We start from the raw sequence: 57,671 nt of genomic DNA on the forward strand, positions 1-57,671 counted from the left end.
TTCAGCCCGACGAACTCCGGGCCCATCTGGACCTTGGCCTTGATCCACTCCGGCTTGCGCTCCACCGGAACCGCAGCATTGCGCTGCTCGATCCGCAGCATCTTCCGGCCTTCAGGTGCCAATGTCACAGTAGAGCTCCTTCAGGGCTCGAAACCAATGCTTCTTCATGTTTGCGGAATTCCGCTACGAACCGGTCCGCAATATCGGCGGGAGTGATTTCCCGGCCCGTTTCCAGGGACATGGTGGTCACCCCGGCGTCGGTGATGCCGCAGGCAATGATCTGCCCGTATGGTGCCAGGTCATTGCTGCAGTTGATCGCCACGCCGTGCATGGTGACTCCGTTGAGCACGCGGATGCCGATGGCCGCGATCTTGCGGTCCGGGCCCTTGGCGTCGGCCTTGATCCACACACCGGCCCGCCCCTTGATGCGCTCGGCCTTGATGCCGTAGTCCGCCATGACGGTGATCATGATCTCTTCAAGGCGCTCCACGTAATCCCGGATGCCGGAGCGGTTTTTCAGCTTCAGGATGGGGTAGGCGACCAGTTGTCCCGGCCCATGCCAGGTGAGCTTGCCGCCGCGGTCCACCGGAACCACCGGTGTGCCGTCAAACGGGCGCTCATGGTCCTCTGTCAGCTTGCCGGCCGTGTAGACGGCGGCGTGCTCCAAAAGCAGGACTGTGCTGGGGGCAACTCCGGCGACTACGTTGTCATGGAGTTCGCGCTGGGCATCCCAGCCTTCCATGTAATCAACGAAGTCGGGGGCAAGACCCAGCTGTGAAAACTCAAGAGTCATGGCATCCAGCTTAGACCCCGTAGCCGCGCGGGCCGGCTTTAGTGTCCAAGCTCACCGTCGTCCCCATTGTGACTGCGCTACCAGGGCTGTGGATAACTTCTGCAGCCGGCCGGGAACTCGGCTAGACATGGACCATGGATGATGCACAGGCGCCTGAGGTCCCCGGTTACGACGTCGGCCGGCTGCTGGGGCGGGGGAGCAGCGCGGACGTGTGGCTGGCCAGGCAACAGCGGACCGGGAGGGACGTCGCGCTCAAGTGCTTCCGCACTGCCGGCAGCAGGATGCGGGGCAGCGTGGCCAACACGGAGGAGGAGATGCGGCGGGAGATTCGCATCCTTTCGGTCCTGGACCACCAGCACCTGATCAGGGCCCGCGATGCCGTCCGCCTCGGGGAGCCCGGTGGAGGCACGGCGTTAACCATGGACTACGCTGCCGGCGGTTCCCTGGCACAGCTGGTCGCCGCCCGCGGCAGGCTCACTGTGGGGGAGACCGTCACCGTACTGACTCCCATCGCGCAGGCTTTGGGCTACCTTCACGGCAAAGGGTTTACCCACTCGGACGTATCTCCGGGGAACGTGCTGTTCACCGGGCAGGGAAAGCCCATGCTGTCAGACGTCGGCGTTGCCCGAATGCTGGGCGATCCTGGCTGTCCAGGAACGGCAGGAACGGCCGGTTTCCTTGACCCGTCCCCGGTCGATGCCGTGCGTGCCGGGCTGCAGCCTGAACGCGACGTTTACTCCGCTGCCGCACTTGGGTGGTACTGCCTGACAGGTGCTGCACCGGGACGCACCGCCGACCGCCCGCCGCTGTCACTCCTTGTTCCCGGCGTCCCAAGGGAACTGGCAGCAGCCCTGGAAGCAGGGCTGAACGAGGACCGGCGGCTGCGCCCCAACGCACTGGCATTGGCCACGGCTGTGTACCGCAGTGCAGACCCGCAGCCGGTGGACCTCTCCGACGCTGTCCACCCCACCGTCCTGCCCGAGCTGCTCACACGGCGCCGCGCCGCCCCTGAAACAAAGGGCGCCGGTCTCCGGACGAAACTCCGGGCTCTTCGCCGCCGCCTGGCGACGACCCGCTGGAGCGCCTTGTCCTTCACCCAGTCATCCGCCAAGCCGCCTGCTGGCCGGTCCAAACGGGGATCCATGTGGCAACAGCTGCCGTTGGCCCAAAAGAAAGCCGCCCTTGTCGCGCACTCGAAACCTACTGCCGGGTCCGTCACCCCGCCCGGGAAGCGTGCTGTCGCACCCGCCGTCCGGCAAGGCAAACATGCCGGCGGACCCGTAGCCGGCCGGAGGGCGGGGATACTGGCGCGTGCCCTCCTGCCCGCCATTGCCGCAGCGGCCGCCGCAATGTGGTGGCTGTCAGCCGCCGGACATCCGCCGTGGCCAGGAGCCGCCACAGCCGGTTCGCTGCCGGCAGCTGCACGTCCAGCCGAAGCTGCTGGGGACGGCGGAACACGAGCCCTTGCACCGGTTGATGGCGCCAGACAGGATGCCCTTGCGGCTGATCCCGCCGTTGCTGTGCAGGGCCTCGCCGCGCTGCGGGACCACGCATTCAGCAGCGGCCGGCTTGAGCTGCTTGCGGAGGTGAACGCGCCAGGTTCCGCAGCAGCTGCCGCCGATGAGCGCATCGCAGCGCAGCTCCGGCCAACGGGGGACCGCCTGGCCGGCTTCACCAGCACCCTCGCCGAGGTGGCGGCGGAAGTGGGTGCGACCCAGGACCATGCTGTCGTCAAGGTGGTAGCCGCCACCTCCGGCTACAGCACCGTCAATGAAGAGAACACGGTGCTTGCCACGGGGGCGCCCAGCCCGCCGCAGCCGCTTCGGTTGGTCCTTGTCTCCGTGGACGGCCAGTGGCGGGTCAGCGACATCCTTGCCGCAGAGTGAAGCAGGAGCGGCGGACCTGCACCAGCAGCGGAACGCAGCCCGGATAAGACAATGTGTGGCGGAAGGAGTCCCGGCGATTTCCGGCCGCCGGTAGATGCAGCTAGGCGGAGCCGTCCTTGGCGACTACCCAGCGCGCAGCATCCTCGAGGCTCCCGTGCTGCCACCGGAAGCCTGCGGATGCCAGCACTGCCGGTTCCATCCGCTGGCTGTGCAGCAGGAGCTCCTCGCCCAGCCCCGGCATCACCGTGCGCAGCACAGGGGCGGGAACCCGCAGCATGGCCGGCCGGTGCAGGGCACGGGCCAGCGCCGCGACGATCGTGTTGACGTCGGCCTGCTCAGGGGCGGTCACATTGACCGGACCGGAGACCGGAGAGTCCAGGAGGAAGAGGAAGGCGGCGCAAACATCAGGAAGGGTGACCCAGGGCCAGAACTGGTGTCCGTTGCCGAAGGGACCGCCAAGGCCCAGCCGCAGCAACGGGAGCAGCTTTCCCAGCGCTCCGCCGGAACGGCTGAAGACCACTCCCGTGCGGGGCAGCACCACGCGCACGCCTGCAGGTGCCGCCAGTGCCGCCTGCTCCCACTCGACGCAGATTTGGGCCAAGGTGCTGGAACCTGCAGGCGCGTCCTCGCGCAGGACCGTGTTGCCGGCGTCGCCATAGTAGCCGGACGCCGACTGGCTGATGAAGGTTGCCGGTGGCGTATCCATTTGCGCCATGGCCTGCACCAAAGTCCTCGTGGGGCCCAAACGAGAGCTGAACAGCTCCTCCACCCGCTTCCGCGTCCAGGGCCTGTCGCCGATGCCGGCACCGGACAGGTTGACCACGGCGTCAGCACCGGCAAGCGCCGAGGGGTCCAGGACACCGGCCGCCGGATCCCAGCGGACTTCGCCTGCACCGGCAGGTGGCCGCCGGACCAGGGCCACTACGGAGTGGCCGGCATCGCGGAAGGCTGCGGACATGGAGGTGCCGATGAGCCCGGAGGCGCCGGCGATGACAATGTGCATGGTCCATCACACCACGCCAGCGCGGGTTGTGTACCTCCCGCTCGGCAGGGGAGGGGTTGACTATGATCAAACGATGACCTCTTCGAGCTACTTCCGTTTCCCGCATTTGCACGGCGATCTGGTCACTTTCGTGGCCGAGGACGACGTGTGGATTGCGCCCCTGGACGGCGGCCGTGCCTGGCGCGTCTCATCGCTCCAGCTGCCTGCCCGCAACCCGCGCTTCACCCCCGACGGCAAGCGGCTGGTGTGGACCGTAGTGCAGGGAACGGCCCCGGAGGTGGTGTCGGCAGAGGTCGACGGCGGCGGGTACCGGCAGCTCACGTACTTTGGCCACAGCACCACAAAGGTCAAGGGATTCACCACCGGCGGCGCCGTGGTGGTCACCAGCGCATTCCGCCAGGCTGAAAGCCGGCACACCCACGCCTACAGCGTTCCCCTCGAGGGCGGCTGGGCGCAGGAACTTCCCTACGGCCCCGTGGAGTCAGTGGCGTACGGACCTGAAGTAGGCGATGAACGCCCGGTGGTGCTGGCAAGTGTGCTGTCCCGGGAACCGGCATGGTGGAAGCGCTACCGCGGCGGCACGGCCGGGAAGCTGTGGATCGACCGCGACGGCAACGGTGAGTTCGAGCGCCTCCTGCCCGACCTCGACGGCAACCTCACCGACCCGCTTTGGATCGACGGCCGGATCGCCTTCCTGTCCGACCACGAGGGCTACGGCAATCTGTATTCGGTGCTTCCCGACGGAAAAGACCTGCGCCGGCACACCGACCACCAGGACTTCTACGTCCGGCACGCCGCCACCGACGGCAAGCGGGTCATCTTCGAGTCCGCCGGTGAACTCTGGGTGCTCCGGGACCTGGATTCGGAAGCGGAAAAGCTGGACATCACGCTCGGCTCCGCCTCCCAGACCAGGCGTCCTGCCCTCCTCGACGCAGTCAAGCACCTGGGCGCGGTAGCGCCGGATACCACGGGCGCCGCCAGCGCGGTGGAATCGCATGGGACGATTTCCTGGCTGCGGCACAAGGACGGGCCGTCCCGGATCATTGAGGCCACGCCGGGAGTCCGGGGCCGGCTGCCCAGGCCCCTCGGTGACGGCCGGATCGCCTACATCGCCGATCATGGCGGTGTTGAGGCCATCCACATCAAGGACATTGCCGCGCCCGTCCCGCACACCGCTGCGCAGGTGACGGCAGGGAGCGGCAACGGCGGAAGCGCTGCCGCCTCCGAAACCTCCGATTCCCCGGACACGGAACAGGCGGGCGCTGAGGGAGCGGAAGCTGTCAGCCTGCCCCAGCCCGTTCCGGCATCAGGGGCCGCGGTGCTGGCGGGGAGCTCTGCGCATGTTCCCGCGGACGATGAGCAGCAGGCCGATGTTGCGCCCCAGGACACGGCCCCTGCCGCGGAGGCCGAGTCACCCGCGACGGAGGCGGGCATCACTGTTCCCACACCGTCGCGCGCCAGCTCCCTTGAGCCCAGCCCGGACGGCCGGTGGATCGCCCTCGGTACATCCTTCGGCGACGTGTACGTGGTGGACACCCGCAGCGGCGACCTCAGCCAGGTGGCGAGCATCGGGGAAGGCAGTATTTCCGAGCTGGCATGGTCGGCGGACTCCCGCTGGCTGGCGTGGTCCGAACCCGTCACGTCCTTTGGCTCGCGCAGCCGGCTGCGCCTGGCCACGGTGGAGCAGCTCGACGCCGACCCGGTGGACGTCACCGACGGGCGTTTCCGCGACGCCTCACCGGCCTTCACTCCGGACGGCAAATTCCTTGCCTTCCTGTCCAACCGCAGCTTCGATCCGGTGTACGACGGGCATTCCTTTGACCTTTCCTTCCCCAGCCCCATCAAGCCGTACCTGGTGGCACTCGCCGCTGAGACGCCGTCGCCCTTTGGCCCTTCGGTTGATCCTGCGGGCGGGGAGCAGGAGGCGGACGCGCAGGGCACGGACAAGAACGAAGCGGGCGACAGCACGGTACCTGCCGTCCAGGTGGATGCGGAGGGCCTGGCGCACCGCGTGATTGGCGTTCCGGTTCCGCAGGGCAACTACAGCTCGCTGGACGCTGTTGACGGCGCGCTCCTCTGGCTCGACTCCGTCCTGTCCGGTGTCACCGGTGATGGAAAGGCCAGCCAGGAGGACAAGGACGCCCGTCCCAGCCTGGTCCGCTACGACATTGCCAGGCGCAAGCAGACCACGCTGGTGGATGCCGTGGACAGCTACCGGCTGACCGGGGACCGCAGCAAGGTGGTGCTGGTTTCCGACAAGCAGGTGACAGTGGTCCCTTCGGACGCCAAGGCCGACGAAGAGTCGGGCAAGCTGGTCAAGGTCGACCTGGGCCGGATCCGCGTCCTGCTGAATCCGCTCAGCGTTTGGGGACAGGCATTTGATGAAGCCTGGCGGCTGCAGCGCGACTTCTTCTGGACCGAGGACATGGCCGGGCAGGACTGGGAATCCATCCACGCCCGCTACCGCCCCATCGTGGAACGGCTGGGTTCGCATGACGACCTGGTTGACCTGCTGTGGGAACTGCACGGCGAGCTGGGGACATCCCACGCCTACGTGCGCCCCGCTGCCGTGACCGAGCGCGGCAGCCGCGGACAGGGCCGGCTCGGCGCCGACCTCGCGCACACCGCCAACGGCTGGGAAATTACCCGGATCCTGGCGGGCGAGTCCTCCGATCCGCTGGCCACCTCACCGCTCACCAGGCCCGGCGTCGGCGCCAAAGCAGGGGACATCCTGCTGGCCATCGATGGTGTCCCGCTGTCCGAAAGCACCACCCCCGCCATGCAGCTGGTGGGAGCGGCGGGCCGCGCGGTGGAGTTGACCCTCCTCAACGGTCCGGGGCACGGTGGTGCTGAGGGCACCCAGCGCCGCGTCGCCGTCGTGCCCGTCAAGGATGAAGAGCGCCTGCGCTACCAGGAATGGGTTGCCGGCAACCGGCGGACCGTCCGCGAGGCCTCCAACGGAACCTTCGGCTACCTGCACATCCCGGACATGATGGCCAACGGCTGGGCGCAGCTGCACCGCGACCTCGACACCGAAACAGCGCTGGACGGCCTGATCGTCGACGTGCGCCGCAACCGTGGCGGCCACACGTCGCAGCTTGTCGCGGAACTGATCGGCCGCAAGGTAACCGGGTGGAGCATGCCGCGCGGGGAGAAGCCGCGCACGTACCCGCACCATGCGCCGAGGGGGCCGGTGATCATCCTTGCGGACGAGTTTGCCGGATCCGACGGCGACATCATCACCCAGGTGTCAAAGCTGAGGGGCATCGGGCCGGTCATTGGCACGCGCACCTGGGGCGGTGTGGTGGGCATCGACAACAGGTTTGCGCTGGCGGACGGCACCGGAGTCACCCAGCCGCGCTATGCCAACTGGTTCAGCGGCGGCGTTGGCTGGAGCGTGGAGAACTACGGCGTTGACCCGGACATCGAGGTGACCTACCCGCCTCACGCCTACGCAGCCGGCCGCGATCCGCAGCTGGAATACGGCATTGGGGCGCTCAAGGAGATGATCCAGGAACTGCCCACGGACCGGCCGCCGGCCCGCTCGGGCTACCGCAAGCTGTTGCCTTCGCCGCTGCCGGCCCGCCCGCAGGGACGCTAGGAACAACAAAGGCCCTGTCCTTCCGGTTTCCGGAAGGACAGGGCCTTTTGCGTTGCTCTGGGCCGGGTGGGCCCGGGACTGCTAGGACTGCAGCGTGGCGTCGAGGGTGATCTCGATGCCGGCCAGGGCCTGTGACACCGGGCAGCCCTTCTTGGCGGCCTCGGCAATGCGCTGGAAGTCTTTCTCGGAGATGCCGGGGATGCGCGCGACGAGGGTCAGGTGGCTGCCCGTGATGCCGGTGCCGGGCTGGAAGCCAACCTCCGACTTGGTGTTGACCTCATCCGGCGTGAAGCCCGCCTGGCTCAGTTCGTGGCTGAAGGCCATGGAGAAACATGCCGAGTGGGCGGCTGCGATCAGCTCTTCCGGGCTGGTCTTTCCGCCGGCGGCCTCGGTGCGCGCCTTCCAGGTGACATCGAAGGTGCCCAGGCCCGAGCTGTCCAGGGTGGTGTTGCCCGAGCCCTCGGTCAGGCTTCCGGTCCATACGGTGTGGGCGTTGCGTGTTGTAGCCATGTCTCTCCTCAACGTCGGTTCGATCCGGGTCCGGCAGCGTGGCCGGCCCACCGTTTCCCATCCTAGGGATCAGGTTCCCCCGGTGCACGGATTGTCCGCTCTCAGAGGATTATGACCGGCACCCCGGCGTCGGTGTTACTGCCAGATGGTGGCGATGGCGATGTTGAGCAGGGCCAGGCCGCCGACGCCGTGGGCGAGTCCGGTGGAAACGGGCTGCCCGTTCTTGACCTTGCGCGAGCCGATGATGGCCAGGACGGCAACCACGATGGCGATGACGAACTTGATGCCCAGCTTGGCGTAGTTGGGGTCCTTGTCCGGCAGGAACGGAAGGATGCCCATCATGGCGATGCCGGTGAGCAGTTGCAGGAAGGCGCCGTCACGCTGGCGCGGGTGCACGGTGGGGGTCCGCATCGTGGCGATCCAGTAGCCCACGATCATGGCCGCGCCCACCACATGCAGGAAAACCAGGATGTTGAAGAGAATAGTCATGGCTCCAGCTTAGCCAGTCATTTCTACCGTCTGTAGCAAAGCCGCGCAGGCCGGCGCATAGCCGGCTGCCTGTTAAACTGCGACGGCGGCGCGCACCGCAGGTGGTCGTCCCACCGTTGGCGCCCGCCGCCGTCGTTCGTGGCTGGCTGCTAGAGTCCCAGGTCCGCTTCGAACGCGCCTTCTTCGAGGCGTGCCTTCAGGGTCTGGAGGAACCGGCCTGCGTCCGCGCCGTCCACCAGGCGGTGGTCGTACGTCAGGGACAGGTACATCATGGAGCGGATGGCGATCGAGTCGTCACCGTTTTCGTCAGCAACCACCACGGGGCGCTTGACGATGGCGCCGGTGCCCAGGATGCCAACCTGCGGCTGGTTGATGATCGGGGTGTCGAACAGCGCGCCCACCGAACCGATGTTGGTGATGCTGAACGTGCCGCCGGACAGTTCGTCCGGACCGATCTTGCCGTCGCGGGTGCGGGAAGCAACGTCGGCGATCTTGCCGGCCAGGCCGGCAAGGTTCAGGTTGCCGGCGTCCGCGATGACCGGAACAAGGAGGCCCTTGTCCGTGTCGACAGCGATCGCCAGGTGCTCGGCGTTGTGGTAGGTGATCTCCTGCTTTTCCTCGTCGTAGGCAGCGTTGAGCTTGGGGTGCTGCTTGAGGGCCTCGGCAACGGCCTTGGCGATGAAGGGCAGGAAGGTCAGCTTGGTGCCATTCTGGGCCTGGAACGAGTTCTTGGCACGGGCACGCAGCTTGGCGACCTTGGTCATGTCCACTTCGTGGACCTGGGTCAGCTGGGTGGAGATTTCCAGCGACTCGCGCATGCGCCGGGCGATGACCTGGCGGATGCGGGGAGCCTTTTGGGTGGTGCCGCGCAGCGACGAGGCTGCTGCGCCGGATGGAGCCGGGGCGGAGGCGGCAGGGGCTGCTGCCGGAGCCGCAGCGGGTGCGGCCTTGGCCTCGGCGGCGGCGATGACATCCTGCTTGCGGATGCGGCCACCAACACCGGTGCCGGAGAGGCTGGAGATGTCCACGCCGTGCTGGTTGGCCAGCTTGCGGACCAGGGGAGTGACGTAGCCGGACTCGGATCCGCCGGCCGGTGCTGCTTCCTGGGCTGCCGGAGCAGCAGGAGCCTGGGCGGCGGGAGCCGGGGCAGCCTGGGGTGCAGCCTGCTCGGGGGCCTGCTGGGCAGGAACGGCCTGGGCGGGAGCGGTCTGCGCAGGAGCGGACTCTGCCGGAGCGGGCTTGGGGGCTTCCTGCTGGGGAGCGGCGGGTGCAGCCTGCGGAGCTGCGGCAGCGGGAGCGCCCGAGCCAATGACGGCGAGTACGGAGCCAACCTCGGCGGTCTCGTCCTCGTTGACGCGGATTTCCTGCAGGGTGCCGGCGACGGGAGACGGGATCTCGGTGTCTACCTTGTCGGTGGAAACTTCCAGCAACGGCTCGTCCACCTCGACGGAGTCGCCGACGGCCTTGAGCCAGCGGGTGACGGTGCCTTCGGTGACGCTTTCACCAAGTGCGGGGAGGGTGACCTCGTGGCTTTCGCCGCCGCCGGCAGCGGGTGCTTCTGCGGCAGGTGCCTCCTGCGCGGGAGCTGCTTCAGCCGGTGCTTCCTGTGCGGGAGCGGCTGCAGGTGCCTCTTCGGCGGGAGCAGCAGCGGGGGCTTCTTCTGCGGGGGCAGAACCGCCGCCGGAGCCGTCACCGATGCGCACCAGCGGTGCACCTACCTCGGCGGTCTCATCTTCAGCGACCAGGATTTCTTCAATCACGCCAGCTACAGGAGAGGGGATTTCAGTGTCTACTTTGTCGGTGGAGACTTCGAGCAGCGGCTCGTCCACCTCTACCCGGTCACCTACCTGCTTGAGCCAGCGGGTGACGGTTCCTTCGGTGACACTCTCACCGAGGGCGGGCAAGTTAACGGATTCAGACATGTCGTCCCCGTTCTCCTTATTGATCTTTAGTGCGAATGGTTGCTGCCTTGTTGGAAGCCTAGTGCACCCGGTCTGCGCGACCGGGTGCACCGGGCCTGGTAATGCCGGCGAAAATCAGCCGTGGAGCGGCTTGCCGGCCAGTGCCAGGTGGGCTTCGCCGAGGGCTTCGTTCTGGGTGGGGTGCGCGTGCACCAGCTGTGCCACATCCTCCGGGTAGGCTTCCCAGTTCACGATCAGCTGGGCCTCGCCCACCTGCTCGCCCATGCGGGCGCCGATCATGTGGACGCCCACCACGGGGCCGTCCTTCTGGCGGACCAGCTTGATCAGGCCCGAGGTGCCAAGGATGGAGCTCTTGCCGTTGCCGGCCAGGTTGTACTCCTGGGTCTGCACCTGGTCCTCGCCGAACTTTTCCTTGGCAGCCTTCTCGGTGTAGCCGACGGTGGCGATTTCGGGCTCGGAATAGGTGACCTTGGGGATGTTGATGTCCTCGACCACTACAGGCTTCAGGCCGGCAATTTCCTCGGCCACGAAGATGCCCTGCTGGTAGCCGCGGTGGGCCAGCTGCACACCGGGGACGATGTCACCCACGGCGTAGATGTTGCCTACGCCGGTGTGCAGGCGCTCGTTGGTGATGACGAAGCCGCGGTCGATGGTGACGCCAGCTTCCTCGTAGCCCAGGTTGGCCGTGACGGGGCCACGGCCGACGGCGACCAGCAGCAGGTCCGCTTCGAACGTCTTGCCGTCCACCAGGGTGACCTTGACGCCGTCGTCATTCTGCTCGACGCCCTGGAAGAAAACGCCGGTGGAGAACTTGATGCCGCGCTTCTTGAAGGCACGCTCGAAGTTCTTGATGATCGTGGCGTCCTCGTTGGGAACGAGGGAGGGCAGTCCTTCGACGATGGTCACGTCCACGCCGAACGACTTCCAGACCGAGGCGAACTCGACGCCGATGACGCCGCCGCCCAGGATGATGGCGCTCTTGGGGATGGTGTCCATGGTGAGGGCCTGGTCGGAGGTGATGACCTTGCCGCCGATTTCCAGGCCGGGAAGGGTGCGCGAGTAGGAGCCGGTGGCCAGGACGATGTTCTTGCCCTTGTAGGCGGTGCCGTTCACCACGATTGTGTCGGTGCCCTGCAGCTTGCCTTCACCCTCGATGACGGTGATGCCCTTCTTGGACTTGATCAGACCCTGCAGGCCCTTGTACTTGCCGGCGATGATGCCGTCCTTGTACGCGTTGACGGCGTTGATGTCGATGCCGTCGAGGGTGACGTTCACGCCGTACTTGGCGGAGTCACGGGCGTGGTCGGCCAGCTCTGCGGAGTGCAGCAGGGCCTTGGTGGGGATGCAGCCGTTGTGGAGGCAGGTGCCGCCCAGCTTGGCCTTCTCCACGAGGCCGACGGTGAGGCCGAGCTGTACCGCACGCAGCGCTGCAGCGTACCCGCCGCTGCCGCCACCGAGTACCAGGATGTCGAATTCTTGCGCAGTTGCCTGATCGGCCACTAAAACGCTCCCTCGCGTGAACGATGACGCGATCAGCGCGCATCATCTGGTCTTGGAACTTGCACTGCCGTGATTATGTCAGCAGGGCAACTCTCTTGCATTTGTGACTACCGTGGTTCACCTTAGCGAACCACCTATCCATGCTCCACCTTGGCGCTGCGTTTGTGGAGCGCTTGTGTCCAGTGTCACGCGGCCCTGTGGCACAGGAATCACCTGCGCCGCAGGGCCGCGTGACACCTGGCCGGCAGCCTTGCCTAAGCCGCGGCCAGGATGTCCTCCACGTACGCAATGAGGGTACGGACGGTGCATCCGGTGCCCTGCTTGTGCGTGTAGCCGTACGGGCTGCCGTTATTAAAGGACGGTCCTGCAATATCGATGTGCGCCCAGGGGATCTGTTCGCCCGCTTTGTCCTTACCCACGAACTCGCGCAGGAACACGGCAGCGGTCATCATTCCGCCGTGCCGTTCGCCGATGTTGGCCAGGTCGGCAACCTGGGAGTCCAGGGTGGGGCGCAGTTCCTCCGGCAGGGGCATGGGCCACACCAGCTCGCCGGCGCGGTCCGCCGCGGCCTTGAGCGCGCCCGTGACGCTGTCCGAGCCCATGACGCCGGCGGTACGGTTGCCCAGTGCGATCAGCTGCGCGCCGGTGAGGGTTGCGACGTCGATGATGGCATCCGGGTATTCGCGGCTGGCGGCGACGATGCCGTCCGCCATGACCAGGCGGCCCTCGGCGTCGGTATTGAGGACCTCCACCGTCTTGCCGCCGAACATGGTCAGGACGTCGGCAGGACGTGACGCTCCGCCACCGGGCATGTTCTCTGCGATGCAGAGCCAGGCGGTCGCCTTGACCGGCAGGCCCAGGCCGGCGAGGGCCAGGACAGTGTTAAGGACGACGGCGGCACCGGCCATGTCGCTCTTCATGTCGCCCATGTTGAGGGCCGGCTTGAGGGAGATTCCGCCGGTGTCGAAGGTGATCCCCTTGCCCACCAGGGCAACCTTGGCGGTGGCCTTCGCGGGGGAGTACTCAACCTTGACCAGCCGCGGCTGCCGCGTGGAGCCCTTGCCCACGCCCATGATGCCGCCGAAGCCTTCCTTTTCAAGGCGCTTCTCGTCCCAGACCGTGACCTTGACGGGCAGGCCCTTGGCCAGGTCCTTGGCGGCCTCGGCGAACGATTCGGGGTAAAGGTGGCTCGGCGGGGTGTTGACCAGGGACCGGGTGGCATTAACGGCCTTGGCCACCAGGCCGGCCCGCTTCAGTGCCGCCTCCAGCTCCGGCGTGCCGGCCAGCTCGTTGAAGATGACGGCATTGCGCACCGGGTCCTTAAGTCCGTCGGAGGAGGACCGGAACTCGGTGAAGGAGTAGGCGCCCAGGGCGGCACCCTCGGCGACGGCCGTGACGTCCTGTACCGTCGCCGTCGGGAATGCCAGGGTGACCGTGGCCAGGCCGGCCAGCTGCCGGACGGCCGATCCAGCTGCCCGGCGGAGCGACTCGCCCGTGAGCGGCCCGTTGGCGGGAACCTTGCCGACGCCGGCCAGGACCAGGATGCCGGCCCCGGTCTCGGGCAGGCCGGGCAGGCGGACCAGCTGGTCCGCGGCGCCGGTGACACCCAGTGCCTTGAGGGAGTCCGCGAGGGCCTCGGCGGACTTTGCGGTCAGGGGGTTATCCAACAGGACCGGCCCGTCAGTTCCCTGGCCCACCCCGATGACCACTGCATCACTGGGGTTCTTCTTCAGGTCCCGCGCGACGGTACTAAGGTTGACTTCAGTATTCTTGACCACAGGGATGAGTCCTCAATTCTCGAAACGTTCGGGCAGGGATGCATGTTGGGCGCTCTGCCATGGTGGCCCGGATCCGGCCGTTCTGGACGGTCCCCGGGGTGCGTGCAAGCCCGCCTGGCAGGCCAGTTCCGATCGTAGCCCTTCCCCGGCGCCGCAGGAGAATTTCCTGAGAGGTGCGCCACACCGGCTGATGGAATGCCGGGTGGCCCCGCCGCGTTATGAATGATGTCCACCCGCACCCCTGAAAGGAACATGCCGTGCTTGAACGGATTTCCGGCTCCCTGCTGGACCCCGACGCGCTTTATGCCAGCAACATCGAGCTGTTCCACAGCCCCGAACTCCAGGGGCTGAACCTGGTGATGGGTTTCACCGGATTCGCCGACGCAGGCCACGTGGTGAAGCAGATCAACGCAGAACTGCTGGACTCCCTCGATGCCCAGCCCGTTGCCGTCTTCGACGCCGACCAACTGATCGACTACAGGTCACGGCGCCCACACCTGAGCTTCGTCGAAGACCATATCCAGGACTACCAGGAGCCTCGGCTGGCCCTTTACCGGCTGGTGGATGGACTGGGAAAGCCGTTCCTCCTCCTGGCCGGCTTCGAACCCGACCTGCAGTGGGAACGGTTCGCCCGCGCCGTGGTGAACATCGTGGAGAAGCTGGACGTCAACCTCGTCACCTGGATCCACTCCATTCCCATGCCCGTGCCGCACACCCGCCCCGTGGGGGTGACGGTGCACGGGAACCGGCCGGAACTCATCGAGGGCATCTCGGTGTGGAAACCCACGGTCGAAGTTCCCGCCGCCGTCGGGCACATCCTGGAGCTGCGCCTCGTGGAAGCCGGACGGAATGTCGCCGGCTACGTCATCCACGCGCCGCACTACCTTGCCGAAGCCGAGTACCCCACCGCCGCCGTCGCCGGGCTGGAATACCTGGGCGCCGCCACGTCCCTGATGCTGCCCACCGACCGGCTTCGCGAGTCAGGCCGCGAGGTCAGCCGCCAGATCGCCGAGCAGATCGAAGCGTCGGAGGAAGTCCAGCAGGTGGTGTCCCGCCTCGAAACCCGGTACGACGAAAAATCCGACGGCATCGTGCGCAGGTCGCTGCTGGCCAACGAGAATGATGAGCTTCCGGACGCCGATGACCTGGGCGCAGCCGTGGAGGCCTACCTGGCCAGGGAGAACCCGGGGCAGTAGCGCTGGTCACAACGCCCCGGAAAGCGGCGTCCCGCCGGGCATAATGAAGTGGTGACTGCACCCCGCGCCTGGCTTATCTGGACCATCGGAATTTTTGGGTACCTGGTGGCCGTGGCGCAGCGGACCTCGTTCGGCGTGGTGGGCCTTGAAGCTACCGAACGCTTCCACGCCACGGCGTCGGCCATCTCCTTCTTCACTGTCCTGCAACTGCTGGTCTACGCGGGACTCCAGATTCCCGTGGGCCTGCTGGTGGACAGGCTTGGTTCGCGCGTCATGATCGCCGGCGGTGCGGTCCTGATGGGGCTGGGACAGCTGCAGTTGGCGTTTGCCGACAGCATCCCCGGGGGAGTCCTGGGCCGCGTCCTGGTGGGTGCCGGCGACGCGATGACCTTCATCTCGGTCATCCGGCTCATACCGCTCTGGTTCGCTCCCGCCCGCGTCCCGCTGGTAACCCAACTGACCGGCATGTCCGGCCAGTTGGGGCAATTGTTCAGCGTCCTGCCCTTCGCAACGGTCCTGCACCTGTCCGGCTGGACCCCCGCTTTCCTGATGCTGGCGGGAATGTCCGGAGTCGCCGTCGTACTGGTCGTCCTGCTGCTGCAGGACGCTCCCCCCGGCACCGAGCGGCCGCACGCCCGGCAGGGGCTTCGGGCAACCGGGGCCTCGCTGGCCCGCGCCTGGAGCCAGCCCGGCACGCGGCTGGGGATGTGGAGCCACTTCACCATCCAGTTCAGCGGAACCGTCTTTGCCATGACCTGGGGCTACCCGTTCCTGATTTCCGGGCAGGGCCTGGACGCAGGCACTGTTGCCGCACTGATGGCGCTCTATGTCGCCGCGGCCATGGCGGCGGGCCCCTTCATTGGGCGTTTCGTTTCGCGCCACCCACTGCGCCGCTCCACCATGGTGCTGCTGATTGCCGGCGCCACGGCAGCAGCATGGGCGGCCGTACTGCTGCTGCCCGGGCGGGCTCCGCTGTGGTTGCTGGCCGGACTTGTGGTGGTGCTGGCCATCGGGGGTCCTGGTTCGATGATCGGCTTCGACTTCGCCCGGACCTTCAACCCGGCGCATCGAATCGGCACTGCCACCGGGATCGTGAACGTCGGCGGCTTCATCGCTGCCCTGGTGTCCATCTTCCTGATCGGCCTGGTGCTCGATGTCCTCTACGCCACCGGGTTCTCGCAGGGGGTGCTGTACGGTTTGGAGCCCTTCCGCCTGGCCCTGAGCGTCCAGTTCCTGCTGCTGGCTCTCGGCGCCGCCGCCATTGTGGCCTCGCGGCGGAAAGTGCGCCGGCAGATGGCGGCCCAGGGGATTGTAGTGCCGCCGTTGCGCAGCGCCCTGGCCCGGCAGCGCCGGGAAAGCCTGGCGCGCCGCCGCCAGCCGGCGCGCACCGACGACTGAGGCGTTTTCGTTCCTTCCTTTGCCGCAGATCCTCCTTCTGTCACTGTTCCTCCACCGGGCCGTTTGCCCACATAGCTGAACTTGCCCCTGCCCGCGGCAGCGCCGGCGGCGAAAGCTGGAGCCATGACAGCTCCAGAACGATTAACAATCCGCGGGCCGGAAGACATTCTTGGCTTCATTCCACACAGCCTGGGGTACTGGCCCGCTTCCAGCCTGGTGGCCATGACGCTGCACGGCACCAGGCTTGGCGCCACGCTGCGGCTTGATCTTCCGTCACCCGACGGGCCAGGCGATCCTTTCGGGTTTGCCGGCGCCGTCCGGCGCTACCTTGAGTCAGACCAGGATGCCGACGGCGCGCTGCTGGCCGTCTTCACCACTGACGCCGGAATGGTCCCGCCGAGCGCCTACGACCTCCTTATCTCCACAGTGCAGTGTTCCCTTGACGAAGGCGGGATGCCGGTCCGTGCTGCCTGGTTTGTGGGCGATGACTATTGGCGGGACGCCCTGTGCAGCGATGGTTCATGTTGCCCGCTTCCGGGGCGTCCGGTGCAGGAGATCCGGGACAGCATGCTGAATACGGAAATGGTCTACCGGGGGAGCAGCGTCGGCCCGGCACCAAGGGCCGGCAGCGCACCTGAAGCGGCGGTGCCTGCCATGCACCTGGCCGCGGTCCTTGAAGCCCAGGCCGGCTGGCAAGAGGAGTTGGGATGGCGGTCCCGAAGCCGTGCGCAGTTCAAGGCCGTGCTCGGCTTTTGGCAGATGCTGCTGGACCGGGCCCCGGCGGATGCCGGGGTGCCTGATATCGAGCGGGATGCCTTTCTTCGTGCCACGCTCCTGGTCCCCACGTGGCGGGATGCCGTGATGGTGATGGCCGCCGCGGGCAGGAGCGCTGCCGAAGCCGGCGCCGAACAGTTCAACGTCTTTGCGGAAGGAGATGACGGGGGCGGCGCCGACGAGTCCGTGGTGTTGCTGCCGCTGCTGATGCCGGCCGATTTCCCCCTCCGGGCCTTGCCAGTGGGCAAACCGCGGACGGAAACGGCAGGAGGACGGGCAGCTGCCTTTCGCCCGCCGCGCCGGACTACGGAAGGCGTGGCCCGCTCCGGTTCCGTTCCAGCCGGCTACGGCGAGGTGCTCATGGGTGTTGCGCCCGACGTTCCCGACTGGGCAGGCCTGGAAGCACTGGACCGGGTCCTCGGGCAATTGGCTGTGCTGGGAGGGCAGGCTGCTGCCGCGGCGCTGACCATGCGCGGCTGGGTGGCGTGGTGCCGGGGCCGCGGTTCCTACGCTGCCGCCCACCTGGAGCAGGCCCTCGAGCTGGACCGGAATACCGGCTCGCCGAACTTCTGCTGGATCTCGTGGGCAGGGGAACGCTTTGTGGCTGGGCGGCGCGCAAGGAGGCGGCCTGGCAGAAGTTCGGGGAAGACACTGCCGGGTGAAAGCCGGGCGCTGTGAGGGGCGGGCGGCCGGAGTCAGGAGCGGGATATACCGGCCGGCATGGGCAAGACCTTCAGCAAGTGGCGGGACCGGATGGAAGCAGGGGAAGCCGGATCCGGGCAAATCATGAGACAATGGATGCCGAGACCCGGTTGGGTCCGTGTATCGAGTGCTTGTAGCGGTCCCCGCCAGGGAACAATACAGCTGCTCCGGGAGTTGTCTTAAGTGACTCTGCCGGACGTGGTGGCGCTTGGTTTTCATCACGGACTTGACAGGGTCATAGTGGTGTTGCCCGTATGGTGATTCCACAGACCACCGCTAGAAAGGTTTTCTGTGACCCCGTCTTCCACGAAGAAGGATTCCGCCGCCCAGGATGTCTTGTCCCCTGAGGAGAAGCAGGCCGCGACCAATGCCAAGCGGGCAGCTACGCGGGCAGCCAACAAGGCTTCGGCCGGCGCGGCTCCAGCGGACGGCAAGCGCGAGCCCAAGAAGCGTGGGCCCAAGCCTGGCGCCAAGGCTGCAGCAGAGGCTGCAGGAAAGTCCGCCGTTGACGCGGACGAGGTCGAGGACGCTGAGGAAGACCTCGACGTCCTCGAAGGCCCGGACGCAGTAGAGGATGCCGATACCGACGCCGATCCCGTCAAGGGTGCAGTGGGCAGCGGCAAGGGCTTTGTCTACTCCGACGCAGATGATGACGATGCCCCCGTACAGCAGGTCATGTCTGCCGGCGCAACGGCCGACCCCGTCAAGGACTATTTGAAGCAGATCGGTAAGGTGGCACTGCTCAACGCCGAGCAGGAAGTTGACCTTGCGCTGCGGATCGAAGCCGGGCTGTTCGCCGAGGAAAAGATCGCCGCTGACGACGGCTCCATGGATCCGAAGTACAAGCGTGAACTCGAATTCATCATCCACGACGGCAAGCGCGCCAAGAACCACCTGCTGGAAGCCAACCTCCGCCTGGTGGTCTCACTGGCCAAGCGCTACACCGGCCGCGGCATGCTGTTCCTGGACCTGATCCAGGAAGGCAACCTGGGCCTGATCCGCGCCGTGGAGAAGTTCGACTACACCAAGGGCTTCAAGTTCTCCACGTACGCCACCTGGTGGATCCGCCAGGCCATCACCCGCGCCATGGCTGACCAGGCCCGCACCATCCGTATCCCGGTGCACATGGTTGAAGTCATCAACAAGCTGGCACGTGTCCAGCGCCAGATGCTGCAGGACCTGGGCCGCGAACCCACGCCTGAAGAACTGGCACTGGAACTGGACATGACCCCCGAAAAGGTGGTCGAGGTCCAGAAGTACGGCCGCGAACCCATTTCGCTGCACACGCCCCTGGGCGAGGACGGCGATTCAGAGTTCGGTGACCTGATCGAGGACTCCGAGGCCGTTGTTCCGGCTGACGCCGTGAGCTTCACCCTCCTGCAGGAGCAGCTGCACTCCGTGCTGGACACCCTCTCCGAACGCGAGGCTGGCGTGGTTGCCATGCGGTTCGGCCTGACTGACGGACAGCCGAAGACTTTAGACGAAATCGGCAAGGTCTATGGCGTCACCCGCGAGCGGATCCGCCAGATCGAATCAAAGACCATGTCCAAGCTGCGCCACCCCTCCAGGTCGCAGGTCCTGCGGGACTACCTGGACTAGGTCCACCGGACGACTCAAACCGTACGAACCGGCAGGGGCCGGGCCGGACCCACCTTCTGGTGGCTCCCGCCCGGCCCCTGCTTTTCTGCTTGTATTTTCACAGGGAAATTCCGGTGGCGTGCCGTTAAACGCCTGCGGGGCCCTTCCGTTCTGGAAGGGCCCCGAAGGGTTCGTTGTTACCGATGCCTCATCTAGTCGATTTCCACGGCAGCTTTCTCATGAAGCTTTCCCGTCTCATCGTGCCAGTCGGAGCTCAAGGGCTTGAGCGTTGCCTCGACTGCACGGGCGTGGTGGCCGCAGAACAGCAGCTCACCGCCGGAGGACTCGAGTACAACCCGCACATATGCCTGGGCTCCGCAACGGTCGCACCGGTCGAGTGCGTTGAGTGTGCGGTCTGCCACTGCTGTTGTCATATCGGCCTCCTTAGTAGATCAGTACATCTATATAACCAGCATTCGTATCCAAACCATCGCAAGGATGGGGCAAGTTCGCTGTGCGCGTATCCGCAAGGTTCGGTCAAGAAAGGCCAAGTTCCGCCCGTCACGGACACTGGTGGCACGGCGCACAGCCGCCGGCGGGTGTGGCAAACGGCTCCAGCCGCCGCTGCCGATTACCCTAGAAGGTGCGGTCCCAGTGCCGCGTCCACGTTCCTGAAGGAGTTCTTTACCAGTGGCACCTAGCTCTGAGTACACCGCCCGGCACCTCTCCGTCCTGGAGGGCCTCGAGGCCGTCCGCAAGCGCCCGGGCATGTACATCGGCTCAACCGACTCGCGCGGCCTTATGCACTGCCTCTGGGAAATCATCGACAACTCCGTGGACGAGGCCCTGGCCGGATTTGGCCACGACATCCGCATCATCCTGCATGCGGACAACTCCGTGGAAATCCACGACGACGGCCGCGGCATCCCGATCGACAAGGAGCCCAAGACGGGACTTACCGGCGTCGAGGTGGTCTTCACCAAGCTGCACGCGGGCGGAAAGTTCGGCGGCGGGTCCTACACCGCCTCGGGCGGCCTGCACGGCGTGGGCGCCTCGGTGGTTAACGCCCTGTCCTCGCGCCTGGACGTCGAGGTGGACCGCGGCGGCAAGACCTATCGGATGTCCTTCCGCCGTGGTGAACCCGGCCGCTTCAAGGACACCGGTTCCCGGCTGGACCCGGCCGCGCCGTTCACGCCGTTCGTCAACGACTCCGTCCTGGACGTGGTGGGCAAGGCCAAGCGCGGCGTCACCGGCACCAGGATCCGCTACTGGGCGGACCGGCAGATCTTCACGCCCGATGCCAAGTTCTCCTACGAGGATCTCGTGGCCCGGGCCCGCCAGACCTCCTTCCTGGTGCCCGGCCTCAAGCTCACGGTGCGGGACGAGCGCAGGCTGGCCGGGACTCCCGGTGAAGCGGGCCCCCACGAGGAGGTCTTCCACCACGACGGCGGCATCTCCGAGTTCGTCGAGTTCCTCGCCGCCGATCCCGCCGTCACCGATGTGTGGCGGCTGCATGGCTCAGGGAAGTTCAAGGAGACCGTCCCGGTCCTCGACGAACGTGGCCACAGCCAGTTGGCCGAAGTTGAGCGTGACTGCGAGGTGGACGTGGCGCTCCGCTGGGGAATCGGCTACGACAGCACTGTGCGGAGCTTCGTGAACATCATCGCCACCCCCAAGGGCGGCACGCACCAATCGGGGTTTGAACAGGCGCTGATCAAGACCTTCCGCAAGGCGGTGGAAGCCAACGCCCGCAAACTGAAGGCCGGCAACGACAAGATCGAAAAGGACGACATCTTCGCCGGCCTGACGGCAGTGCTGACCGTCCGGCTCGCTGAGCCGCAGTTCGAGGGCCAGACCAAGGAAATCCTAGGTACCAGCGCCGTCCGCGCCATCGTGGCCCGCGTGGTGGAAAAGGAGATCTCCGCCAAGCTCTCCGCCAGCAACCGGAATGACAAGGCCCAGTCCGCGCTGTTGCTGGAAAAGATCGTCAACGAGATGAAGTCCCGCATCTCGGCGCGTGTGCACAAGGAGACCCAACGGCGCAAGAATGCGCTGGAAACCTCCTCCATGCCCACCAAGCTCGCCGACTGCCGGACGGACGACGTCGAACGTTCCGAACTGTTCATCGTGGAAGGTGATTCCGCGCTGGGCACCGCCAAGCTGGCCCGCTCCTCCGACTTCCAGGCCCTGCTGCCCATCCGCGGCAAAATCCTCAACGTCCAGAAGGCATCGGTGGGGGACATGCTCTCCAACGCCGAATGCGCAGCCCTCATCCAGGTGGTGGGCGCAGGCTCCGGCCGCAGCTTCGACATCAGCGCCGCCCGCTACGGCAAGGTGATCCTGATGACGGACGCCGACGTTGACGGCGCCCACATCCGGACCCTGCTGCTGACCTTGTTCTTCCGCTACATGCGGCCCATGATCCTTGAAGGCAGGGTGTTCGCCGCGGTGCCCCCGCTGCACCGCGTGGAGGTGATCAACGCCGGCCAAAAGGCCAACGAGATGATCTACACCTACTCCGAAGCCGAACTGCACGTGCTGCTGGCCCGCCTGGCCAAGGAAGGCAAGCGGTACAAGGAACCGATCCAGCGCTACAAGGGCCTGGGGGAGATGGACGCCGAGCAGCTGGCCGAAACCACCATGGATCCCCGGCACCGCACCCTGCGCAAGGTGGGGATCGAAAACGCGCAACAGGCTGAGGAGATTTTCGACCTGCTGATGGGCTCGGACGTGTCGCCGCGCAAGGACTTTATCATCGCCGGCGCCTCAAGCCTGGACCGGGAGCGCATCGACGCCTGACGGCGGCGGGTCAGCCGAGCAGTCCGGGAACCACCAGGAGCGCGGTGGGCAGCGCGAGCAGCAGGACGCTGCCTGCCATAACGGCGCTGCGGAGGGCGGAAGGAAGCGGAGGCTGGGGCGTCAGGAGCCGGCTGACACGGGAAGCTGCGGTGCGGACCGCATCCGAACCGGATCCGCCCGACGCCGCCTCAAGCCCGGACAGGGCCAGCGTGGGCGAGGATGGCCGGACGCTTCCGGCGCCGGCCTCCGTGGCGGAACCGCTGGCCACGATGGCGATGGCCTTGATGAGGGTGGCTTTGCTCTCGGTCCGCAGGGCGACATCATCGGCCAGCATCTCGATGAGGGAGTTCACGGATTCCTGGGCAAGCCGGGTGGTGGGCAGCCACGGAAGGGCCTGCCGCCACGCGGCGAAGGCCCAGAGCAGGAGGTGGTGCCGCTGGCTCAGGTGGGCGTTCTCGTGAATCAGCACGGCCCGAAGTTCTGCCGGTTCGAGCGCCGCCATCAGGCCGTCCGACAGGACTGTCACGGAACGCGCGCCGCCGGGAAGGCAGTACGCCACGGGGGAGTCGTGGCTGATGACCAGGGTCCCGGCGTCCTGGCCGGAGGGCGACGCCAGCAGGGCAAGCATTTCGCGGTGCCGCCGCCGCTGCCGCTGGATCTTGTAGTACGTCAGCAGCAGGGTGAACACCAGGTGGACGGTGAGCAGGGCGGCAGTGGACAGGGCAAAGATGTGCCAGAACCCCAGGGCTGTAGTGGGGGCGTTGAAAAGCACCATGCCGGCAAGGCCGCGGAGGCCTGCGATGAGGTTGTCGCCGATGGGTTCCAGGCCGTAGACCAACATGGCGCCGATCATGGACAGCCCGCCTGCTAGCGCGATCGCCTGCCACAGCAGCATGGCCGTGAACGGCGACCTGGCCGGCCATTGCGCCCGTGACAGGAGGATCGGCACCGGCCACGCCAGGACTATCGCAAGGACCGCCAGCAGGTATGAGGCCCAGAACATGGTGTGTTAGACGCGGCCCAGAAGTTTGCGCAGCGTCTCGGCTTCACCTTCGGACACCGACCCGATGAACCGGGCCAGGACGGCCTCGCGGTCCGGGGCGGATCCAAGGACCTCGTGCATGAGTTCCGCGGTGTGGTCTGCACGGCTGGACACAGCCTGGTAGCGGTGGGGGCGGGTGCCGCGTTCGCGCTCAACCAGGCCCTTCTTCTCCAGGCGGGAAAGTACGGTGAGCACCGTGGTGACGGCCAGTTCCTTGCCTTCGTGGCCAGAGCCGCCCTGCGCCGCCGACGTGCGCGCCAACTGATCCCTCAGGGTATTGGCCGTAGCCGCTTCCTGGCCCGCCCAGAGCAGGTCCATCACTGCCCGTTCCAGTTCACCAAGACTCGCCATGTCACTTTTCCTTTATTTCCCCGCACCGTGCGCCGTAGGGCACCCGGTGACGTCACGCGGTTGTTCAACTACACAACTAAATTTACCCCGAAAACTCCCAACCTTCTACATGGGGTAGAACATCTGGCGCGGGGCGCCCCGACGCGCGATCCTTGGGGGAGGGCGGGAAGTTTCCGTCCGACGTCGAGGATGTTCTACACTTTGTAGAAGTTGGAGTTCTACGAAGCGTAGAAAACTGCAGTTGCTAACAGTAGGGACCGCCATGGACGCCTTGGAAATCGCACGCTGGCAATTCGGCATCACCACCGTCTACCACTTCATGATGGTGCCGCTGACCATCGGCCTGGGGCTGGTGGTGGCCGTCATCCAGACAGCCTGGTACCGCACCGGGAAGCCCGAATACCTGCGCATGACCAAGTTCTGGGGAAAGCTGTTCCTCATCAACTTCATCATGGGCGTGGCCACGGGCATCGTCCAGGAGTTCCAGTTCGGCATGGCCTGGAGCGAGTACAGCCGCTTCGTGGGGGACGTCTTCGGTGCACCCCTGGCCCTTGAGGCGCTCCTGGCCTTCTTCGTCGAGTCCACCTTCCTGGGCCTGTGGATCTTCGGCTGGAAGCAGCTCAAGCCGGCCATCCACCTCGCCTGCCTCTGGGTGGCCGTCATCGGATCAGCGCTCTCCGCCTATTTCATCATCGTGGCCAACAGCTGGATGCAGCACCCGGTGGGCGTGGAGATGATCAACGGCCGGCCCGTGATGACCGACGCCTGGGCCGTCTTCACCAACAACACCGCGCTCGTGGCCGTCCCGCACACCCTGTTCGGCGCCCTCGCCGTGGCCGGCGGCTTCCTCCTGGGCATTGCCTGGTACCACCTGTGGCGGCGGCGGCAGGACGGCGTGGACACCGTGGGCGCCGACGGCAGGGTCATCCCCGGTGAAGACGTCCGCATCCCCGGCCGGGACCGGGCCGACCACAACGTATGGATCCGGTCCCTGCGCATCGGCGCCGTGGTGGCCATGATCTCCTTTGCCGGCACCGCCGTCACAGGCGACCTCCAGGGCAAGCTGATGTTCCAGCAGCAGCCCATGAAGATGGCCGCCGCGGAGGCGGCGTGCCACGACGGCACCGGCTTCTCCGTCCTGAGCGTCGGCAACGTGGGCTCGAAGAACTGCGACGACGTCGTGGCCGTGATCGAGGTCCCCGGCATCCTCTCCTTCCTGGCCAAGGGCGATTTCACCACTGAGGTTAAGGGCGTGAACAGCCTGCTCCCCGAGTACAAGGAGAAGTACGGCACCAACCTCCCCGACAATCCGATCTACGGGGACCGCGCCGGCCAGGAGATCCAGTACGTGCCCGTCATGGAGGTCACCTACTGGGGCTTTCGGATGATGATCGGCTTCGGCGGCCTTGCCGCCCTGGCTGCACTGGTGGCCCTCTGGCTCACCCGCAAGGGGACGGTGCCTGAGTCACGGTGGCTGATGCGGCTGGCAGTCTTCGGCATCCTGGCTCCCTTCGGCGCCAACGCAGCCGGCTGGATCTTTACCGAAATGGGTCGCCAGCCGTTCGTCGTGGCGCCTAACCCGGATCCCAGCGGCATCGACCAGGTCTTCATGTTTACCGCCGCCGCCGTATCCCCGGGTGTCTCCGCAGGGGAACTCATTGCCTCGCTGGTGGCGCTGACCGCCGTGTACGCCGTCCTGCTGGTGGTGGAAGTGAAACTCCTGGTCAAGTACATCCGCGGCGGCGTGGTTTCCGCGATGCCGGAACTCGCGCACGCACCTGCGGACGAGAACGAGGACCAGACGCCCGGCCCCGGCGGCAACGGTGAATCCAAACCCGCCGACGACGTCCTGGCCTTCGCCTACTAGCAGAGGAAACAAACAATGGAACTGCTTCCCACCATATGGTTCATCGCCATCGCGGTGCTGTGGACCGGCTACCTCTTCCTGGAGGGCTTCGACCTGGGGGTCGGGATGCTGATGAAGCTCTTCGCCCGTAACAATACGGAGCGCCGCGTACTGCTGAACACCATCGGACCCGTCTGGGACGGCAACGAGGTTTGGCTGCTGACCGCCGGCGGCGCCACCTTCGCCGCCTTCCCCCTCTGGTACGCGTCGCTGTTCTCCGCGCTCTACCTGCCGCTGCTGGTGGTCCTGCTGGCGCTGATCTTCCGTGCGGTCGCGTTCGAGTACCGGGGCAAGGTGGACACTGACAGCTGGCGGAACCGGTGGGACTGGGCCATCGCGCTGGGATCCTTCTTCGCGGCTTTCGGCGTGGGCGCCGCCCTGGCCCTCACCACCACCGGCCTTCCGCTGAACGCCAACGGCGACCGGGAAGGCGGCCCCATGGCCTGGTTCAGCGGTTACGCACTGCTGGGCGGACTCGCCGTCGTGGGTTTCTCACTCCTCCACGCCCTGGCCTTCCTGGCCCTCAAGACCGACGGCGAGGTCCGGCACCGTGCCCGCCAGTGGGTCGTGCGGCTCCTGCCGGTCCTGCTCCTGCCGATCGCGGCATGGGCCCTTGCCATCCAGTTCCTGGACGGCAAGCCGTGGACCTGGGCCGCCGTCGTGCTGGCCGTTGGCGCTGCCGCCACCGCCTGGTGGCTGGCCCGGAACGGTTCCGAAGGCAGGGCCTTCCTGGCCCTTGGTGCCTTCCTGGTCCTGGGCACCGCATCCATCTTCGGGGCCGTGTTCCCGGTGGTGCTGCCTTCCACGCTGGACGGCGCCTTTGACCTCACCATCTCCAACGCCTCATCCTCGGACTACACACTGGGCCTGATGAGCATCGTGGCGGCCTTTGGGCTTCCCCTGGTGATTGCCTACCAGGCCTGGACCTACTGGGTGTTCCGCCGCCGCGTCAGTGCCGCCCACATTCCCGAAGCGCACAGCTTCCTCCCTGCCATCGCCGCCAAGGCCTTCACCACAAAGGGCTGACGTGCGGCCGACCTTCCCCACGGGGCCGGCCACCCGGTCCGCAATTTACTGGCTGGGACTGCTGGCCGCGCTCAAGGCCCTGTCCCTGGTCCTCATCGGCCAGGCGGTGGCCTCCGTCCTTGCGGGGCTCGCCGCCGGGAACCCTGCCTGGTCGGAGCAGCTCACCGCCGGCCTGGCCGGCGTCGTCCTGCGCTCCCTGACCGTCTGGGGGCAGGCTGTCGCCGCCCGCCGCGCGGCCCTCGGGGTCAAGGAGGAGCTCCGCGCGGAGCTGCTGGAGCGGGCCCTGCGCGGCGGGGTGCGGGGGACCGGCCCCGGCGACGGTGGCCTGGCCGTCCTGGCCACCCGCGGCCTGGATGCGCTGGACAGCTACTACACGCAGTTCCTGCCTGCGCTGGTCAACTGCGCTGCCGTTCCGCTGCTGCTGGGGGCCCGGATCCTCTTTGCGGACTGGGTCAGCGCGCTGGTCATTGTGCTGACAGTCCCGTTGATCCCGGTGTTCATGGTGCTGATCGGCCGGTACACCGAGGACAGCGTGCGGCAGGCCCAGGCCTCGCTGGCACGGTTGTCTGGTCACATGCTGGAGCTCGCCAAGGGCCTGCCGGTCCTGGTGGGGCTGGGCAGGGCCACGGCCCAGCGCAAGGCTCTGGAGGAGATCTCCGAGGAATACCGCTCGCGCACCATGGGCACCCTCCGGACCGCGTTCCTGTCCGCCCTGGCCCTGGAACTCATCGCCACCATCTCAGTGGCCGTGGTGGCGGTCTTCATTGGCGTCCGGCTGGTCCATGGCGGCATGCCGCTGGAGGCGGGCCTGCTGGCACTCCTCCTGGCCCCGGACTGCTACCTTCCGCTGCGGGAACTGGGCACCGCCCACCACGCCAGCGACGACGGCCGGGTGGCGCTCGCGGAAACCGCAGCCGTGACCGGTGCGCCGGAGCCTACGCCCCTGCCGGCTGCCAAGGCCGGCAGGCCGGGCGCTCCACTGGAGGTCACCGCACTCACGGTGACCTATCCCGGACGGGCCGGAGCCGCCGTCGGCCCCCTCACCTTCACCGCACCACAGGACAGGATCACCGCCCTGGACGGTCCCAGCGGCGCCGGCAAGAGCACTGTCCTTGGCGTACTGGCAGGCACCATCGGCAACGCCGGCGGATCGGCCAGGACAGGAACCAGCGCAGGAACCAGCATCACCGGGTCCATCAGGGGGCTGGACCGCCGTGCCGTGGCCTGGGTACCCCAGCATCCCGTCATGGTGGCCAACACCGTCCTGGACGAGGTGCTGCTGTACCTCTCGCCGGATTCCACCCATGGCCCGGACCGCTTCGCCGCCGAAGACGCAGCCCGCCGTTGCCTGGAGCGCGCAGGAGCCGGGCACCTGGCCGGCAAGCACCCGGCGGAGCTGAGCCCGGGCGAGCTGCGGCGCGTGGCCCTGGCCCGCGGCCTGGCCAGGATCGACGCCGGTGCCACCCTCCTGCTCCTGGACGAGCCCACGGCGCACCTGGACGACGCCTCGGCCGTCATCGTCGAGAACGCCATCCGGCGGCTCCGCGGCCAGGCCACCGTAATCCTGGTGGCCCACAACCGGCGCACCCGGCAGTTGGCAGACCTCTTGGTGCCGGTGCGGCCCGCGGGCACGGCAACGCCGACGCCGGATGCGGGCGTTGCTGTGTTCCCGCCGGGCCGCGCCGACACCACGGCGAGCGCAAGGTCCATGGACACGCCCGTCACAGAGGCTGGTGTCGACGACGGAACGGAAGCCAGGCATCCCAGGGTCGTCGGCCCCGCTCCCAGTGCCGCTCCCGGCGCCGGCCGCCTCCTGGCCGCCCTCCTCGCACCGGTCCGTGGGAAGTTCGCGGCAGCGGCCTTTGTCGGCACGCTGGCGGCCGACTTCGCCGTCGCGCTTTCCGGCCTGTCCGGCTGGCTCATTATCCGCGCCAGCGAGCAGCCGCCTATCCTCTACCTCCTGACGGCCATTGTCGGCGTCCGGTTCTTCGGCATCGGCCGCGCGGTGTTCCGCTATTGGGAGCGCCTGCTGCTGCATGATGCCGTATTCGCCGCCTTGACCCGGCTCCGCGGCAGGCTGTGGGAGTCCCTGAGCCGCCGGGCGCTGTCACTGCGCCGGCTCCTGCAGGGCGGCAATGTGCTGGGCACGGTCATCGACGACGTCGACACCGTCCGGGACCTCCTGCCGCGCGTGGTCCTGCCGCCTGTCACGGCGCTTGCGGTGTCCGTCCTGGCCGTGGCCGCCACCGGAGCCTTGGTGCCGGCTGCCCTTCCCGCAGTGCTTGGGGCAGCCGTCAGCGGCCTGCTGCTGGCGCCCGCGGCCGCCGTGTGGGGTGACCGGAAGTCCGCCGCTGCCGAGCAGGCCCTGCGCTCCGGCGTCCTGCGCCGCGTCACGGCCGCCCTGGATGCGCGGGCCGAACTGCATGCCAACGGTGTGGCGCCCCGCGTCCTTGACGCGCTGCTGGCTGAGGACCGGGATGCCACCCGCGCCTCCCAGCGGTCCGCCTGGGCCGACGGGCTGGGGCACGCCGTCGCCACCGCCGCCTGCGGTGCCGCTGCCCTGGCTGCGGCCTTGCTGGCAGGGCCGGAGGTCCTCGCAGCCCGCGTTGCCCCGGCTACCGCGGCCGTGGTGGTCCTGCTGCTGCTGGCGCTGGTGGAGCCTTACGCTGCGATGACGACGGCGGTGCGCCAGTTCCCGGCGCTGCGTGCGGTTATGCGTCGCGTGGGGGAGTCGGGGGCCCTTGCCGGAGGCGGCGAGGCGACTGACGGGCTGCAGTCCGTTCCTGCCAGGGCCGGCGGTGCGCCAGGCGTCGAGTTGGTGGACCTGGCCGCGGCCTGGCCGGGAGGCTCACCGGTCTTCTCGGGCGTGGACGCGTCGGCAGCGCCGGGGCGCTGGCTGGCGGTCACCGGGCCGTCAGGGTCCGGAAAATCGACGCTGCTCTCGGTGCTGCTGGGCTTCCTGCCGCCCGCTGCAGGCCAGGTGCGGGTCACCGGCCGGGCGGCGTGGTGCCCGCAGGAAGCACACCTGTTCGATTCCACCATCCGCGGAAACCTGCTGCTGGGCAGGCCGTCCACCGACGGTGCCGCCGCGGCACGTGACGAAGAGCTGGAAGCCGTCCTGGCCGCCGTCGGACTTTCCGGGCTGGTACGCCGGCTGCCGGCGGGGCTGGACACCCGAATCGGGCCCGGCGGTGCGTTCCTCAGCGGCGGCGAGCGCCAGCGCCTGGCCGTGGCGCGGACCCTGCTGACCGGCGCGGAGGTGGTCCTGCTGGATGAGCCCACCGCCCACCTTGATGCCGAATCCGCGGCCGCCATGCTCGCGGACCTGCGTTCGGGCCTGCGGGACCGCACGGTGGTGCTGGTGACCCACAATGCGGCTGATATCCAGGCCGGGGATGGACGCCTTGACCTGTCAGCATTCTCCGGACAGGCGCGCGCATCCCTGGCGCGTTCCCGCTGACCTCTACCGCTGAGCCCTGGAAGGGGCCCGGGAAGCGCAACCGCCCTTAACCGTCGACGTCGTGCAGGTGGTGGACGACGTCGTGCAGGAAGTATTGGGAGAGCGTCAGGACGGTGAATTCCGAGCCGTTGCTGCGCAGCCCCTTGCGTCCCCAGTCCTCTTCCGGGACGCCGGCGAAGGATTCGGCCGCCTCGTGTCCTTCTGCGGCCAGTTCCGGGCCCACTTCCGACGGGTCGGCGTTGACGTAGTCCTTTTCAATCGCCGTCTGGTCCTGGTCCCAGTCCGCAAAGCGGGCGTCATCCGCCGTGAGCATCAGGTTCAGCCGCTGGACGAAAAGGGTGAATACGTCCCGCACGTGGCAGGCGTACTCCACCGCCGACCAGGTGTCATCGTTGGGGCGCTCCGCCGCATCCGGCCGGCGCAGGACGGCCAGCCACCGCGGGATCATGCTTTCGATGCTGCCAGGGACCGTTGCCGGTGTGGCGGAGGAGGCATCGAAGGAGCATTCCGGGCAGGGGCGGGAGAGGACCCAGGTCCAGTCCTTGGCATCAGGAACGATAGGCATGGGAGCAGTCTAAGCGGTGCGGGCCGCGCCACCTGTCCCAGCCTGGCGCCCTTCTAGGCCTCCGCGGATTCCCCATCAGGCCAAGCCATGGCCGGGCCCACCACGTCCACGGCCTGGGAGAGCGGGACGCCCGAGCCGTCACGCCGGCCATGCTCCTGGGGCAGCGACCTGGCCACACCGGCTGCCGAGGATGCCTTCGCCGGACCATGCCCCGCCCAGGCCAGCAGCAGCATGTCCTCGCCCTTGAGGAACCTGTGCGACCGGACCCCCGCCGTGGCGCGCCCCTTGGCCGGATATTCGGAGAAGGCCGTCACCTTGGCCGTGCCCGGGGCAGTGCCCGGGAGGGCGCCGTTGGTCCCGGCGATGGTGACCACGACGGCGGCCTCATCCTGGGGCTGCACGGCACCAAAGAAGATCACCTGGTCACCCGCGGCGAGCTTGATTCCCGCCATGCCGCCGGCGGTGCGCCCCTGGGGACGGACGGCGGATGCGGGGAACTTCAGCAGCTGGGCCTCCCGGGTGAGGAACACCAGTTCGGCGTCGTCGGCCCCGGCGGGAGCGACTCCCACCACCACGTCCTTGTCCTTGAGGGTGATGACTTCCCAGTCTTCGCGGTTCAGCGGGTAGTCCGGCTGGACGCGCTTCACCACGCCCTGGGCCGTGCCGATGGCCAGGACCTCGTCCAGCCGCACGAACGCCACCAGGGATTCACCCTTCACCAGGGTGAGGAACTCCTTGGCCGGCACGCCGCCGGCGAGGTTGGGCAGCCCCGCCATGGGCGCGAGCACCGGCATGTCCATGACCTGCAACCGGAGCATGCGGCCCAGCGAGGTGACGGCCGCGATCTCGCCCCGGGCCGACGTCTTCACCACCGAGGTGTACACGTCGTGCTTGCTGCGGGGCCCTGCCTCGGCCAGCGGCTCCTGGTTGCTGGTGCGGGCCACCTGCCCGGAGGCGGTGAGGATGGCCCAGCAGGGGTCGTCCGCGATCTCCAGTGACAGCGGGGCGGCCTTCCCCTTCTTGCCGTTGGCGCCGGCAAGTTCGGCGGCCACGGTGGGGGAGACGGCCTCCGATTCCAGCAGGACGGTACGCCGGGGAGTGCCGTGCTCCTCCGCGATGGCGCCCAGCTCGTCGGAGACCACGGTGCGCAGTAGTTCCTCGGAGTCCAGGATGGCCTGCAGTTCCGCGATCTCGCGGCGGAGTTCGTCCTGTTCCTTTTCCAGCTCGATCCGGGAGTACTTGGTGAGCTGGCGCAGGCGCAGTTCCAGGATGTAGTTGGCCTGGATCTCGGTGAGGTCGTAGATGGACATCAGCCGCTCGCGTGCCGCGGCGGCTTCGTCCGAAGACCGGATGATCTGGATGACCTCGTCAATGTCCACGATGGCGATGAGGAGGCCCTCCACCAGGTGCAGGCGGTCCTTCTTCTTTCCGAGCCTGAAGACTGTGCGGCGGCGGACCACGTTGATGCGGTGGTTGACGTAGACGGACAGCAAGTCCACCAGGCCCAGGGTCTGCGGCTGGCCGTCCACCAGGGTGACGTTGTTGATGCCGAAGGAGTCCTCCATCGGCGTGTACCGGTAAAGCTGCTGCAGCACGGCGTTGGGGTTGAAGCCGTTTTTGAGCTCAATAACCAGCCGCAGCCCGTGCTTGCGGTCGGTCAGGTCGACGATGTCGCTGATGCCGGTCAGCTTCTTGGCGTTGACCGCGTCCTTGATCTTTTCGATCACCTTTTCCGGGCCCACCATGTACGGCAGCTCGGTGACCACCAGGCCGGTGCGGCGCGCGGAAAGCTGTTCAATCTCCACCTTGGCCCGGGTCTTGAAGGATCCACGGCCGGTGGCGTACGCGTCCCGGATGCCGTCCAGGCCCACGATCCGGCCGCCGCTGGGCAGGTCCGGGCCCGGGACGAACCGCATGAGGTCGTCCAGGGTGGCGTCAGGGTTCGCGATCAGGTGCCGGGCCGCGGAGATGACCTCCACCAGGTTATGCGGGGCCATGTTGGTGGCCATGCCGACGGCGATGCCGGTGGCGCCGTTGACCAGCAGGTTGGGGAAGGCGGCCGGCAGGACGTCCGGCTGGGTGAGCTGGTTGTCGTAGTTGGGGATGAAGTCCACCACGTCTTCGTCGAGGTGGTTGGTGAGGGTGAGGGCGGCCGCCGCCAGCCTGGCCTCCGTGTACCGCGGTGCTGCCGGGCCGTCGTCGAGCGAGCCGAAGTTGCCGTGTCCGTCAATCAGCGGCAGGCGCAGGGAGAAGTCCTGCGCCATGCGCACCATGGCGTCATAGATGGCGGCGTCACCGTGCGGGTGCAGCTTGCCCATGACCTCGCCCACCACGCGGGCGCTCTTGACGTGGCCGCGGTCCGGGCGCAGGCCCATGTCGTTCATCATGTACAGGATGCGGCGCTGGACCGGCTTGAGCCCGTCCCGGGCGTCCGGGAGCGCGCGCGAGTAGATCACCGAGTACGCGTACTCCAGGAACGAGCCCTGCATCTCGGAGGTGACATCGATATCGACGATGTTTTCCGTGTAGTTCTCGTCGGCGATCGGGGCTGGACTTTGGCGGCGGGCCATGGGGTGTGGTGAATCCTTCTGGGGTTACTGCGCAGCCATTGGGGTGTGCTGCGGGAGTTTTTGGCTAGGCTAAGCCTATGGTGGATCAGCCCGGGGACGGCGAATATCCGGAACATTGGGAAGCCGATGTCGTCCTGCGGGACGGCGGAACAGCGCATCTGCGGCCCATCCACCCGTCGGACGCGGAGGCTGTGCAGGCCTTCCATACCGGGCAGTCGCAGAATTCAATCTACATGCGCTTCTTCGCCTTCAAGGCAAGGCTGTCCGCCAAGGAACTCAAGCGCTTCACCGAGGTGGACTACAAGGACCGGGTGGCGTTCGTGATCACCATCCACGGTGAAATCATCGGCATTGGGCGCTACGACCGCCTCCCCAACCCCATTGAGGCCGAGGTCGCCTTCAACATCGCCGACTCCCACCAGGGAAGGGGCATAGGCTCCATCCTGCTGGAACACCTTGCCGCCGCCGCGCACGAAAACGGGATCCGGAAGTTCACCGCGGAGGTGCTGCCGGAAAACCGGAAGATGCTCATGGTCTTCTCCGACGCCGGCTACGACGTCAAGCGCCACTTCGACGACGGCGTCGTCAGCCTCGAGTTCAACATCGACCCCACCGAGAAATCGCGGGCCGTGATGGAATCCCGCGAGCACCGCGCCGAGGCGAGGAGCGTCCGGGAGCTGCTGGCGCCGTCGTCCGTTGCCGTGATCGGTGCCAGCCGCAGGTGGGGGACCGTGGGGTACCAACTGCTGGAGCACATCATCGAGGGCGGCTTCCACGGCTCCGTCTACGCCATCAATCCGGAAGCACTGGAGCTCGCGGGCATGATGTCGTACGGCAAGCTCTCCGAGGTCCCCGAACCCGTCCAGCTGGCCATCATCGCTGTCCCCTACGAGGAGGTGGCAGGGGTTGTTGCGGAGTGCGCTGCGGCGGGTGTCAAAGGCGTCGTGATTGCCTCGGCAGGCTTCGCGGACGACGGCGAACGCGGCCTGCTGCGGCAACGCGCCCTGGTGCGCCAGGCCCGGGCGAACGGCATGCGGGTGATCGGCCCGGCGTCGCTGGGCATCGCCAACACGCACCCGGACGTGGCACTGAACGCCTCCATGGCCCCCACCATGCCGCTGCGCGGCGGCCTGGGCCTGTTCAGCCAGTCCGCGGCAATCGGCGTCTCGCTCTATGCCGCCTCCAGCCGGCGCCGGGTGGGAGTGTCCAGTCTCCTCTCGGCGGGCAACAGGGCAGACGTTTCGGGCAATGACATGATGCAGTACTGGGAGGACGACACCGACACCTCCGCCGTGGGCCTGTACCTTGAGTCAATCGGCAACCCCCGCAAGTTCTCCCGCATCGCCCGCCGGCTGGCCCGCACCAAGCCCGTGATCGTGGCCAAGTCGGACACCATGGGCCTGCGGCTGCCGCCCGGGCATGCGGTCCGCACCACCCAGGCGCCGGCCGGGGCGCTGGATGCCATGCTCCGGCAATCGGGCGTGATCCGGGTGGAAACCGTGGAGCAGCTGGTCGACGTGGCCCAGGTGGTCTCCGGCAGGCCGCTTCCCGCCGGACCGGATGTTGCCATCTTCAGCAACTCGGAGGCGCTGGGCAACGTGGTGGCCGACAGTGCCGTGGCGCACGGGCTGGGGGTGGCGCAGGTGGTCTCCGGACTGGACCTCGATGCCGGCCAGTCGGTGGCACTCCCCGCGCTGCGGAAGGCCCTCCTTGACGCCCTGGGTTCTGATGCCGTGCACGCCGCCGTCGCCGCCCTGCTGCCCGCACGCGGCCTCACGGTCGATGCCGTGGCGCAGGTCCTGGCCGAATGTTCAGCCAGCGCCGGCAAACCGGTGGTGGCCGCGGTCACCGGCATCCTGGACCCCGCCATCAATGTGGAGGGCCTGGTGGGGGCTGAGGGATGCACCGTTCCCTGCTATTCCAACCCCGGCGCCGCCGTCGCCGCGCTCGCCGCAGTGGTGCGGTACGCCGAGTGGGCCGCCCGCGACCAGGGGCAGTTTGTGGAACCCGCGGGCTGCGACCCGCGGCAGGCGGAAGCAGAGCTCGACGAACTGCTGCGGGAAGTCACCGGTGCCCAGCTCAAGCAGCTGGACCCGGCGGCAACTGCTTCGCTGCTGGGGCACTACGGCATCTCCGTCCTGCCGTCCCGGCCGTTCACTGCCCCTGATGAGGCCGTAGCGGCCGCTGACGCCCTGGGCTGGCCCGTGGTGCTGAAGACCACCGCCCCGGCCCTTCGCCACCGGCTGGACCTTGGCGGGGTGCGCCTGGGCATCGAGGACGCGGAGTCGCTGCGGCTCAATGTGCAGCAAATGCGGCGGGCGCTCGCAGCCTATGGCGACCCTGCGCTCGAAGTGCAGGCGATGGCGCCGGTGGGGCAGGCCTGCACCTTCCGTGCCATCGAGGATCCGCTGCTGGGCCCGGTCATCTCGTTCGGCCTGGCCGGTGACGCCGTCAACCTGCTCGATGACTGGTCGCACCGGGTGCCGCCGCTCTCCGCCGCTGACGTGCACGATTTTATTCGGGCCCCGCGGGCGTCCCGGAAGCTCTTCGGCTACCAGGGCCTGCCGGCCGTTGATGTCGCTGCCCTTGAGGACCTTGCCGGGCGGCTGGCCTGGATGAAGGACAACCATCCGGAGATCGCGCTGGTGGAGTTTAACCCGGTTTTGTGCGGCACCGCCGGGGTGACCATCCTCGCCGCCGACGTGCGGATCGGCAACGCCGCGCAGCGCACCGACAGCGCGCGACGGGCCATGCTGGGCTGACGCGGTTAGCAAGTGACCGGGCGATCTGTGAAAATGGGGGCATGAGCTTCCAGCCTCCCGCGTCGGCGCCCGAAACGCCCGGCAATGAAAACCAGGCCGTCCGCCACCACAGCTCACACAACCACGGAGTGCAGGGCCAGAGCCTGGAAGACGCACTGCAGAAGGCAGGCTTCTACCCGCGGCTGGTCTCGGACGTCGTCGACGATGCACTGGACGGCCGGGACTGCGTGGCCCACCTGGTGCACCTGGAAACCCACTTCGACCGCGCCGAAGTCCGCCGCCACATCACCGTGCTGGTGCTGACCGCCGACATGCTGGTGATCACCCACGTGGACGACCAGCAACTGGACGAGGCGGGGGAGCAGATCGTCGCCCAGATCTCCACCGAGTCGGTTCCCGTGGCCCAGATCCGGTCTGTGGTCCTGAGCTACATGTACGCGCAGCCGCAGAACTACAAGCCGTCGGACCCGGTCCGGGAACTCACCCTGTCCATTGCCTGGTCCGGGGGGCAGCGGCTGGACATGGGCCCTGCCAGTTGCGGGGATCCTCAGTGCGAAGCCGACCACGGCTACACCGGAACCATCGCGCAGGAAGACATCGTGCTCCGCATCAGCGCCGAGGCTGACGGGCTGCAGGCCGTGCAGGACGCCAAACTGTTCGCCCGGGCCCTGCGCGCGGTCAACACCGGTTCCGCCGCACCGGTTTCCCACGCCCAGTCCATGGCGCCCCGGCCGCGTTCGGGAGTGTTCGGCAACCGGCTCAGCCGCGGGCACCAGCAGCGCTGAGATGCCGGAAGACCGCCACCACGCAGGACAAGCTCCCGGACGCACCCCCGACCTTCCGCCCGCTCCCGCCTATGGGCACCGCTCCATCGCGGAAGTCCTGACCAGCGGTGCCGCCAGCCTTGGCGTGGAAGGCTTCACGAATACTCTGGGGCTTCCGGCCGCCCAAAAAATCTGTATCGTGCTCGCGGACGGCCTGGGCCGGAACCTCCTGAAGCAAAAGGCCGCCCACACGCCCTTCCTGCGCTCGGTGATGCAGGCAGGCCAGGCGGAGGTCCCGGTGTGGCTGGACTCAGCCTTTCCGTCCACCACCGCTGCAGCACTGTCCAGCTTCGGAACCGGACTTCCGGCCGGGCAGCACGGCATGGTGGGCTACGACGTCCTGGACCCGGACCAGGACAAAGTGGTCAACCTGCTTGGAAACTGGGATCCCGGCGTCGACCCCTCCACTTGGCAGCCGTTCCCCACGGTCTTTGAACGGATTGCCGGGGAGGTGGATGTCAGCACCGTCAGCCTCGCCCAGTTCGACAGCTCGCCCATGACCCGGGCAGCGCTGCGGGGTGGCAGGTTCATCTCCGGGACAACCTCCCACGCGCGAACTGCCGCCGCTGCCGAGGCCATGGCTGCCTCCGGCCGGTCCCTGATGTATTTCTACGTCAATGAACTGGACAAGGCAGGGCACCGCTACGGCAGCAGGTCCGAACAGTGGGAACACCAGCTGGAAGAGCTCGACGCCACGGTCAAGCGGCTCAACTCCTCCCTTCCGTCCGGCACCACCATCCTGCTCACCGCCGACCACGGGATGCTGGACATCCCCGAGTCGCAGCGCCTTGATTTTTCCAAGGACCCGGAGTTGGTGGACGGCGTCCGCCACACCGCCGGTGAACCGCGCATGGTGCACCTGTACCTGGATGAGGCGCACCTGGAGTCCGCTGCCGGCGCCCGCGACCGGCTGCTGGGCGCCTGGAAAGCCCGGTTCGGTGACCGAGTGTGGGCCTTCACCCGGGAGGAGGCCGTTGCCGGTGGGCTCTTTGGTGACGTACGTCCCGCTGTTGAAGGCAGGATCGGTGACGTGATGATCGCGGCGCGTGACGCCGTCGCGCTTTACGACGGCCGGCGCATGCGGCCCACGGCCATGGAAGTGGTGGGCCAGCACGGCTCACTGACCAAGGCTGAGCGGGAGGTCCCGCTGCTCTGCTTTGCCGCTGAAGGAAAGGGCCGCCGCCGTGGCTGAGCTCATCTTCTTCTCCGGCACCATGGACTGCGGCAAATCAACGCTGGCCCTGCAGATGGACTATAACCACCGGGCCCGCGGGCGCGGCGGCGTACGGTTCAGCCGCAATGACCGCGCCGGCGAGTCCCGGATCTCAAGCCGCCTGGGCCTGGAAACGGATGCGGTGGAGGTGCTGGACAGCACGGACTTCTGGGAGGAAGTGATGATCCGGCGTACCCAGGGCCGGCGGGTGGACTACCTGATCTGCGACGAAGCGCAGTTCTATACCCCTGAGCAGGTGGAGCAACTGGCCAAGGTGGTGGACGAAATTGACGTGGACGTCTTCGCGTTCGGCATTACTGCCGACTTCCGCACCCGGTTGTTCCCCGGTTCGCAGCGCCTGATCGAGCTCGCCGACCGCGTGCAAGTACTCCAGGTGGAGGCGCTGTGCTGGTGCGGGCGCCGGGCCACGCACAACGCCAGGACGGTCGACGGCGTCATGGTCACCGAAGGGGCGCAGGTGGTGGTGGGCGACGTGGACATGGTGGTCGAGGCCGCCGCCCCGGAGGCCGGGCATGTTCCCGTGGTGGGATACGAGACGCTGTGCAGGCGCCACTTCATGCGGCGGGTCACGGCGCACGGTGCTTCTTTAATGGCCCAGCAGGACCAGCTGCTGCCGTTCGACGTGGACGCGTGCCTGTGGCGCGGCTCCGGCGGCCTGGGGGAGAAGCACGGGGGCGACGGGGAAGGCTGATTCCGTGGGCCCGCGCCTGCCTTGACCGAAATGGCAGTCCAGGGTTCCGGGCTTGAGTTAGTCCGTTGGATCCAGTTGGTGCACGACGGAGGCTGGACCGCCGGCACCCAGTGGTGGCTCGGGTGGGACAGCGCCGTCCTTGCCAGTGCGCAGTTTGAGTTCGCTGACAAGCGCGCCAACCACAATGAAGATGGCGCCGGCCACCGCGACCGGAGGAAGCCGGTCGCCCGCAATCCGGCCGATGATCGCAGCCCAAACGGGCTCGCCAGCGTAGATGATCGTTGCTCTTGTCGGCGAAACCGATCGCTGGGCCCAGTTCATGGTGAGCTGGATGACGCAGCTAAAAGTCCCTAGGGCGACCGCCGCTCCCACCCACACCCATGAGAACGCAGGCAATTCCTCTCCGACCATAGGCACGGCCACGAAGCCCAGTGATCCCGCAACGAGCAACTGCACCACGGTCACCCGGCCGAGGTGCACTTTGCCTGCGAACCAACCGATGAGGATGATCTCCGCTGCGATCGGAAGGGTGCTGGCGACAGTCGCGATCTCCCCGGAGCTGAAGGTGAAGCCGACGCTCGCTGGGTCGGCGAGCAGCACGAGACCGACGAAGGCCAGCCCGACACCGATCCATGCTGAAAGCCCTGGCGGTTTCCTGAACACCATCCACTGCAGGACCGGTACAAGCGGAACGTAGAGAGCCGTAATGAACGCGGAAGTGCTGCTGTCGATTGTTTGAAGACCAACGGTTTGAAGTCCGTAGCCCAGGAAGATCATGACGCCGATGGCTGAGCCTGCCGCAATCTCCTTCAAGGTAATGCAACAAAGGACACGTGCGAAAATGACGGCGCTGATGAGGCCTGCGGTCAAAAACCGCATGCCAACAAAAAACCACGGTCCGCTGTACTGTACGGCGACGTGAACGATCAGGAAGGTCGCCCCCCACACTGCAGTGATGAGGACGAGGGCAAGTTCCTGTCGGGAGAACTGGTTCCGAGGGGCAGTGTGCAACATAATGCTCACCTTATGGTGCAGAATAGTGCACATGCAAAATGAGGGAGCAGCCAGGGTCCTGGACCACGTCAGTGCGAACGTACGGCGGTTTCGCGCGGCGGCACAACTCAGCCAAGTCGCCTTGGCTGATCGCGCCGGCGTCAGTCGACGCACGGTGGTCAAGCTCGAGGCTGGTGAGGCGAACATCAGCCTGACAGGTCTTGATCATCTCGCTGACGCGCTGGGTGTCACCTTCGTCGATCTCGTTGCCGCACCGGCCGCGCACCATGCAAACATCAGCGAAGTTGCATGGCGAGGAAACCGGCAAGGCAGCATCGCGGTGCTGCTGGCATCGGTTCCCGCTACCAAGGATGCCCAGCTGTGGGCCTGGACCCTGGAACCGGGCGACCGCTACGACGCGGAGCCTGATCCGGTGGGTTGGTCTGAAATGATCTTCGTCTCCGAAGGATCAATTCGGGTTGAACAAGAAGACGGTCCCACCGAACTCAATACAGGTGACCACCTCGCCTTCCCCACCTCGCAGCAGTACGCGTACGCAAACCTTGGTGACACCCGGGCACGCTTTGTGCGTGTCGTTGTCAGTTGATTCGGCTGCCATACGTCTAATACGCTGCGGCAGGAGTTGAGCGCCCTTGATGGCAGCCAACTCCTCGTTCAACGTGATTGTCAGACCCCCTTGCCATTATTGGCTTATGGGGAAGGCAGCGGTAAGCAGGGCTTATGCGGACATCCGGGCTGCCCTTGCTGTGTTGAATGCGGAGGTGGATGGGTTCGGGTTGGAGCCGTTTTCGGTGGCTGATCCGTTGGCGGGGCTGGCGGATGGGTGCCTGGATATTTTGGCCGGTGCCCGTGAGGTTGAAGCCGGGTTGGCGGGGCTGAAGGCGAAGACTGCCGTGGCTTACGGAGAGAGTGCCGGTGCTGTTGCCGGTCCGGGTGTGCCGGTGCAGGCGCAGGAGATGGCGGTCACGGCGGAGATCGGGTGTGTGCTGGCGTTGGGGCCGCGGGCGGCGTCCTCGTTCCTGGCGACTTCGCACGCCGTTGTTTCCTCGTTGCCGCGAACGTTGGCGGGGCTGCAGACCGGGACCCTGTCGTGGCAGCACGCGGTGGTGATGGCGGACGAGGCCGCGTGTCTGGATGCTGCGGGGGCGGCGGCGTTGGAAGCCCATTTCCTTGACCCTGACGCCCAGGACCCTGCTCGGGGGTGCCCTGTGGGGCAGCTTCCGGCGCACCGGTTTCGGGTCAAGGCCAGGACGTGGCGGGAACGCCACCACGCCGAGAGCATCGAGAAACGCCATGCCAAGGGGATCGCGGATCGGCGGGTGGAGTTCCGGCCGGACCAGGACGGGATGGCCTGGCTGTCCGCGTGCCTGCCGGCGGCTGAGGCGTTGGCCGGGTGGAACCGGCTCACCGCGATCTCGCGTGGCATGCAGGGCCCGGACGAGTGCCGGACCATGCCGCAGCTGCGGGCGGACGAGTTCGCCGAGGCGATCCTCGGCAGCCCCGTCTTCACAGAAGGGAACGGTAACGGCGTCTTGAGTGTCTGCGCCGCTTTGAGTATCTCCGGTGCATCTGATGCTCCTGTAGCTGACGGGGACAGGGCGGCTGCCGGTTACGGAACCGCTACCCAGTCCACTGGACGTGCCAGCGGTAGTGCAGGCGCCGCTGCCGGACGGGAGTCGTGGTCATCACCGATCCGCGCGCAAGTCCTGGTCACGGTTCCGGTGTTCTCCCTGATGGGCGTGACTGACGAGCCGGCCGTGCTGGACGGGTACGGGCCGATCCCGCCGTCGATGGCCCGGGACCTGGTCGCGAACGGGGCAACGTCGTTTTACCGGGTGTTGGTGGATCCGCGGGACGGGGCGCCGCTGGAGATCGGGCGGACGAGTTACCGGGTGACCGGGGCGATGCGGGCTTGGTTGCGGATGCGGGACGGTAAGTGCCCGTTCCCGGGCTGCAGCAACAACTCCCTGGACAACGACGCCGACCACATCCTCGCCTGGGCAAAAGGCGGCACCACCGGGATCAGCAACCTGGGGCAGCCCTGCCCGAAACACCACAAGCTCCGGCACGCCACCGGCTGGAAACCCAGTCCGGCCGCGAAGAACGAGCCGCCCGGCTGGATTTCACCCACCGGCCGGCATTACCCGAGCGAGCACCAGGACTGGGAACCACCCCACTGGCCAGGTGGATTGGGAACGGGCAGCGTCGACATCGTTCGGCAGACCGGGTCCCCTTGGGAAGATACCCTGGAGCAGTTCCTGCGCGCCCATGCCTGACCGGCTTCGAGTGCCGTTGTCCTGTGTGACGTCAGCTGATACGGCGGTAGCGGATGTGCGTAGCAAGCGGTGAGTGCAGTACCTCGACGGGTTCGAAGCCGAAGGACTCAATGCCATCGAACATTCGCTCGCCGGATCCCAGCAAGACCGGCGCGATGTCGAGGGTGAGTTCATCAATCACCCCTGCTTGCAACGCCTGCCTGACAGTGGAGGCTCCGCCTGCGATATCCACCCCTTTGCCGCCGGCGGCATCCAGTGCTGCCGCATAAGCAGCGTCGAAGCCGCTGGTAACAAAGTGGAAAGTCGTCCCGCCCTCCATCTGGATGGGGTCATGGGGATAATGCGTCAGCACGAAAACGGGAGCATGGTACGGCGGTTCCGGCCCCCACCAGCCGGACCAGTCAGCATCCCACTCGCCGCGGATAGGGCCGTACATATTTCGCCCCATCACGTATGCTCCCCGTGGGCGCATCAGCCATTCGGTCGCAGTCTTGTCGGCATCGTTGGCCCGGGGATCGCCGATGTGCCAGCCATGCAGTTCCAGCCCGCGCTTGCCCAACGGGTTCTCGCGGCTCTGGTCAGGCCCGGCGACGAAGCCGTCCAGCGACATGGACATGTGGCAGGTAGTGTCCGGCACGGGAAACCTCCGTAATTACAGCGTCTGACTGATGGCGTGCCGGGATCCTAGCATGCAGCGCAGGCAGGAACGACCCCGTACGGAAGGAAGACGGAAGGAAGAAAAGCCCTTAGTCGCTCCGGGTGCCGAAGACGATTTCATCCCAGGACGGCACGCTGGACCGCTTTGGGCGGGCAGGCCGTTCCGGCGCCTCGGTCTCCGGCAGCTGCCCGGTGGCAGGTGACGCGTCGTCCTGTTTGGCGGAACGACGGGGATTGCTGCCCAGGAGTTCATCCAGCCCGGCCCCACCGGAGCTTCCGGAGCCTGCTTCGGTCGTGGAACCGGAGGGTTTCTGCGGGGACGCCGCAATGGTGATTTCCCTGGTATCCGTGCTGACGCCGTCGTGAAGCCGCAGGCCGTCGTCCTGGCCGTCGCGGTGCGGCGGAAGAAGGCTAAGCCTCGAAAGCATCGACGGCCTGGTGTCCCTGCGCCGGATGAAGGAATCGCCTTGGGCGGCAGGCGCGTCCCGTTGGTCGTCCTGGGGCTCGGGTTCCTCTGCCTCAGGGTCGGTGGCCACCTCTGAAGGGCGGGGATGCGCGGCCGGCACACCATGGGTGAGGAGCATTGCCAGTGCATCATCGGAATCTTCGTCCACACCCAGCCGCTGCCCACGCCGTGACCTGAGCATGTCCAGCAGGCCATCGGATTCCGTGCCGGCATCCTGGGCAGGGCCGGCCTGGCCCCCGGGAGAGGCTTTGGAAGAATCCGCGTCGGTCTCGAAATCGAAGGGGCGGTCGGAAACCGCAGTGAGGCGGCGGGCGGGAACAGGGCCATCCAGCGGCTCGAGCTCACTCAGCTGCTGCGCCCAGCGGTTGGTGTTTTGCAGCGACTTCCGGGCCGGGTTGAACGTCCAGAGCGCCGGAGGTTCCTCACCGATTCCGGATGTCCCGCCTGCCTTGGCCTCGAAGCTTGCCGAGACGGTCCACGTACCGTCCTGGCGCCGCCACGAATCCCATTCCACGGTGGCGGGGTCAATGCCATGCGCTGAGAGCCGGTGGGCCACCATGTCGTCGAGGGTTGCGGGGTTGTCGCCGAACGCGGACCGGTAAATGTCGTGGCCGGGGGAGGGCGCCGCGACTTCAACTTTCCGCGCCTGCTGGGCAACATATTCGCGCTCCGCCAGGACGGGGCCTTCATAGCGCTCCACCTTGGCCAGCGGCATCCCGGACAACTCCGCGACGTCCGCAGCAGTTGCACCGGCGCGGATGCGGGCCTGGATGTCCCTGGGGGACATGGGAACAGCGGGCCGTTCCACGCGCGGTTTGGCCGTAGACCGGCTGGCTGTCCTGAGTGCCTCATCGATCGGCAGCTGGAACATCTCGCCGCCGGCCCCGCTCAACAGGAGATGTGTCCCGTCGTCGTGCACGCCTACAAGCCGTAGATCCTGCATACAAATCCTCCACCCTGGCATTACTATCAACCGAAACTCTGCCACCCGGCGGCGTGGATTTGGCTCAAGGAGCAGGGCGCGCCGTGATTTTCCGCTGGATTCCCTGGGTTGAAGGGAAGGTTCACAAGCGGGCGAAGCGCCTGGGGCGGAATCCTGCGAGCGTCAGCGCCGGGTCAGGGCCGCTGTCAGTTGATCCGGATGGCGGGTGGAAGCGAGCCAGTACGGGGTCCGGTCGGCCGGATCAGTGATCTCGATCTTCACCACGGGATCAATCCAGCCGCGGATGCACAGGTAGGCGAGACCGTTCAGCCGGGTGCCGCGCTCCGCCGTCGCCTCACCGGCAGTGAATTGCTGCACGCTGCCCACAAACCGGCGCTCAATGGTGGCCCTACCGACGTTGAGTGCGTCCCCGGTCACCGTGATGGCGGGGGTCGAGACAACCAGGAGGACTGTGATGATCGCGAAGAGCACCAGCGCCGCTGTGTAACCCGCCGCCATGCTGATGGGCGCGAAGACCAGGATGCCCGCCGCCGAGACGCCGGCTGCGATGATCCAGATCCAGGCGTTGGGCCACAGCTTTTCCCTGTAGACCACGGGTGCGCCGGCTGAGGGCGTGCTGGGAACGGATGCGTGCGGGCTTGATTCGGGCATAGCCCAAGCTTTCCACCTTTGGCTGGGTATTTCACCTTGGGCCACCCCTGGTCCGGCCGCTCCGGCCAGCCGCGGGGCCACGGGCTGCCTAGGCTCGATTTGGGGGCGCGGGTTAGAGTGAGTGACTGTGACTGATCATCCCGCAACGGTAGACCTTGTCCCGGACGCAGCATCGCCCGCTGCTGCTGCCCCCACCCTGCAGGTGCAGTTGAAGATGCTGGATCCGGAGCTGGAAGCGCCCTCCTACGCGCATCCCGGCGACGCCGGTGCCGACCTTCGTGCCCGGGAGGACGTGGTCCTGTTGCCGGGGGAGCGCAAGCTGGTTCCCACCGGCGTGGCCATTGCACTGCCTGACGGGTTCGTGGCGCTGATCCACCCCCGGTCCGGCCTGGCCACCAAGCACGGCCTTACGATCGTCAATGCTCCCGGCACCGTGGACGCAGGCTACCGTGGCGAGATTTCGGTAACCCTGCTCAACACCGATTCGGCCCGGCCGATAGAGCTTCGGCGCGGCGATAGAATTGCCCAAATGGTCATTCAGCGGGTGGAGCATGCCCAGTTCATTCCTGTCAGTGAATTGAGCGGATCCGTGCGCGGCACCGGAGGCTTTGGCTCCACCGGCGGGTTCAACGCCCCCGGAGCCTGACCGCGGCTGCGCCCGCTGCCACGCCAGCATGCACGACGGCGGAACCTCCAGGGATCCGGCCGGCAGGTTTCATAACTGGCACATTGAAGAATTAAGGAGTCACCCATGGTCTTTGGGTTCGGCAGGAAAGCAAAGAAGGACGAACCGGCGGAGCCGGTGGAAGAGCTTACGCTCGCGGAGGCCGGCGAAGATGCCCCCTCTCCGGACGCCCGTCGCCAGCACGGGCCGTTTGATGAGTCCGAAATCACCAGCACCGACGGCTTTGTGGACCTGGGCGCCCTGCTCATCACGCCGAGCGAGGGCCTCCAGCTCCGGCTCGAAGTGGAAGAGGCCACACAGCGGGTGGTGGCAGTGACCCTTGACCTGAACGGCTCCAGCCTTCAGCTGCAGGCTTTCGCCGCTCCCAAGACAGAGACGCTCTGGGACGAGATCCGCGAACAGATCGGCCAGTCCGTAGGCGCCCAGGGCGGCCAGGTTGAAGAGGTGGAAGGCGCCTTCGGTACGGAACTGGTGGCCAAGCTGCCCGCCGGGCTCCCGGACGGCAGCCAGGGCTACCGCGTGGCCCGCTTCATCGGCGTCGACGGCCCCCGCTGGTTCCTGCGCGGCGTCCTGGGCGGACCCGCGGCACTGGAGCGCCCCGCCGCGGAAGCGCTTGAGGCCCTGTTCCGGCAGGTCGTGGTGGTCCGTGGTGACAGCCCCATGCCGCCGCGTGATCTTTTGCAGCTGCGGCTGCCCAAGGACGCCTCCGCCACTCCTCCGCCCGCCGCGCCCACCCTGGAGGAGCCCGAACGTGGTCCGGAAATCACCCAGATCGGCTGAGCCCCACAGTGACGAGGCGGCGACGGGCCTTGGCGGCATTACGCCGTTGGGGCAGCTTCCGGACCGGGGACGTGTCCTGTGCCAGGGGCACATCGAATCGGTGACGTTCGTTCCGGCCGACCGCACCCCTGAGTACAGCGCCATCGTTACTGAGGACGACGCCGACCGTCCCGCAACAGGGTCGGGCCGGGGCAGGCCCGCAAGGCTCCGCGTTGTCTGGCTGGGCCGGCGGCGCGTGCCGGGCATCCAAGCGGGTGCCGAGATCCGGGTGGAGGGAATGCTGGCCCGCGGCAAGGATATGCCCACCATCTTCAATCCGCGTTACGAGATACTGTCCCGCCAGGAGAACGAATGACTGAGCACCAGCCCGATCAGCCATCCGGCGCTGCACACCGCGCCGGGGGGCCGCAGGAGGGCAGGCCGCAGGCCGCAGGACAGTCCCCGGTTGCCGGCCTCGCCGCAGAATATGCCGCCAAGGCAGGCCTCCACCGCACCCACGACGGCCGCGTGGACGTCCTGCGCAGCGCCGGGGGAGTGCAGGGCATTGCCGAAAGCATCGTTCCCGGCCTGGTGTTCCTGGTGGCCTTCACCGTCACCCGCGAACTTCCGCTGTCCCTGGTGGCGGCCCTGGCGTCGTCGGCCGTGTTCACTGTTGTCCGCCTGGTGCAGCGCCGGCCCCTCACCCAGGCCTTGGCGGGCGTGGCAGGCGTCGGCATTTCGGCCTGGCTGGCCAACACCACCGGCAAGGCCGAAGACTTCTACCTCCCCGGATTCTTTACCAATGCCGCCTACATCCTGGCGCTGGTCATCTCGATCGCCGTCAAGTGGCCTGTGGCAGGGCTCCTCTTCGGCTTCATCCGGAATGAAGGCGTGGATTGGCGCAAGGAGCCGGACCGGGTCAAGGCCTACCGCCTGGGCACCTGGATCATCGTCGCGGTCCTGGCCCTCCGGCTCATCGTGCAGGTGCCCCTGTACCTCATGGGCACTGACGGCCTGGCCGCCCTCGCCACCACCCGCTTGATCATGGGCGCACCCCTGTACATCCTCGGAATCTGGGTGGCCTGGCTTGTGACCCGGCCGGCTCCAGCCGAAACCGAAGCCGGCCAGGCGGGCTGACGCCGCCAACAAACCGGCACCTCTGGACGTACGGGATACCCGGCGCCCAAGCTGCCTGATGCCCGGCTGCCATGCATCAACGGTGCGCCGGCGAACCTAGCCGTCGAAGCCGTCGTCGTCCGTGGCATGCCCGTGGCCGGCGCCGGCGGGCGTGCTGCTGCCCGCCGTCCCGTGGCCGGCGTCGATGCTGCCGGGCGCGGAGGAGAGCAGTTCCCGGAGCCCGTCCTCAGCGGCGATGGTTGTGACGAAGAAGAGCTCATCGCCGCCGTCGATCACGTCGTCCCTGCTGGGGGTGATGGGTGCCTGGTCCCGCAGGATGGCCACCAGGGTGGCGTCCTCGGGCCAATGAATGTCTCCCACGGTCATGCCGATCACGTGCGAGTCATGCGGGACGGTGAATTCCACCAGCGACGCCACCCCCGTCTGCAGGGTCAGGAGCCGGACCAGGTCACCGATCTCCACCGCTTCCTCCACCAGGGCGGTCATGAGCTGCGGGGTGTTGACGGCGACGTCGACGCCCCAGGAGTCGTTGAACATCCAGTCGTTCTTCGGATTGTTCACCCGGCCCACGGTGCGGCCAACACCGAACTCCGTTTTCGCCAGCAGGGACACCACCAGGTTGACCTTGTCATCGCCTGTGGCGGAAACCACCACATCGGCGTCCTCCACCTTGGCGCCCTGCAGGGTGGAAAGCTCGCAGGCGTCGCCCACCAGCCAGTGGGCGCCCCGCAGGCCGCTGCGGCCGATCACCTCGGGCTTGAGGTCGATCAGCAGGATCTCGTGCTTGTGCGCCAGTAGTTCCCGGGCGATGGATGACCCGACGCTGCCTGCGCCGACGATAACGACTTTCACTGGTACTCCTTGGCGGGGGCTTTGGCGAGGACCTGGGCGATCTGGGCGCTGCGGTCCACCTGCAGCATGGCGTGCACGGTGTCGCCGTCCTGGTATGCGGTACCGGCATCGGGAAGGATGCCCTCGCCAAAGCGGGTGAGATAGGCCACGCGGACATCCGCGGCCTTTTCGATGCTGCTGATCCGGTGCCCGATCCAGCCGGCGTCGAGGTCCAGCTCGGCCAGGACCAGGCGTCCGGACGGTTCGCGGAAGTCGCCCGCGAGGTGCTGTTCGGGGAGGATGCGCCGCAGCACCTGGTCCGCGCTCCAGCGGACGGCGGCCACCGTGGGGATGCCCAGGCGCTGGTAGATCTCCGCGCGTCCGGGATCGTAGATGCGCGCGACGACATGCGGCACGTGGAAGGTTTCGCGGGCAACCCGCGTCGCCAGGATATTGGAGTTGTCACCGCTGGAAACGGCAGCGAAGGCGTAGGCCTCGCCCACTCCTGCCTGTTTGAGGGTTTCACGGTCAAAGCCCACCCCGGTGACCTTCCGGCCGGTGAAGCCCTGGCGGAGCCGGCGGAAAGCGCGGTCGTCCTGGTCGATGATGGCCACGGAATGCCCGGCATCCTCCAGCGTGTGCGCCAGCGTTGCCCCCACCCGGCCACATCCCATGATCACGAAATGCGCCACCGTATCTCCTCTTTATGTATGTCAGGATCGTGCAGCTAGAACTCTACCGGCATGGTCCTGGTTCGGCCCGGCCGGGGCCCGTCATGACATCGCTCCCGAATCAGACTAGCTTTGTGGGGTGTTGACAATACTGAACGCCGTCAAACGCGTGCTGGTGGGCCGTCCCTTCAGGAATGACCGCCTGTCCCATACCCTGCTCCCGAAGAAGATCGCACTCCCGATCTTCGCATCCGACGCATTGTCCTCCGTGGCCTACGCTCCGGACGAGATCCTGCTGACCCTGGCCCTGGCCGGTGTCAGCGCCGTGGCCATCTCGCCGCTGGTGGGCCTGGCCGTCATGGTGGTGCTGCTTACGGTGGTGGCGTCCTACCGGCAGAATGTGCACGCGTACCCCTCGGGCGGCGGCGATTACGAGATCGCCAACGAGAACCTGGGCAAGTACGCGGGCCTGACGGTGGCGTCGGCCCTCCTGGTGGACTACGTGCTGACGGTGGCCGTGTCCATGTCCTCGGCCGCCGCCTACCTCACCACGGCTGTGCCGTCGCTGCACGGTGAGCAGGCCGTCATCGCCACCATCGGCGTCGTCATCCTTGCCTTGGTGAACCTGCGCGGCATCAAGGAAGCCGGCAGTGTCTTCGCCGTCCCTACCTATATCTTTATGGCGTCCATCCTCGGCATGACCGCCGTGGGCATGTTCCAGGCCGCCACGGGGCAGCTGGGGCAGGCGCCGTCGGCCGCGTTCACGATTGTCCCGTCGGAGGGCTTCGACCAGGGCCTGGTGGGCCTGGCCGGTGCGTTCCTGCTGCTGCGGGCTTTCTCCTCAGGTGCTGCGGCGCTCACGGGCGTGGAGGCGATCAGCAACGGCGTTCCCAACTTCAGGCACCCCAAGAGCAAGAACGCGGCCACCACGCTGCTGCTCCTCGGCGTGATCGGCGCCGCCATGCTGGCCGGCATCATCTACCTGGCCAACGTCACCAAGGTCCACATCGTGCTGGACCCCGCCAAGGAGTTCCTGCTGGACGGGAAGCCGCTGCCGGAGGGCTACGTCCAGAACCCGGCCATCTCCCAGATCGCGCAGACCATTTTCGGCGCGGGCAGCATCCCCTTCTACATCGTGGTTGCCGCCACCGGCGTCATCCTGGTGTTCGCGTCCAACACCGCCTTTAACGGCTTCCCGGTGCTGGGCTCCATCCTGGCCCAGGACGGCTACCTGCCCCGCCAGCTCCGCACCCGAGGTGACCGGCTCGCGTTCAGCAACGGCGTTCTGGCCCTCGCCGCCGGCGCCCTGGTGCTCATCATTTCGTTCGACGCCGACGTGACCAAGCTCATCCAGCTGTACATCGTGGGCGTCTTCATCTCCTTCACCCTCAGCCAGCTGGGCATGATCCGGCACTGGGGGCGGGAACTGAAACTCGCCAAGGACAAGGCCGTGCGGCGCCGGATGATGAAGTCGCGCACCATCAACACCATCGGTTTCGGCATGACCGGCCTGGTGCTGGTGATCGTCCTCATCACCAAGTTCGAGCAGGGCGCATGGATCGCCCTGCTGGCCATGTTCATCCTGTTCCTGATCATGTGGAGCATCCGGGCGCACTACGACAACGTGGCGAAGGAACTGGCGGTGGACGAGGATTCCTCCCCCCGGGCGCTCCCCACCCGGGTGCACGCGGTGCTGCTGGTCTCGCACGTGCGCAAGCCGGTCCTGCGGGCCCTCGCCTACGCCCGCGCCTCCCGGCCCTCGCGGCTTGACGCCATCACCGTGGACATCGACCCGGAGGAAACGGCGCACACCATTGCCGACTGGGACAAGCTCGAAATTCCGGTCCCGCTGACCGTCCTCGCCAGCCCCTACCGGGAAACAGTCACGCCCATCATGGACTACGTCAAGCAGATGCGCATGGACTCCCCGCGGGACCTCATCGTGGTGTACATCCCCGAATACGTGGTGGGCAAGTGGTGGGAGCAGTTGGTGCACAACCAGACGGCCCTGCGCATCAAGACCCGCCTCCACTTCGAGCCCGGGGTCATGGTGGCCAGCGTGCCTTGGCAGCTCAAATCATCCGAAGAAGCAAAGAACCTCCAGGACGTGCAGTGACCAGCAGGACCCCCACCGCCACCCAGCCCCAAACCGGAGAAGCCGGCCACACCGGCGAAGAGGCGGTGCTGGACGTCGGGCCCGTCGCCCACGGCGGGCACTGCGTGGCGCGGCATGAAGGCCGCGTGGTCTTTGTCCGCCATGCCATCCCGGGCGAGAAGGTGCGTGCCCGGCTGACCGATGCGGGTGACGGCGCCAAGTTCTGGCGGGCGGATGTCGTTGAAGTGCTGGAGGCTTCCCCGGACCGGGTGGAGCACTTCTGGCGCCCGGCCGATTCCCTGCGCGCCTGGAGCCACGGCCACCCGCCGGTTGGCGGCGCCGAGTTTGGCCACATCACCCTGGCCCGGCAGCGCAGCCTGAAGGCGGACGTGCTGGCCGAGCAGCTCACCCGGCTGGCCGGCTTCGAACAGGTGCCCTCCGTGTGGACCGGCGGCGTGGAAGCAGTAGGGGAGACGGGCGACGGCGGCACCGGCCTTGGGTGGCGCACACGCGCCAGCTTCTCGGTCACCCCCGCCGGCAGGCTGGGAATGCACGCCCACCGCTCCGACCACATCATCCCGGTGCGGGAAATGCCCCTGGCCAGCGAAGCGATCAACGCCCTGCGCCTGTGGGACCTGGACCTGCAGGGGGTGGAGCGCGTTGAGGTGGCCGCGCCCGCCAACGGATCGCGCCCCCTGGTGCTGCTGGCCCCGGCTCCCGGAACGAAGGAAAAACGGTTGCGCGCCATCGCCGCCGACGTGCCGGCGGAGGCGTCCGTCGCCGCCTTTGATCCGCTGACCGGGCAGGTAACCCAGCTCCGGGGACGCACCTGGGTACAGGAATCCGCCGTCGGCCACGAATACCGCGTGACCGGCGAGGGCTTCTGGCAGATTCACCGCGACGCGCCCGGGACCCTTGTGGGGGCTGTCACGGAATTCCTGGAGCAAGGGGACTTCCTGCATCCCGGCGCGGTGGTTGCAGACCTCTACGCCGGTGCCGGGCTCTTCACCGCGGTCCTGGCCGATGCAGTAGGGGAGACGGGCTCCGTGCTCTCCGTGGAAGGGGCGCCCGGAACCAGCCGCGACGCCCGGAAGAACCTTCACTCCGCTGCCCAGGTGGAGGTGGCCCAGGGCCGGGTGGAGCGGGTCCTGCGCCAAAAGCCGCGGAATTTCGATGCCCTGCTCCTGGACCCGCCCCGGGCAGGTGCCGGGAAAGCCGTTGTCGGCCAACTGGTCGAATCGCAGCCCCGGGCCATCGCCTACGTATCCTGCGACCCGGCGTCGTTCGCCCGTGACCTCGGTTACTTCCGCCGCTCAGGATGGCAACTCACAGGCCTCCGCGCCTTCGATCTCTACCCCCATACCCACCACCTTGAGACGGTGGCATTGCTGACTCCGGGTCCGTGATGCGTCCGGGGTTTTGGACTACGATGGCGGTAGTAGTCCCACGTCGCGCCCGAATTCTCGGCCGGCCGTGTGCAATTTTCGGGCCCTGGAGCTACTTAGGGCGTCCTAACTAGCAGGCGGTCAACCGCGCGACAAAGATGAAACTGTTGCGAGAGGAGTCCTGCGATGAGCACTGTGGACAGTTTCGGTTCAAAAGGCAAACTTAATGTAGCCGGAACCGAATACGAGATTTTCCGGCTGAACTCCGTTGAAGGTGCAGAAAACCTTCCGTTCAGCCTCAAGGTATTGCTTGAAAACCTGTTGAGGACCGAGGACGGCGCGAACATCACTGCCGATCACGTTCGCGCTTTGGCAGGCTGGGATCCCAATGCGGAGCCCGATACAGAAATCCAGTTCACGCCGGCGCGCGTGATCATGCAGGACTTCACCGGCGTTCCCTGCGTGGTCGACCTCGCCACCATGCGTGAGGCCGTCAAGGACCTGGGCGGTGACCCCAAGAGGGTGAACCCCCTTGCACCGGCCGAAATGGTCATTGACCACTCCGTGCAGATCGATGCCTTCGGCAACTCCGGCGCGCTGGAGCGCAACATGGAGATCGAGTACCAGCGCAACGGTGAGCGTTACCAGTTCCTGCGCTGGGGCCAGACCGCGTTCGACGACTTCAAGGTGGTTCCTCCGGGAACCGGCATCGTGCACCAGGTCAACATCGAATACCTGGCCCGCACCGTCATGACCCGCGAAGTGGACGGTGCGCTCCGCGCCTACCCTGACACCTGCGTGGGCACCGACTCGCACACCACCATGGTCAACGGCCTGGGCGTCCTGGGCTGGGGCGTTGGCGGCATCGAAGCCGAGGCAGCCATGCTGGGACAGCCTGTCTCCATGCTGATCCCGCGGGTTGTCGGCTTCAAGCTCAGCGGCAGCATCCCCGCCGGCGCCACCGCCACCGACGTGGTGCTGACCATCACCGAGATGCTCCGCCAGCACGGCGTGGTGGGCAAGTTCGTTGAGTTCTACGGCGAAGGCGTGGCCGCGGTGCCGCTGGCAAACCGCGCCACCATTGGCAACATGAGCCCCGAATTCGGTTCCACCGCCGCGATGTTCCCCATCGACGACGTCACCCTGGACTACCTGCGCCTCACCGGCCGCGCAGACCAGAACGTGGCCCTCGTCGAGGCATACGCCAAGGAACAGGGCCTCTGGCACGATCCTTCCCGCGACATCAAGTTCTCCGAGTACCTGGAACTGGATCTGTCCACGGTTGTCCCGTCGATTTCCGGCCCCAAGCGCCCGCAGGACCGCATCATCCTCTCCGAGTCCAAGGCCCAGTTCCGCGAGGACCTCCGCAACTACGTCAAGGTTGACCTCGCCGACGGCAGCCTGGACGAAGCAATCGATGAGAGCTTCCCGGCGTCCGACTCGCCGTCGTTCACGGCAACGGCAACGCACCTCTCCGAGGAAGCTCCGCACGCCCATGGACCGAAGTCCAACGGCCGCCCGTCCAAGAAGGTTGCGGTCAAGACCGCCGATGGCCGCGAATTCGAACTGGACCACGGCGCGGTGTCGATCGCCTCGATCACGTCCTGCACCAACACGTCCAACCCGTCCGTGATGCTGGCCGCCGCACTGCTGGCCCGCAACGCGGTGGAAAAGGGCCTCGCCGCCAAGCCGTGGGTCAAGACCTCCGTGGCTCCCGGTTCCAAGGTTGTCACCGACTACTACAACAAGTCGGGCCTGACCCCCTACCTGGAGAAGCTTGGCTTCTACATCGTGGGCTACGGCTGCGCCACCTGCATCGGCAACTCCGGCCCGCTGGACGCTGAGATCTCCGAGGCCATCCAGGCCAACGACCTCTCCGTCACCGCAGTCCTCTCCGGCAACCGCAACTTCGAAGGCCGCATCAACCCGGACGTCAAGATGAACTACCTGGCCTCCCCGCCGCTGGTCATCGCCTACGCCTTGGCCGGAACCATGGACTTCGACTTCGAGAACGACGCGCTGGGCCAGGACGAAGCCGGCAACGACGTCTTCCTGAAGGACATCTGGCCCAACCCGGTCGAGGTGCAGCAGGTCATCGATTCCTCGATCGACAAGGACATGTTCGCCAAGGGCTACGAGGGCGTCTTCGAGGGCGACGACCGCTGGAAGGCGCTCGACACCCCCGCCGGCGACACCTTCGCCTGGGACGAGAAGTCCACCTACGTCCGGAAGCCCCCGTACTTCGAAGGCATGCAGGCGCAGCCGGAGCCCGTCAAGGACATCTCCGGCGCCCGCGTGCTCCTGAAGCTCGGCGACTCCGTCACCACCGACCACATCTCCCCGGCCGGTTCCTTCAAGTCCGACACCCCTGCCGGCCAGTACCTGCTGGCCAACGGTGTGGAGCGCAAGGACTTCAACTCCTACGGCTCGCGCCGTGGCAACCACGAAGTGATGATCCGCGGAACATTCGCGAACATCCGCATCAAGAACCAGCTCCTTGACGGCGTTGAGGGTGGCTTCACCCGCGACTTCACCCAGGCAGACGGCCCGCAGGCCTACGTCTACGACGCCGCCCAGAACTACCAGGCAGCCGGCACCCCGCTGGTTGTCCTGGCAGGCAAGGAGTACGGTTCCGGTTCGTCCCGCGACTGGGCCGCCAAGGGCACCGCGCTGCTGGGCGTCAAGGCCGTCATCGCCGAGAGCTACGAGCGCATCCACCGCTCCAACCTCATCGGCATGGGCGTCCTGCCGCTGCAGTACCCGGCCGGCGAGAACGCTGCCAGCCTGGGCTTGACCGGCACGGAAACCTTCTCGGTTGAGGGCGTCACCGCCCTGAACGAGGGCACCACGCCCAAGACCCTGAAGGTCACCGCCACGGCAGAGGACGGCTCCTCCAAGTCCTTCGACGCCGTCCTGCGCATCGATACCCCGGGTGAAGCGGACTACTACCGCAACGGCGGCATCCTGCAGTACGTGCTGCGCCAGATCTCCGCCAACTAGCGGGCTCTGCCAGCAGGCACCATCCTCCCGAAGCCCCGGCCGGTCACCGACCAGCCGGGGCTTCGGCTTTTCAACCACGTCCGGCCCTGCGAACCGAGGCGTTAGAGTTAAACGGCACGTCTACCATCCAAAGGAGGGGTCATTGGGAATCTTGGACACCATCCGGAATCCGCAGGACCTGAACGAGTTGACCGAGGAACAGCTGGAACAGCTGGCTTCGGAGATCAGGGAATTCCTGATCACGAACGTCTCCCAGACGGGCGGCCACCTCGGGCCCAACCTCGGCGTCGTGGAACTGACGCTGGCCGTGCACCGCATTTTCGAATCTCCCCGTGACAGCATCGTCTTCGACACGGGCCACCAGTCCTACGTCCACAAGCTCCTCACCGGGCGCCAGGACTTCAGCACGCTCCGCCAGGAAGGCGGCCTCTCCGGCTACCCGGCCCGCGCTGAATCCGAACACGACATCGTGGAAAGCTCCCACGCGTCGTCGTCCCTGTCCTGGGCCGACGGAATCTCCCGTGCCCGCCAGCTCACCGGCGAAGGCGACCGGCATGTGGTGGCCATCGTGGGTGACGGCGCACTCACCGGCGGCATGGCCTGGGAGGCCATCAACAACATCGCGGCTGACAAGAAGCGCCGCGTGGTGATCGTGGTCAACGACAATGGCCGCTCCTATGCCCCCACCGTAGGCGGATTTGCCGACTACCTTGCCTCACTGCGCCCTACCATCGACTCCTTCCGAGCCGCCCCTGCCTACGAGGGCGCCCTGGACTGGTGGAAGAAGAGGCTGCAAAACGGCGGCCCCGTGGGCCAGTTCACCTACAAGAGCCTGCACGCCATGAAAAAGGGCATTAAGGACTGGTGGGCACCGCAGGGCATGTTCGAGGACCTCGGCATGAAATACATCGGCCCGGTGGACGGCCACAACCTCCAGGCAATGGAGAACGCACTTTCCACCGCCAAGAATTACGGTGGCCCCGTCATCGTCCATGCCATGACCGAAAAAGGCCACGGCTACGCTCCGGCCCGCGCCCACGAAGCCGACCAATTCCACGCCGTTGGCATCATCGATCCGGAGACAGGCGAGCCCACCGGCAGCGGCGGCGCGCAGTCCTGGACCTCCGTATTTGCGGACGAGATCGCCGCCATCGCCGACGAACGCGACGACATTGTCGGTGTCACCGGCGCCATGCTGATCCCGGTGGGCCTGCACAAGTTTGCGGCCAAACACCCCAAACGGGTCATCGACGTCGGGATCGCCGAACAGCATGCGCTGACCGCCGCCGCGGGCATGGCCTTCGGTGGGCTGCACCCTGTGGTGGCCGTCTACGCCACGTTCCTGAACCGGGCCTTCGACCAGCTGCTGATGGACGTCGCCCTCCACAAAGCCGGCGTCACCATCGTCCTGGACCGCGCAGGGGTCACCGGCCCCGACGGTGCCAGCCACCACGGGATGTGGGACATGGCCATGGTGCAGATCGTTCCCGGCCTTCACCTGGCGGCGCCCCGTGACGCCACCCGGCTTCGGGAGGAGCTTCGCGAGGCCGTGGCCATCAGCGACGCCCCCAGCGTGGTGCGTTTCTCCAAGGGATCTGTTGGCCCGGCAGTTGAGGCATTGGAACGGCTGAGCGACGGCGTGGACGTCCTTGCCCGCCGCCCCTCCGGCTCCACTGAAAACGACGTACTCATTGTCAGCGTCGGCGCCATGTCCGAGCTGGCCCTTGACGTTTCCAACCGGCTCGGTGCGCAGGGCATCAGTACCACAGTGGTCGATCCGCGCTGGGTTCTTCCGGTCCGCAAGTCCATCATTGCGCTCGCATCGCACCACCGGCTGGTGATCTGCATCGAGGACGGCGTCCGCGCCGGCGGCGTGGGCTCGCGCATCCGGCAGGAAATGCGGGCGGCAGGCGTGGACACCGCACTGAACGAGGTGGGCCTGCCCGTTGAGTTCCTGGAGCATGGCACCCGCAACCAGGTGCTGGAGCGCGTCGGGCTTACCGCCCAGCAGATCACGCACGACGTCGTGGCCCAGGTCCTCGGCACGAAGGTTCCGTTTGCGCGGCCCCTGCCCGGGCAGCAGCACCCCACCACCGGCAGCCTTCCGATCCTGTGAGGGACGAGGATGAACTGAAGTACCCCGGGCCTGCCGGGGAGTCCGGACCGGTTCTGCACACCACAACCACACGCGTCCCCAACGGGCTGGAGCCGGGCCAACTGGTGGTTTCCCGCAACCGCAAGTGGAATGGCAAGGCCCACTGGGTTGTGCCCGGCCGGTACGTCGGCGAAGACCAGCACGGCTGGTGGATTTTCCAGGGCACCAACGAGTTCTGCTCCCGCCCCGGCGCCGCCTTCTACACGCGCTCCGACGCGGTGCTGCTGGTGCCGCGCGAGGGTGACTGGGTGGCCACGTTCTACGACTCCGCCCACCCCGGCGGCGTGCGCGTGTACATCGACCTGGCGGTCGGCCACGAGTGGACACACATCCGGCCCGAGGTGACCGAGTTCCATGTGATCGACATGGACCTGGACGTCATCCGGACCGAGGCGCGCGGCGTCTTCATCGACGACCAGGACGAGTTCGCGGAGCACAGCGTCTCCATGCATTACCCCCAGCGGCTGATCGAGGACATCCAGGCTGCCGCGGACGGGCTTTACCACGCCGTGAAGGCACAGCACGCGCCGTTCGACGGCACCGACGTCGAATGGTTTACCAAAGGACGCACCACATGAGCGGCATT

Annotated in this window: 44 protein-coding genes and 1 pseudogene (1 of these 45 running past the window's edge); 26 read left to right on the plus strand and 19 right to left on the minus strand. The window is 67.0% G+C overall.

From position 1 onward, the window contains the following. Both ACFO0G_RS17395 and lipB read right to left on the minus strand, forming a co-directional pair. Nucleotides 1–128 (minus strand): annotated as a pseudogene (locus tag ACFO0G_RS17395) (lipoyl synthase); the annotation flags it as partial. Further along, nucleotides 125–802, minus strand: coding sequence for a lipoyl(octanoyl) transferase LipB (gene lipB / locus ACFO0G_RS17400; protein WP_286404368.1), 678 nt, complete (start codon nucleotides 800–802; stop codon nucleotides 125–127). The pseudogene ACFO0G_RS17395 and the gene lipB, both read right to left, overlap by 4 nt. A gap of 125 nt (nucleotides 803–927) precedes the next feature. On the opposite strand from lipB, the gene ACFO0G_RS17405 reads away from it, so the two are divergent. After that, nucleotides 928–2,679: a serine/threonine-protein kinase gene (locus tag ACFO0G_RS17405; protein WP_286403394.1), complete on the plus strand. Its 1,752-nt coding sequence runs from the start codon at nucleotides 928–930 to the stop codon at nucleotides 2,677–2,679. Between the two features lie 100 nt (nucleotides 2,680–2,779). Here the strand turns inward: ACFO0G_RS17405 and ACFO0G_RS17410 are convergent, their stop codons facing one another. Further along, complete coding sequence (locus ACFO0G_RS17410; protein ID WP_286403396.1) at nucleotides 2,780–3,682, minus strand: TIGR01777 family oxidoreductase; 903 nt, start codon at nucleotides 3,680–3,682, stop codon at nucleotides 2,780–2,782. 73 nt (nucleotides 3,683–3,755) lie between these two features. On the opposite strand from ACFO0G_RS17410, the gene ACFO0G_RS17415 reads away from it, so the two are divergent. Beyond that, nucleotides 3,756–7,283: a S41 family peptidase gene (locus tag ACFO0G_RS17415; protein ID WP_286403398.1), complete on the plus strand. Its 3,528-nt coding sequence runs from the start codon at nucleotides 3,756–3,758 to the stop codon at nucleotides 7,281–7,283. Between the two features lie 81 nt (nucleotides 7,284–7,364). Here the strand turns inward: ACFO0G_RS17415 and ACFO0G_RS17420 are convergent, their stop codons facing one another. From ACFO0G_RS17420 to ACFO0G_RS17440, 5 genes are all read right to left on the minus strand, one after another. After that, nucleotides 7,365–7,793, minus strand: a complete 429-nt coding sequence (locus ACFO0G_RS17420; RefSeq protein ID WP_286403400.1) for an OsmC family protein — start codon at nucleotides 7,791–7,793, stop codon at nucleotides 7,365–7,367. 135 nt (nucleotides 7,794–7,928) lie between these two features. Continuing rightward, nucleotides 7,929–8,282, minus strand: a complete 354-nt coding sequence (locus tag ACFO0G_RS17425) for a hypothetical protein (protein ID WP_286403402.1) — start codon at nucleotides 8,280–8,282, stop codon at nucleotides 7,929–7,931. Between the two features lie 149 nt (nucleotides 8,283–8,431). Continuing rightward, a complete protein-coding gene (gene sucB, locus ACFO0G_RS17430; RefSeq protein ID WP_286403403.1) occupies nucleotides 8,432–10,204 on the minus strand; it encodes a 2-oxoglutarate dehydrogenase, E2 component, dihydrolipoamide succinyltransferase in 1,773 nt (590 codons plus the stop codon). Nucleotides 10,205–10,318: 114 nt separating this feature from the next. After that, nucleotides 10,319–11,704: a dihydrolipoyl dehydrogenase gene (lpdA, locus tag ACFO0G_RS17435; protein ID WP_142134277.1), complete on the minus strand. Its 1,386-nt coding sequence runs from the start codon at nucleotides 11,702–11,704 to the stop codon at nucleotides 10,319–10,321. A 254-nt stretch (nucleotides 11,705–11,958) separates the two neighbouring features. After that, nucleotides 11,959–13,482, minus strand: a complete 1,524-nt coding sequence (locus ACFO0G_RS17440; RefSeq protein WP_286403406.1) for a leucyl aminopeptidase — start codon at nucleotides 13,480–13,482, stop codon at nucleotides 11,959–11,961. Nucleotides 13,483–13,739: 257 nt separating this feature from the next. On the opposite strand from ACFO0G_RS17440, the gene ACFO0G_RS17445 reads away from it, so the two are divergent. The 4 genes from ACFO0G_RS17445 (at nucleotide 13,740) to ACFO0G_RS17460 (ending at nucleotide 19,151) form a co-directional block, all read left to right on the plus strand. Next, on the plus strand, nucleotides 13,740–14,678 hold the full coding sequence (locus ACFO0G_RS17445) for a proteasome assembly chaperone family protein (RefSeq protein ID WP_286403408.1): 939 nt from the start codon (nucleotides 13,740–13,742) through the stop codon (nucleotides 14,676–14,678). A 51-nt stretch (nucleotides 14,679–14,729) separates the two neighbouring features. Then, complete coding sequence (locus ACFO0G_RS17450; RefSeq protein WP_286403410.1) at nucleotides 14,730–16,076, plus strand: MFS transporter; 1,347 nt, start codon at nucleotides 14,730–14,732, stop codon at nucleotides 16,074–16,076. Between the two features lie 123 nt (nucleotides 16,077–16,199). Further along, nucleotides 16,200–17,528, plus strand: a complete 1,329-nt coding sequence (locus tag ACFO0G_RS17455; RefSeq protein ID WP_376979217.1) for a DUF4192 family protein — start codon at nucleotides 16,200–16,202, stop codon at nucleotides 17,526–17,528. 315 nt (nucleotides 17,529–17,843) lie between these two features. Next, the gene (locus ACFO0G_RS17460) at nucleotides 17,844–19,151 is read left to right on the plus strand and encodes an RNA polymerase sigma factor (protein ID WP_142134267.1); all 1,308 of its coding nucleotides are present in this window, start codon (nucleotides 17,844–17,846) and stop codon (nucleotides 19,149–19,151) included. A 191-nt stretch (nucleotides 19,152–19,342) separates the two neighbouring features. Here the strand turns inward: ACFO0G_RS17460 and ACFO0G_RS17465 are convergent, their stop codons facing one another. After that, nucleotides 19,343–19,564, minus strand: coding sequence for a DUF7455 domain-containing protein (locus ACFO0G_RS17465; protein WP_013600696.1), 222 nt, complete (start codon nucleotides 19,562–19,564; stop codon nucleotides 19,343–19,345). Nucleotides 19,565–19,820: 256 nt separating this feature from the next. Between ACFO0G_RS17465 and ACFO0G_RS17470 the strand changes: the two genes are divergently transcribed. Continuing rightward, entirely contained in the window at nucleotides 19,821–21,929 is a 2,109-nt protein-coding gene (locus ACFO0G_RS17470) for a DNA gyrase/topoisomerase IV subunit B (protein ID WP_142134265.1), read from the plus strand. A 10-nt stretch (nucleotides 21,930–21,939) separates the two neighbouring features. On the opposite strand, the gene ACFO0G_RS17475 is transcribed toward ACFO0G_RS17470, so the two are convergent. Together ACFO0G_RS17475 and ACFO0G_RS17480 are read right to left on the minus strand one after the other, a co-directional pair. Beyond that, nucleotides 21,940–22,932: a M56 family metallopeptidase gene (locus ACFO0G_RS17475; RefSeq protein WP_286403418.1), complete on the minus strand. Its 993-nt coding sequence runs from the start codon at nucleotides 22,930–22,932 to the stop codon at nucleotides 21,940–21,942. A 6-nt stretch (nucleotides 22,933–22,938) separates the two neighbouring features. Continuing rightward, complete coding sequence (locus ACFO0G_RS17480; RefSeq protein ID WP_286403422.1) at nucleotides 22,939–23,322, minus strand: BlaI/MecI/CopY family transcriptional regulator; 384 nt, start codon at nucleotides 23,320–23,322, stop codon at nucleotides 22,939–22,941. A gap of 262 nt (nucleotides 23,323–23,584) precedes the next feature. Between ACFO0G_RS17480 and ACFO0G_RS17485 the strand changes: the two genes are divergently transcribed. From ACFO0G_RS17485 to cydD, 3 genes are read left to right on the plus strand one after another with little or no spacing between them, the layout of a single operon-like run. Next, entirely contained in the window at nucleotides 23,585–25,189 is a 1,605-nt protein-coding gene (locus ACFO0G_RS17485; RefSeq protein ID WP_376979221.1) for a cytochrome ubiquinol oxidase subunit I, read from the plus strand. A gap of 15 nt (nucleotides 25,190–25,204) precedes the next feature. Continuing rightward, nucleotides 25,205–26,254, plus strand: a complete 1,050-nt coding sequence (gene cydB / locus ACFO0G_RS17490) for a cytochrome d ubiquinol oxidase subunit II (RefSeq protein ID WP_286403428.1) — start codon at nucleotides 25,205–25,207, stop codon at nucleotides 26,252–26,254. Nucleotide 26,255: 1 nt separating this feature from the next. Further along, nucleotides 26,256–29,714: a thiol reductant ABC exporter subunit CydD gene (cydD, locus tag ACFO0G_RS17495; RefSeq protein ID WP_376979223.1), complete on the plus strand. Its 3,459-nt coding sequence runs from the start codon at nucleotides 26,256–26,258 to the stop codon at nucleotides 29,712–29,714. Nucleotides 29,715–29,760: 46 nt separating this feature from the next. Here cydD and ACFO0G_RS17500 read toward each other — a convergent pair whose 3' ends face one another. Together ACFO0G_RS17500 and ACFO0G_RS17505 are read right to left on the minus strand one after the other, a co-directional pair. Then, on the minus strand, nucleotides 29,761–30,279 hold the full coding sequence (locus ACFO0G_RS17500; RefSeq protein ID WP_376979225.1) for a DinB family protein: 519 nt from the start codon (nucleotides 30,277–30,279) through the stop codon (nucleotides 29,761–29,763). A 53-nt stretch (nucleotides 30,280–30,332) separates the two neighbouring features. After that, nucleotides 30,333–32,849 carry a DNA gyrase/topoisomerase IV subunit A gene (locus ACFO0G_RS17505; protein ID WP_376979227.1) on the minus strand — a complete coding sequence of 839 codons (2,517 nt, stop codon included), beginning with the start codon at nucleotides 32,847–32,849 and terminating at the stop codon, nucleotides 30,333–30,335. A gap of 77 nt (nucleotides 32,850–32,926) precedes the next feature. Here ACFO0G_RS17505 and ACFO0G_RS17510 point away from each other — a divergent pair, with 77 nt between their 5' ends. Genes ACFO0G_RS17510 through ACFO0G_RS17525 form a run of 4 tightly spaced genes read left to right on the plus strand, consistent with a single transcriptional unit; the run spans nucleotide 32,927 to nucleotide 38,360 of the window. After that, nucleotides 32,927–35,611, plus strand: coding sequence for a bifunctional acetate--CoA ligase family protein/GNAT family N-acetyltransferase (locus ACFO0G_RS17510; RefSeq protein WP_376979229.1), 2,685 nt, complete (start codon nucleotides 32,927–32,929; stop codon nucleotides 35,609–35,611). Between the two features lie 41 nt (nucleotides 35,612–35,652). Beyond that, complete coding sequence (locus ACFO0G_RS17515) at nucleotides 35,653–36,396, plus strand: DUF5998 family protein (protein ID WP_286403441.1); 744 nt, start codon at nucleotides 35,653–35,655, stop codon at nucleotides 36,394–36,396. Nucleotide 36,397: 1 nt separating this feature from the next. Next, nucleotides 36,398–37,627, plus strand: a complete 1,230-nt coding sequence (locus ACFO0G_RS17520) for an alkaline phosphatase family protein (RefSeq protein WP_286403443.1) — start codon at nucleotides 36,398–36,400, stop codon at nucleotides 37,625–37,627. Continuing rightward, complete coding sequence (locus ACFO0G_RS17525; RefSeq protein ID WP_286403446.1) at nucleotides 37,620–38,360, plus strand: thymidine kinase; 741 nt, start codon at nucleotides 37,620–37,622, stop codon at nucleotides 38,358–38,360. Before ACFO0G_RS17520 ends, ACFO0G_RS17525 begins: the two co-directional genes overlap by 8 nt. Before the next feature lie 57 nt (nucleotides 38,361–38,417). Here ACFO0G_RS17525 and ACFO0G_RS17530 read toward each other — a convergent pair whose 3' ends face one another. Continuing rightward, a complete protein-coding gene (locus tag ACFO0G_RS17530; RefSeq protein WP_376979232.1) occupies nucleotides 38,418–39,374 on the minus strand; it encodes a DMT family transporter in 957 nt (318 codons plus the stop codon). A 31-nt stretch (nucleotides 39,375–39,405) separates the two neighbouring features. On the opposite strand from ACFO0G_RS17530, the gene ACFO0G_RS17535 reads away from it, so the two are divergent. Beyond that, on the plus strand, nucleotides 39,406–39,960 hold the full coding sequence (locus ACFO0G_RS17535) for a helix-turn-helix domain-containing protein (RefSeq protein ID WP_286403452.1): 555 nt from the start codon (nucleotides 39,406–39,408) through the stop codon (nucleotides 39,958–39,960). A 106-nt stretch (nucleotides 39,961–40,066) separates the two neighbouring features. Next, entirely contained in the window at nucleotides 40,067–41,650 is a 1,584-nt protein-coding gene (locus ACFO0G_RS17540; RefSeq protein ID WP_376979234.1) for an HNH endonuclease signature motif containing protein, read from the plus strand. Between the two features lie 31 nt (nucleotides 41,651–41,681). Here ACFO0G_RS17540 and ACFO0G_RS17545 read toward each other — a convergent pair whose 3' ends face one another. From ACFO0G_RS17545 to ACFO0G_RS17555, 3 genes are all read right to left on the minus strand, one after another. Then, nucleotides 41,682–42,287 (minus strand): dihydrofolate reductase family protein, encoded by a 606-nt coding sequence (locus ACFO0G_RS17545; protein WP_286403454.1) that lies wholly within the window; start codon nucleotides 42,285–42,287, stop codon nucleotides 41,682–41,684. Nucleotides 42,288–42,396: 109 nt separating this feature from the next. Continuing rightward, nucleotides 42,397–43,716 carry a septation protein SepH gene (gene sepH / locus ACFO0G_RS17550; protein WP_376979236.1) on the minus strand — a complete coding sequence of 440 codons (1,320 nt, stop codon included), beginning with the start codon at nucleotides 43,714–43,716 and terminating at the stop codon, nucleotides 42,397–42,399. 162 nt (nucleotides 43,717–43,878) lie between these two features. Then, nucleotides 43,879–44,367: a DUF3093 domain-containing protein gene (locus tag ACFO0G_RS17555; protein ID WP_286403461.1), complete on the minus strand. Its 489-nt coding sequence runs from the start codon at nucleotides 44,365–44,367 to the stop codon at nucleotides 43,879–43,881. 127 nt (nucleotides 44,368–44,494) lie between these two features. Between ACFO0G_RS17555 and dut the strand changes: the two genes are divergently transcribed. The 4 genes from dut (at nucleotide 44,495) to ACFO0G_RS17575 (ending at nucleotide 46,948) form a co-directional block, all read left to right on the plus strand. Next, the gene (dut, locus tag ACFO0G_RS17560; protein WP_286403462.1) at nucleotides 44,495–45,013 is read left to right on the plus strand and encodes a dUTP diphosphatase; all 519 of its coding nucleotides are present in this window, start codon (nucleotides 44,495–44,497) and stop codon (nucleotides 45,011–45,013) included. 105 nt (nucleotides 45,014–45,118) lie between these two features. Beyond that, a complete protein-coding gene (locus ACFO0G_RS17565) occupies nucleotides 45,119–45,832 on the plus strand; it encodes a DUF3710 domain-containing protein (RefSeq protein ID WP_286403464.1) in 714 nt (237 codons plus the stop codon). Between the two features lie 46 nt (nucleotides 45,833–45,878). Further along, a complete protein-coding gene (locus tag ACFO0G_RS17570; protein ID WP_286404372.1) occupies nucleotides 45,879–46,187 on the plus strand; it encodes a single stranded DNA-binding domain-containing protein in 309 nt (102 codons plus the stop codon). Next, on the plus strand, nucleotides 46,184–46,948 hold the full coding sequence (locus tag ACFO0G_RS17575) for a DUF3159 domain-containing protein (RefSeq protein WP_286403465.1): 765 nt from the start codon (nucleotides 46,184–46,186) through the stop codon (nucleotides 46,946–46,948). Before ACFO0G_RS17570 ends, ACFO0G_RS17575 begins: the two co-directional genes overlap by 4 nt. Before the next feature lie 96 nt (nucleotides 46,949–47,044). Here ACFO0G_RS17575 and ACFO0G_RS17580 read toward each other — a convergent pair whose 3' ends face one another. Together ACFO0G_RS17580 and ACFO0G_RS17585 are read right to left on the minus strand one after the other, a co-directional pair. Beyond that, nucleotides 47,045–47,800 carry a potassium channel family protein gene (locus ACFO0G_RS17580; protein WP_286403466.1) on the minus strand — a complete coding sequence of 252 codons (756 nt, stop codon included), beginning with the start codon at nucleotides 47,798–47,800 and terminating at the stop codon, nucleotides 47,045–47,047. Further along, nucleotides 47,797–48,471, minus strand: a complete 675-nt coding sequence (locus ACFO0G_RS17585; protein WP_142134218.1) for a potassium channel family protein — start codon at nucleotides 48,469–48,471, stop codon at nucleotides 47,797–47,799. The genes ACFO0G_RS17580 and ACFO0G_RS17585 overlap by 4 nt, the downstream gene beginning before the upstream one ends. A 118-nt stretch (nucleotides 48,472–48,589) precedes the next feature. Between ACFO0G_RS17585 and ACFO0G_RS17590 the strand changes: the two genes are divergently transcribed. The 6 genes from ACFO0G_RS17590 to ACFO0G_RS17615 all read left to right on the plus strand — a co-directional run. Next, on the plus strand, nucleotides 48,590–50,566 hold the full coding sequence (locus ACFO0G_RS17590; protein WP_286403472.1) for an APC family permease: 1,977 nt from the start codon (nucleotides 48,590–48,592) through the stop codon (nucleotides 50,564–50,566). After that, nucleotides 50,563–51,951 (plus strand): class I SAM-dependent RNA methyltransferase, encoded by a 1,389-nt coding sequence (locus tag ACFO0G_RS17595; protein WP_286403475.1) that lies wholly within the window; start codon nucleotides 50,563–50,565, stop codon nucleotides 51,949–51,951. Before ACFO0G_RS17590 ends, ACFO0G_RS17595 begins: the two co-directional genes overlap by 4 nt. 165 nt (nucleotides 51,952–52,116) lie before the next feature. After that, a complete protein-coding gene (locus ACFO0G_RS17600) occupies nucleotides 52,117–54,930 on the plus strand; it encodes an aconitate hydratase (RefSeq protein ID WP_376979240.1) in 2,814 nt (937 codons plus the stop codon). Between the two features lie 142 nt (nucleotides 54,931–55,072). Beyond that, entirely contained in the window at nucleotides 55,073–57,046 is a 1,974-nt protein-coding gene (dxs, locus tag ACFO0G_RS17605) for a 1-deoxy-D-xylulose-5-phosphate synthase (protein WP_286403479.1), read from the plus strand. Beyond that, a complete protein-coding gene (locus tag ACFO0G_RS17610) occupies nucleotides 57,043–57,663 on the plus strand; it encodes a DUF402 domain-containing protein (protein ID WP_286403482.1) in 621 nt (206 codons plus the stop codon). The genes dxs and ACFO0G_RS17610 overlap by 4 nt, the downstream gene beginning before the upstream one ends. Continuing rightward, nucleotides 57,660–57,671: the start of a hypothetical protein gene (locus ACFO0G_RS17615; protein ID WP_286403485.1), read on the plus strand. The gene runs 549 nt beyond the window's last position; only the first 12 of its 561 coding nucleotides appear in the window; its start codon is at nucleotides 57,660–57,662; its stop codon lies beyond the right edge, outside the window. Before ACFO0G_RS17610 ends, ACFO0G_RS17615 begins: the two co-directional genes overlap by 4 nt.

The organism is Arthrobacter sedimenti (assembly GCF_042652025.1).
Classification (GTDB): Bacteria; Actinomycetota; Actinomycetes; order Actinomycetales; family Micrococcaceae; genus Arthrobacter; species Arthrobacter sedimenti.

Coding starts and splice junctions, on each gene's coding strand:
- ACFO0G_RS17405 (WP_286403394.1), top strand. CDS start 928: ATGGATGATGCACAGGCGCCTGAGGTCCCCGGTTACGACGTCGGCCGG.
- ACFO0G_RS17410 (WP_286403396.1), bottom strand. CDS start 3,682: ATGCACATTGTCATCGCCGGCGCCTCCGGGCTCATCGGCACCTCCATG.
- ACFO0G_RS17415 (WP_286403398.1), top strand. CDS start 3,756: ATGACCTCTTCGAGCTACTTCCGTTTCCCGCATTTGCACGGCGATCTG.
- ACFO0G_RS17420 (WP_286403400.1), bottom strand. CDS start 7,793: ATGGCTACAACACGCAACGCCCACACCGTATGGACCGGAAGCCTGACC.
- ACFO0G_RS17425 (WP_286403402.1), bottom strand. CDS start 8,282: ATGACTATTCTCTTCAACATCCTGGTTTTCCTGCATGTGGTGGGCGCG.
- sucB (WP_286403403.1), bottom strand. CDS start 10,204: ATGTCTGAATCCGTTAACTTGCCCGCCCTCGGTGAGAGTGTCACCGAA.
- ACFO0G_RS17455 (WP_376979217.1), top strand. CDS start 16,200: ATGACAGCTCCAGAACGATTAACAATCCGCGGGCCGGAAGACATTCTT.
- ACFO0G_RS17465 (WP_013600696.1), bottom strand. CDS start 19,564: ATGACAACAGCAGTGGCAGACCGCACACTCAACGCACTCGACCGGTGC.
- ACFO0G_RS17475 (WP_286403418.1), bottom strand. CDS start 22,932: ATGTTCTGGGCCTCATACCTGCTGGCGGTCCTTGCGATAGTCCTGGCG.
- ACFO0G_RS17480 (WP_286403422.1), bottom strand. CDS start 23,322: ATGGCGAGTCTTGGTGAACTGGAACGGGCAGTGATGGACCTGCTCTGG.
- ACFO0G_RS17485 (WP_376979221.1), top strand. CDS start 23,585: ATGGACGCCTTGGAAATCGCACGCTGGCAATTCGGCATCACCACCGTC.
- cydB (WP_286403428.1), top strand. CDS start 25,205: ATGGAACTGCTTCCCACCATATGGTTCATCGCCATCGCGGTGCTGTGG.
- ACFO0G_RS17500 (WP_376979225.1), bottom strand. CDS start 30,279: ATGCCTATCGTTCCTGATGCCAAGGACTGGACCTGGGTCCTCTCCCGC.
- ACFO0G_RS17505 (WP_376979227.1), bottom strand. CDS start 32,849: ATGGCCCGCCGCCAAAGTCCAGCCCCGATCGCCGACGAGAACTACACG.
- ACFO0G_RS17510 (WP_376979229.1), top strand. CDS start 32,927: ATGGTGGATCAGCCCGGGGACGGCGAATATCCGGAACATTGGGAAGCC.
- ACFO0G_RS17515 (WP_286403441.1), top strand. CDS start 35,653: ATGAGCTTCCAGCCTCCCGCGTCGGCGCCCGAAACGCCCGGCAATGAA.
- ACFO0G_RS17520 (WP_286403443.1), top strand. CDS start 36,398: ATGCCGGAAGACCGCCACCACGCAGGACAAGCTCCCGGACGCACCCCC.
- ACFO0G_RS17530 (WP_376979232.1), bottom strand. CDS start 39,374: ATGTTGCACACTGCCCCTCGGAACCAGTTCTCCCGACAGGAACTTGCC.
- ACFO0G_RS17535 (WP_286403452.1), top strand. CDS start 39,406: ATGCAAAATGAGGGAGCAGCCAGGGTCCTGGACCACGTCAGTGCGAAC.
- ACFO0G_RS17540 (WP_376979234.1), top strand. CDS start 40,067: ATGGGGAAGGCAGCGGTAAGCAGGGCTTATGCGGACATCCGGGCTGCC.
- sepH (WP_376979236.1), bottom strand. CDS start 43,716: ATGCAGGATCTACGGCTTGTAGGCGTGCACGACGACGGGACACATCTC.
- ACFO0G_RS17555 (WP_286403461.1), bottom strand. CDS start 44,367: ATGCCCGAATCAAGCCCGCACGCATCCGTTCCCAGCACGCCCTCAGCC.
- ACFO0G_RS17565 (WP_286403464.1), top strand. CDS start 45,119: ATGGTCTTTGGGTTCGGCAGGAAAGCAAAGAAGGACGAACCGGCGGAG.
- ACFO0G_RS17575 (WP_286403465.1), top strand. CDS start 46,184: ATGACTGAGCACCAGCCCGATCAGCCATCCGGCGCTGCACACCGCGCC.
- ACFO0G_RS17600 (WP_376979240.1), top strand. CDS start 52,117: ATGAGCACTGTGGACAGTTTCGGTTCAAAAGGCAAACTTAATGTAGCC.